The 57,671-nt window shown below is 54.6% G+C and carries 47 protein-coding genes and 1 pseudogene (1 of these 48 running past the window's edge); 31 read left to right on the top strand and 17 right to left on the bottom strand.

The features are described 5' to 3' along the window. The 12 genes from ACYVHB_RS30855 to ACYVHB_RS30800 all read left to right on the top strand — a co-directional run. Positions 1-648, top strand: partial view of a UDP-N-acetylmuramate--L-alanine ligase gene (locus ACYVHB_RS30855; RefSeq protein WP_461055890.1) — the final stretch only. Its footprint begins 726 nt before the window's first position; only the last 648 of its 1,374 coding nucleotides appear in the window; its start codon lies beyond the left edge, outside the window; the stop codon is at positions 646-648. Positions 649-743: 95 nt separating this feature from the next. Continuing rightward, positions 744-1,304: an LOG family protein gene (locus tag ACYVHB_RS30850; RefSeq protein ID WP_461055889.1), complete on the top strand. Its 561-nt coding sequence runs from the start codon at positions 744-746 to the stop codon at positions 1,302-1,304. A gap of 100 nt (positions 1,305-1,404) precedes the next feature. Then, on the top strand, positions 1,405-2,193 hold the full coding sequence (locus ACYVHB_RS30845) for an L-fucose dehydrogenase (protein ID WP_461055888.1): 789 nt from the start codon (positions 1,405-1,407) through the stop codon (positions 2,191-2,193). A gap of 20 nt (positions 2,194-2,213) precedes the next feature. Continuing rightward, positions 2,214-3,230, top strand: coding sequence for a zinc-binding alcohol dehydrogenase family protein (locus tag ACYVHB_RS30840; protein ID WP_461055887.1), 1,017 nt, complete (start codon positions 2,214-2,216; stop codon positions 3,228-3,230). Between the two features lie 207 nt (positions 3,231-3,437). Beyond that, positions 3,438-4,151, top strand: coding sequence for an NUDIX hydrolase (locus ACYVHB_RS30835; protein WP_461055886.1), 714 nt, complete (start codon positions 3,438-3,440; stop codon positions 4,149-4,151). 142 nt (positions 4,152-4,293) lie between these two features. After that, positions 4,294-5,961, top strand: coding sequence for a ribulokinase (locus tag ACYVHB_RS30830; protein ID WP_461055885.1), 1,668 nt, complete (start codon positions 4,294-4,296; stop codon positions 5,959-5,961). A 60-nt stretch (positions 5,962-6,021) separates the two neighbouring features. Further along, positions 6,022-7,542 (top strand): L-arabinose isomerase, encoded by a 1,521-nt coding sequence (gene araA, locus ACYVHB_RS30825; protein WP_461055884.1) that lies wholly within the window; start codon positions 6,022-6,024, stop codon positions 7,540-7,542. Between the two features lie 13 nt (positions 7,543-7,555). After that, positions 7,556-9,100, top strand: a complete 1,545-nt coding sequence (locus ACYVHB_RS30820) for an alpha-N-arabinofuranosidase (RefSeq protein WP_461055883.1) — start codon at positions 7,556-7,558, stop codon at positions 9,098-9,100. 52 nt (positions 9,101-9,152) lie between these two features. Then, positions 9,153-9,851, top strand: a complete 699-nt coding sequence (locus ACYVHB_RS30815; protein ID WP_461055882.1) for an L-ribulose-5-phosphate 4-epimerase — start codon at positions 9,153-9,155, stop codon at positions 9,849-9,851. Between the two features lie 68 nt (positions 9,852-9,919). Continuing rightward, positions 9,920-11,080, top strand: a complete 1,161-nt coding sequence (locus tag ACYVHB_RS30810; protein WP_461055881.1) for an aldose epimerase family protein — start codon at positions 9,920-9,922, stop codon at positions 11,078-11,080. A 49-nt stretch (positions 11,081-11,129) separates the two neighbouring features. Then, on the top strand, positions 11,130-11,924 hold the full coding sequence (locus tag ACYVHB_RS30805) for a family 43 glycosylhydrolase (protein WP_461055880.1): 795 nt from the start codon (positions 11,130-11,132) through the stop codon (positions 11,922-11,924). Beyond that, entirely contained in the window at positions 11,917-12,135 is a 219-nt protein-coding gene (locus ACYVHB_RS30800; protein WP_461055879.1) for a hypothetical protein, read from the top strand. Before ACYVHB_RS30805 ends, ACYVHB_RS30800 begins: the two co-directional genes overlap by 8 nt. Positions 12,136-12,253: 118 nt before the next feature. On the opposite strand, the gene ACYVHB_RS30795 is transcribed toward ACYVHB_RS30800, so the two are convergent. From ACYVHB_RS30795 to ACYVHB_RS30725, 15 genes are all read right to left on the bottom strand, one after another. After that, positions 12,254-12,913, bottom strand: a complete 660-nt coding sequence (locus tag ACYVHB_RS30795; RefSeq protein WP_461055878.1) for a CoA transferase subunit B — start codon at positions 12,911-12,913, stop codon at positions 12,254-12,256. A gap of 85 nt (positions 12,914-12,998) precedes the next feature. Then, positions 12,999-13,709, bottom strand: a complete 711-nt coding sequence (locus ACYVHB_RS30790) for a CoA transferase subunit A (protein ID WP_461055877.1) — start codon at positions 13,707-13,709, stop codon at positions 12,999-13,001. Positions 13,710-13,724: 15 nt separating this feature from the next. After that, positions 13,725-14,495 (bottom strand): SDR family NAD(P)-dependent oxidoreductase, encoded by a 771-nt coding sequence (locus ACYVHB_RS30785; RefSeq protein ID WP_461055876.1) that lies wholly within the window; start codon positions 14,493-14,495, stop codon positions 13,725-13,727. A gap of 80 nt (positions 14,496-14,575) precedes the next feature. Next, the gene (locus tag ACYVHB_RS30780; RefSeq protein WP_461055875.1) at positions 14,576-15,712 is read right to left on the bottom strand and encodes an FAD-dependent monooxygenase; all 1,137 of its coding nucleotides are present in this window, start codon (positions 15,710-15,712) and stop codon (positions 14,576-14,578) included. Positions 15,713-15,736: 24 nt separating this feature from the next. Further along, positions 15,737-16,507 carry an SDR family NAD(P)-dependent oxidoreductase gene (locus ACYVHB_RS30775; RefSeq protein WP_461055874.1) on the bottom strand — a complete coding sequence of 257 codons (771 nt, stop codon included), beginning with the start codon at positions 16,505-16,507 and terminating at the stop codon, positions 15,737-15,739. Between the two features lie 3 nt (positions 16,508-16,510). Further along, positions 16,511-17,548: an SMP-30/gluconolactonase/LRE family protein gene (locus ACYVHB_RS30770; protein WP_461055873.1), complete on the bottom strand. Its 1,038-nt coding sequence runs from the start codon at positions 17,546-17,548 to the stop codon at positions 16,511-16,513. 3 nt (positions 17,549-17,551) lie between these two features. Next, positions 17,552-18,481, bottom strand: a complete 930-nt coding sequence (locus ACYVHB_RS30765) for a fumarylacetoacetate hydrolase family protein (RefSeq protein WP_461055872.1) — start codon at positions 18,479-18,481, stop codon at positions 17,552-17,554. Positions 18,482-18,483: 2 nt separating this feature from the next. Continuing rightward, positions 18,484-19,608: an alpha/beta hydrolase family protein gene (locus ACYVHB_RS30760; protein ID WP_461055871.1), complete on the bottom strand. Its 1,125-nt coding sequence runs from the start codon at positions 19,606-19,608 to the stop codon at positions 18,484-18,486. A 145-nt stretch (positions 19,609-19,753) separates the two neighbouring features. Next, positions 19,754-20,764, bottom strand: a complete 1,011-nt coding sequence (locus tag ACYVHB_RS30755) for a VOC family protein (RefSeq protein ID WP_461055870.1) — start codon at positions 20,762-20,764, stop codon at positions 19,754-19,756. Between the two features lies 1 nt (position 20,765). After that, on the bottom strand, positions 20,766-22,250 hold the full coding sequence (locus ACYVHB_RS30750) for an FAD-dependent oxidoreductase (RefSeq protein ID WP_461055869.1): 1,485 nt from the start codon (positions 22,248-22,250) through the stop codon (positions 20,766-20,768). Between the two features lie 11 nt (positions 22,251-22,261). Beyond that, complete coding sequence (locus ACYVHB_RS30745; RefSeq protein ID WP_461055868.1) at positions 22,262-22,732, bottom strand: hypothetical protein; 471 nt, start codon at positions 22,730-22,732, stop codon at positions 22,262-22,264. Between the two features lie 68 nt (positions 22,733-22,800). Next, entirely contained in the window at positions 22,801-23,541 is a 741-nt protein-coding gene (locus ACYVHB_RS30740; RefSeq protein ID WP_461055867.1) for an EthD domain-containing protein, read from the bottom strand. A gap of 132 nt (positions 23,542-23,673) precedes the next feature. After that, positions 23,674-26,568 (bottom strand): TonB-dependent receptor domain-containing protein, encoded by a 2,895-nt coding sequence (locus ACYVHB_RS30735; RefSeq protein WP_461055866.1) that lies wholly within the window; start codon positions 26,566-26,568, stop codon positions 23,674-23,676. A gap of 110 nt (positions 26,569-26,678) precedes the next feature. Next, positions 26,679-27,599: a helix-turn-helix domain-containing protein gene (locus tag ACYVHB_RS30730; RefSeq protein ID WP_461055865.1), complete on the bottom strand. Its 921-nt coding sequence runs from the start codon at positions 27,597-27,599 to the stop codon at positions 26,679-26,681. A 257-nt stretch (positions 27,600-27,856) separates the two neighbouring features. Then, on the bottom strand, positions 27,857-28,738 hold the full coding sequence (locus ACYVHB_RS30725; protein ID WP_461055864.1) for a helix-turn-helix domain-containing protein: 882 nt from the start codon (positions 28,736-28,738) through the stop codon (positions 27,857-27,859). Between the two features lie 237 nt (positions 28,739-28,975). On the opposite strand from ACYVHB_RS30725, the gene ACYVHB_RS30720 reads away from it, so the two are divergent. The 7 genes from ACYVHB_RS30720 to ACYVHB_RS30690 all read left to right on the top strand — a co-directional run bounded on the left by ACYVHB_RS30720 (position 28,976) and on the right by ACYVHB_RS30690 (position 36,343). Beyond that, positions 28,976-30,157: a 4-hydroxybenzoate 3-monooxygenase gene (locus tag ACYVHB_RS30720; protein ID WP_461055863.1), complete on the top strand. Its 1,182-nt coding sequence runs from the start codon at positions 28,976-28,978 to the stop codon at positions 30,155-30,157. Further along, positions 30,154-31,317, top strand: coding sequence for a bifunctional 3-oxoadipate enol-lactonase/4-carboxymuconolactone decarboxylase PcaDC (gene pcaDC, locus ACYVHB_RS30715; RefSeq protein WP_461055862.1), 1,164 nt, complete (start codon positions 30,154-30,156; stop codon positions 31,315-31,317). The genes ACYVHB_RS30720 and pcaDC overlap by 4 nt, the downstream gene beginning before the upstream one ends. 1 nt (position 31,318) lies before the next feature. Further along, on the top strand, positions 31,319-32,005 hold the full coding sequence (gene pcaH, locus ACYVHB_RS30710; RefSeq protein ID WP_461055861.1) for a protocatechuate 3,4-dioxygenase subunit beta: 687 nt from the start codon (positions 31,319-31,321) through the stop codon (positions 32,003-32,005). Then, on the top strand, positions 32,005-32,619 hold the full coding sequence (gene pcaG / locus ACYVHB_RS30705) for a protocatechuate 3,4-dioxygenase subunit alpha (RefSeq protein WP_461055860.1): 615 nt from the start codon (positions 32,005-32,007) through the stop codon (positions 32,617-32,619). The genes pcaH and pcaG overlap by 1 nt, the downstream gene beginning before the upstream one ends. 11 nt (positions 32,620-32,630) lie before the next feature. Beyond that, a complete protein-coding gene (locus ACYVHB_RS30700) occupies positions 32,631-33,686 on the top strand; it encodes a lyase family protein (protein WP_461055859.1) in 1,056 nt (351 codons plus the stop codon). Further along, positions 33,683-34,894 carry a 3-oxoadipyl-CoA thiolase gene (pcaF, locus tag ACYVHB_RS30695; protein WP_461055858.1) on the top strand — a complete coding sequence of 404 codons (1,212 nt, stop codon included), beginning with the start codon at positions 33,683-33,685 and terminating at the stop codon, positions 34,892-34,894. Before ACYVHB_RS30700 ends, pcaF begins: the two co-directional genes overlap by 4 nt. 90 nt (positions 34,895-34,984) lie before the next feature. After that, a complete protein-coding gene (locus ACYVHB_RS30690; protein WP_461055857.1) occupies positions 34,985-36,343 on the top strand; it encodes a 3-oxoacid CoA-transferase in 1,359 nt (452 codons plus the stop codon). Between the two features lie 46 nt (positions 36,344-36,389). Here ACYVHB_RS30690 and fbp read toward each other — a convergent pair whose 3' ends face one another. Both fbp and pckA read right to left on the bottom strand, forming a co-directional pair. Beyond that, positions 36,390-37,406 carry a class 1 fructose-bisphosphatase gene (gene fbp / locus ACYVHB_RS30685; RefSeq protein WP_461055856.1) on the bottom strand — a complete coding sequence of 339 codons (1,017 nt, stop codon included), beginning with the start codon at positions 37,404-37,406 and terminating at the stop codon, positions 36,390-36,392. Then, the gene (gene pckA, locus ACYVHB_RS30680; RefSeq protein WP_461055855.1) at positions 37,403-39,007 is read right to left on the bottom strand and encodes a phosphoenolpyruvate carboxykinase (ATP); all 1,605 of its coding nucleotides are present in this window, start codon (positions 39,005-39,007) and stop codon (positions 37,403-37,405) included. The genes fbp and pckA overlap by 4 nt, the downstream gene beginning before the upstream one ends. Positions 39,008-39,158: 151 nt before the next feature. Between pckA and ACYVHB_RS30675 the strand changes: the two genes are divergently transcribed. The 12 genes and pseudogenes from ACYVHB_RS30675 to ACYVHB_RS30620 all read left to right on the top strand — a co-directional run bounded on the left by ACYVHB_RS30675 (position 39,159) and on the right by ACYVHB_RS30620 (position 57,457). Beyond that, on the top strand, positions 39,159-40,661 hold the full coding sequence (locus ACYVHB_RS30675) for a helix-turn-helix domain-containing protein (protein ID WP_461055854.1): 1,503 nt from the start codon (positions 39,159-39,161) through the stop codon (positions 40,659-40,661). A gap of 222 nt (positions 40,662-40,883) precedes the next feature. After that, a complete protein-coding gene (locus ACYVHB_RS30670; protein ID WP_461055853.1) occupies positions 40,884-41,531 on the top strand; it encodes a response regulator in 648 nt (215 codons plus the stop codon). A gap of 66 nt (positions 41,532-41,597) precedes the next feature. Beyond that, positions 41,598-43,331 carry an ATP-binding protein gene (locus ACYVHB_RS30665; RefSeq protein WP_461055852.1) on the top strand — a complete coding sequence of 578 codons (1,734 nt, stop codon included), beginning with the start codon at positions 41,598-41,600 and terminating at the stop codon, positions 43,329-43,331. Positions 43,332-43,591: 260 nt separating this feature from the next. Further along, positions 43,592-46,822, top strand: coding sequence for a SusC/RagA family TonB-linked outer membrane protein (locus ACYVHB_RS30660; protein WP_461055851.1), 3,231 nt, complete (start codon positions 43,592-43,594; stop codon positions 46,820-46,822). Between the two features lie 14 nt (positions 46,823-46,836). Continuing rightward, entirely contained in the window at positions 46,837-48,432 is a 1,596-nt protein-coding gene (locus ACYVHB_RS30655; RefSeq protein ID WP_461055850.1) for a RagB/SusD family nutrient uptake outer membrane protein, read from the top strand. 14 nt (positions 48,433-48,446) lie between these two features. Next, positions 48,447-49,553: an IPT/TIG domain-containing protein gene (locus tag ACYVHB_RS30650; protein ID WP_461055849.1), complete on the top strand. Its 1,107-nt coding sequence runs from the start codon at positions 48,447-48,449 to the stop codon at positions 49,551-49,553. A 32-nt stretch (positions 49,554-49,585) separates the two neighbouring features. Next, a pseudogene (locus tag ACYVHB_RS30645) lies at positions 49,586-50,533 on the top strand (glycoside hydrolase family 27 protein); the annotation flags it as partial. Further along, positions 50,513-50,860, top strand: a complete 348-nt coding sequence (locus ACYVHB_RS30640) for a hypothetical protein (protein ID WP_461055905.1) — start codon at positions 50,513-50,515, stop codon at positions 50,858-50,860. The pseudogene ACYVHB_RS30645 and the gene ACYVHB_RS30640, both read left to right, overlap by 21 nt. Positions 50,861-50,907: 47 nt before the next feature. Further along, a complete protein-coding gene (locus ACYVHB_RS30635) occupies positions 50,908-54,006 on the top strand; it encodes a glycosyl hydrolase (RefSeq protein ID WP_461055848.1) in 3,099 nt (1,032 codons plus the stop codon). A gap of 30 nt (positions 54,007-54,036) precedes the next feature. Next, complete coding sequence (locus tag ACYVHB_RS30630; RefSeq protein WP_461055847.1) at positions 54,037-55,584, top strand: TolB family protein; 1,548 nt, start codon at positions 54,037-54,039, stop codon at positions 55,582-55,584. A gap of 15 nt (positions 55,585-55,599) precedes the next feature. Next, positions 55,600-56,763: a glycoside hydrolase family 26 protein gene (locus tag ACYVHB_RS30625; RefSeq protein ID WP_461055846.1), complete on the top strand. Its 1,164-nt coding sequence runs from the start codon at positions 55,600-55,602 to the stop codon at positions 56,761-56,763. 49 nt (positions 56,764-56,812) lie between these two features. Beyond that, on the top strand, positions 56,813-57,457 hold the full coding sequence (locus ACYVHB_RS30620; protein ID WP_461055845.1) for a hypothetical protein: 645 nt from the start codon (positions 56,813-56,815) through the stop codon (positions 57,455-57,457). Positions 57,458-57,671 lie beyond the last annotated feature (214 nt).

The raw sequence follows: 57,671 nt of genomic DNA, 5'->3' as shown, positions 1-57,671 counted from the left end.
ATCCCATACGAAGCGCATCCCAGCGAGATTGTTGACGGACAGACGTTCCTCGTCACAAAGCAGAAAGTTAGAGTTCCGGTACTGCTCTTTGGGGAGCATAACATGAAAAACATGGCGGGAGCCATGACCGTACTCGACCGGATTGGCATCACCGACACGCAGTTTTACGAAGCGATCCCAACATTCAGAGGTGCGGCCCGGCGGCTGGAGAAAGTGACGCAGCAGGGCGACCGGATTCTGTTCCGGGACTTTGCCCATGCGCCCTCCAAAGTCGAAGCCACCACCGAAGCGGTAAAACATCAGTATCCTGGTCACAAACTACTGGCGGCCGTTGAATTGCACACGTTCAGTAGTTTAAATCGGGCCTTTCTGGATCAGTACAAGGATAGTTTGGATGCCGCCGACGAAGCCGTTGTGTATTTCAACGCCCACACGCTCGCCGTCAAGCAGCTGGAACCCATCATGACCGATGACGTTATTGCCGCCTTCGACCGGCCCAATCTGCGCGTCTTCACCAACACTGCTGAATTACAGGCGTACCTGCTTTCTCAGCGCAACGCAGCCAACATATTCCTGTTGATGAGTTCTGGTACGTTCGGCGGGCTGGACCTGGACGTTTTGGCGGAGAAATTAATAGCCGACGTATAAATACTTGCATGTAAGTTCTTACGTGTATGTGTGTTTGCGTTTCAATGGATGCAAGACGCTCAAACACACCTTACCCTGTAAATTCAACAAAACCTGTGGCAACCCAAAGCATTGTCGTTTACTGCGCGTCGAGCCTCGGCGTGAACCCAATTTATAATCAGGTGGCCATTGAACTTGGCGAGAAAATGGCAGCCCGTAACATCCGGCTCATTTATGGGGGCGGTGGCTTCGGCCTCATGGGCAACGTAGCGGACGCCGTGCTGCAAAACGGTGGCGAAGTAACGGGCGTGATTCCCAATTTCCTCGCCGATCTGGAAGTGGCCCACAGCACCCTCACCGAAATTCACTTCGTGGAAACTATGCACGAGCGGAAATACCGCATGGTGCAGTTGGCGAAGGGCGTTATTGCCCTGCCCGGTGGCTACGGCACCCTCGACGAACTGTTCGAGATTCTGGCTTGGCGGCAGCTTAAACTCTACGAAGGACCCATCGCCATCGTTAACACCAATGGCTATTACGACCTGATTCTCCGGCAACTCGACCGCATGGTGGCTGACGGTTTCCTGAAAGCCGAAAACCGAGACCTGCTGCTCGTCGCTGAGTCGGTGGATGACGTGCTGGAAATGATCGCTCAGTTCTGGGACGGATCCGAGTAGCCGGGCTACAGTTGACGCGGGCCGTGTCCAAATGACTCAATGGCGATTGAGTAGCTACCGTCCTGCCGTCTACTTTGGCTGAGGTGAACCCTATACAGTTATGGACTTACAACTTCAGGATAAAGTGATCATTGTAACCGGTGGCGCCAGAGGCATTGGTGAGGGAATTGTACGTGTGCTGGCCGCGGAAGGAGCTATTCCCGTTATTATTGGCCGTACCGAAGCGCACAACCAGGCTACGGTAGCCGGGGTAGAAGCAACCGGGCAGCGGGCGTTTCAGGTTGTAGCTGAACTAAACCAGCCCGACGAATCCCAGAAGGCGGTCAACGCGGTGCTTCAACAATTCGGTCGAATTGATGGTCTGGTCAACAATGCCGGAGAAAACGACGGCGTTAGCTTAGAGTCGGGCGATTATGACCGCTTTATGGCGTCGCTGCACAAGAACGTTGTGCATTACTACCTGATGGCGCACTACGCTTTGCCTGCCTTGAAAGCATCAAAGGGAGCCATTGTCAACATCACCTCTAAAACGGCCGATACGGGCCAGGGGGGGACGTCAGCATACGCAGCGGCCAATGGTGGGCGTAATGCCCTTACCCGCGAATGGGCCGTGGAATTATTGAAATATGGTATTCGGGTCAATGCGGTTGTCGTGGCCGAATGCTGGACTCCTCTATACGAACGCTGGATTCAAACGCTGCCCAATCCGGCCGAAAAACTTGCATCGATTACGGCGCATATTCCGCTGGAGAACCGCATGACAACGGCCGAGGAGATTGCCAATACAACGGCGTTTCTACTATCCCAACGATCGAGCCACACCACGGGACAACTACTCTACGTCGATGGTGGCTACGTCCATCTGGACCGGGCATTAGCTAATTCCTAATCCGACAACCTTACCCCAGTATGAATACTTTAGTGTGTACCACCCCCGGCCAGTTTGCGTATCAGCAAATGCAGAAACCTGAGTTGACGGCTGGAAACGCAATTTTGAAGGTGCGGCAAATTGGCATCTGTGGCACCGATCTCCACGCGTTTGAGGGTACACAGCCATTTTTTAACTATCCCCGAATTTTGGGTCATGAACTGGCAACGGAGTTCGTAGAAGCCGACGGTGCCCCCGATTTTTCGCCGGGCGAAGCCATCACGTTTATTCCGTATTTCAACTGCGGCCATTGCATAGCCTGCCGGTCGGGAAAACCGAATTGCTGCATTCAGTTGCAGACTGCCGGGGTTCACATCGACGGCGGGATGGTAGACTATTTGTCCGTGCCGTCCTATTCACTGGTACACGGCGGGGGTTTGGGCTACGATGAACTGGCCTTGGTGGAGCCGCTGGCCATTGGTGCCCACGGGGTTAGGCGGGCCGCTATTCAGGCGGGCGAGTTTGTGCTGGTGGTCGGGGCAGGACCAATTGGGCTGGGCATCATGGAGTTTGCCCGAATTGCCGGAGGGACGGTGATTGCCCTCGACCTCAACAAAACCCGACTGACCTTTTGCCGAGAGCAGTTGGGCGTTCCTCACACCATCAACGCGGCTGCTACCGATGTACTCGATCAACTTCGGGAAATTACCAACGGCGACATGCCCACCGTCGTCATTGACGCCACGGGAAGCCTGAGAGCTATCAATACAGCTTTCGCGTATCTGGCCCATGGCGGTCGGTACGTTTTGGTTGGTTTACAAAAAGCAGACATCAGCGTCAGCCATCCTGAATTTCACAAGCGTGAAGCGACGCTGATGAGCAGCCGAAATGCCACAAGAGCCGATTTTGACTTGGTCATCGCCAGTATGAAAGAAGGATTAATAAATCCTACGACGTACATCACGCACCGCGTTGGCTTCGACCAGGTGAGCCGTGAGTTTTCGAGTTGGCTCGATCCGGCCAACAGCGTCATTAAAGCGATGGTCATGATGCCGTAAATCAAGCCTAATTTACACTTAAAGAAGACCTATTTCCGGTCTTCTTTTCAGCTTGAATTCTATTTTTAATCTACTCTTTTAAGGTCTTAATACTATCTAAAAGATATTAGTGGTATTATTTGGAGAGATGGCTCTACATTTCTACTATTGTGTCAAATTCACACTTTTAATGTTTTAAACATACACTTTTTTTGGCTTTTTGCCCTTATGAAGTCATTCTACCAACACAATACCCGTATTCTTGTCGCGCTCGACTGTATCATTTTTGGGTTCGACGGTGAGACTCTGAAATTGCTGTTAATCAAACGGAATTTTGAGCCGGAATACGGAAAATGGTCGTTGATGGGCGGATTTCTAAACGCAGATGAAAACTTAGATGAAGCGGCCGGGCGAATTCTTTACAACCTGACCGGCTTGCGCAACAATTACTTAGAGCAGTTGCAAACGTTCGGCACGGTTAACCGGGACCCCGTCGAGCGTACTATTTCGGTCGTTTATTATTCGTTGGTCAACATCGCCGATCAGGACGTATCGACAATTCAGGCGCACAATGCATCGTGGATCAGCCTGGAAAACAAACCAACGCTTATTTTCGACCACGACCAGATGGTTTCGGTGGCTCTCCAGCGACTGCGCTACAAAGCCGCCCAGCACCCGATTGGCTTCGAATTGCTACCCGAACGGTTCACGGTTCCGCAATTGCAAAAACTCTACGAAGCCATTTACAACACCCAGCTTGACCGGCGCAATTTCAGCCGGAAGATTATGGCGACGGATTTACTGATGGGAACGGGTGAGAAAGACACGAATTCGGCTACCAAGAAAGGCCAGCTTTACACGCTCAACGCCGAGAAGTACCAACAGTACTTAGACGGCTATTATACCTTCCTGCCGGAACTGGCTGAATTAACGGCGGTCTAAATTTCCGTCATTAAACGATCGCACTCCTGCACTAACCTTAACCTAAGCCTATAGAAGCCTACATAAGTTAAAAAGTGCAGAAACGGGTAGGACAATATCTCACCGGTTTTCTCAATTCCTCAGACAAACCATTGTGTTCGCCATGAAAAACCAATATGTCATTGGTGTCGATTTCGGCACCGATTCGGTACGGGCCTTACTGGTCGACACCCAAACGGGACAAGCGACCGGGACGCACGTTCATGAGTATATCCGCTGGAAACAGGGACTGTACTGCAACCCGGCTCAGTCGCAGTTTCGGCAGCACCCGCTCGACTATCTCGAAGGACTTGAAGCAACCATCAACGGCGCGTTGGCCAACGCGCCCGCCGACGTTCGGGAGCAGGTTGTCGGTATCTCGATTGACACCACTGGCTCAACGCCCGGCCCCGTGGACGAAACCGGCCTGCCACTGGCCCTGCGCCCTGACTTCGCCGAGAACCCAAACGGCATGTTTATCCTGTGGAAAGATCACACGGCCAACGCCGAAGCGGAGGAGATTAACGACCTGGCGCACCATTGGGACACTGATTACACCAAGTATGTCGGCGGGATCTACTCATCAGAGTGGTTTTGGGCCAAAATTCTACGAACGCTGCGGGTTGATGAGGTCGTTCGTCAACATGCCTTCTCGTGGGTCGAGCACTGCGACTGGATGTCGGCCGTGCTGACGGGCAACACCAACCCACTAACGCTTCGTCGGTCACGGTGTGCGGCCGGCCACAAGGCACTGTGGCATAGCGAGTTCGACGGCTTACCATCCGACGAATTTCTGACCCAGCTCGACCCGTTGTTAAGCGGACTGCGCGACCGTCTGTTTACCGACTCATACACGTCCGACCAGCCGATGGGCAGCCTGTCGGCGGAGTGGGCCGATAAACTGGGTCTCTCAACCAACGTTGTGGTGGGCGTAGGCGCGTTCGATGCACATATGGGCGCGATAGGAGCCGAAATTGAGCCCTACGCGTTCGTACGCATCATTGGCACCTCAACCTGCGACATTTTGATGGCTCCGAATGAGGAAATCGGTCATCGGCTGATCCGGGGCATTTGTGGTCAGGTCGATGGATCGGTAGCGCCGGGCATGCTCGGACTCGAAGCGGGTCAGTCGGCTTTTGGCGACCTGTACGCCTGGTTTGCCCGCTTGCTCACGGGACCCGTGCGCGAATTGCTGGGCAACGAAGCCGCCGATACCATGGCGCGCCAACTCATTCCGCACCTGTCGCAGCAGGCCGCGCAATTGCCAGTCACCGAAAACGATCTAATTGCGCTCGACTGGATCAACGGGCGTCGAACCCCCGACGCCAACCACACGCTCAAGGCCGCTATCGCCGGACTAAATCTGGGCACCGACGCGCCCACCGTGTTCAAGGCGCTGGTGGAAGCAACGGCTTTTGGTTCGCGCAGCATCGTGGATCGGTTTGTGGAGGAAGGCGTACCCATCAAAAAAGTCATTGCCATCGGTGGTGTGGCGAAGAAGTCGCCATTCGTAATGCAAACCCTGTCCGACGTGCTCAACAAACCCATTCAGGTGGCCCAATCCGATCAGGCCTGTGCGCTGGGTGCGGCCATGTGCGCAGCCGTGGCGGCTGGCGTTCACCCGTCGCTGGAAGCCGCCCAGCGGGCAATGGGGTCAGGTTTCGACGCCGAGTATCATCCCCGACACGAACAGGCTGCCGTGTATGAAACGCTCTATCAGAAATACCTGAAACTGGGGCAGTTCATCGAGCATTCACCGGTTCACGCGCCGTCGCTGGTGGAAACCACCTAATTTCTCATAATTTAAATTGTGGGTTAATCAATCATGTATTACTCATTTTTTCAATAAAGAATGCTCAATCTCAGGCAGTTTGAAATTTGGTTTGTAACAGGTAGCCAACATTTATACGGAGAAGAAACCCTCCAGCAAGTTGATGACCACTCGCAGATCATTGCGAATTTTTTGGACAACGCGGCTCCGGTACCCGTTCGGGTGGTATTCAAACCCGTCGTTAAAACGCCGGACGAAATTTATGCCATTTGTCAGGCCGCTAACGTAGCGCCGAACTGCGTGGGTATCATAACGTGGATGCACACGTTTTCGCCCGCCAAGATGTGGATTCGGGGGCTGACCATCCTGAGAAAGCCCTTGTTGCATCTTCACACGCAGTTTAACCGCGACATTCCGTGGGGCGACATCGACATGGATTTCATGAACCTAAACCAGTCGGCGCATGGCGACCGGGAGTTTGGGTTTATGATGACCCGGATGCGGCTGAACCGCAAAATTGTGGTCGGCTTTTGGCAGGAAGATGCCGTTGTTGAGGAAATAGCGGCCTGGGCGCGGGTAGCCGTGGGTGCGCACGAATTGAAAACGCTGAAGGTCGTTCGCTTCGGCGATAATATGCGGCAGGTGGCCGTGACCGAAGGCGACAAAGTAGCCGCTGAAATGACGTTTGGTATGTCGGTGAACACCCATGGCATCGGCGATCTGGTGGCGGTAATCGAGCAGGTAGCCGACGCCGACGTTAACCGGTTAGTGGCTGAATACGCTGACAGCTACACGCTCATGGAGTCGCTGCACCGGGGCGGGGCGCAGCATAGTTCCCTGCGCGACGCGGCCCGGATTGAGATTGGGATGCGGACGTTTTTGCAAGATGGTGGTTTCGGCGCGTTCAGCGATACGTTTGAGGATTTGCACGGCATGGCGCAGTTGCCCGGTATTGCCTCGCAGCGGCTGATGGCCGACGGCTACGGTTTCGCGGGCGAAGGCGACTGGAAAACGGCGGCAATGGTGCGCGTTCTGAAGGTGATGGCGGCTGGACTGCCGGGTGGCAACTCGTTCATGGAAGATTACACGTACCATTTCGCCGACCCGTCGGACCGTTCCGCAAATTCGTTGGTGCTCGGCTCTCATATGCTCGAAATCTGCCCCAGCATTGCGGCCGGGAAGCCTTCCTGCGAGATTCATCCGCTGGGCATTGGCGGCAAGGCCGACCCCGTCCGGTTGGTGTTTAACGTCGACCCATCGCACCGCCCGGCGGGTGCGGCTATCAATGTGTCGCTGATCGACATGGGCAACCGGTTCCGGCTGATTGTGAACGAAGTAGAGGTCGTTGGCGTGACCGAATCCTTACCGAAGCTACCCGTTGCCCGCGCCCTGTGGAAACCCATGCCTGACATGGCAACGGGTTGTGCAGCCTGGATATTGGCGGGCGGAGCGCATCACACCGTTTTCAGTCAAAATCTGACGACGGAGCACCTTGATGACTTTGCCGACATTTTTGGCGTCGAACTCGTCGTGATTGATAAGAACACGAATCTGCGCCAATTGAAGAACGAACTGCGCTGGAGCGAAGCAGCCTATCGATAAGCAGTATCCTACTATGAAAAAACAACTCATAACCATCCTCGCCGTCAGTTTAGGCTTTACCGCGTTTGCCCAGAACCGGGTAACGATCAACGCCGATGAAGGCAAGACCGTCATCAACCGTCACATCTATGGTCACTTCGCCGAGCACCTCGGCCGGTGCATTTATGATGGTTTCTATGTGGGCGAAAGCAACACGAAGATTCCGAATAAAAATGGCGTTCGTCTGGACGTAATTGACGCCCTCAAAAAGATGAAAATTCCCAATCTACGGTGGCCAGGTGGGTGCTTCGCAGATACGTACCACTGGAAAGATGGTATCGGGCCAAAGGCCAAACGCCCGACGATTGTCAATACGTGGTGGGGTGGGGTGACAGAAAACAACAGTTTCGGTACGCACGACTTTCTGAATATGTGCGAGCTGCTGGACACTGAGCCGTATCTGGCCGGAAATGTTGGTAGCGGCACAGTGCAGGACCTGACCGAATGGGTGCAGTATGTGAACTTCGAGAAGAACAGTCCCATGTCGAATCTGCGTCAGCAGAACGGCCGCCAGAAACCTTGGAACGTGCGGTTCTGGGGCGTGGGCAACGAAGCCTGGGGCTGTGGCGGCAACATGAAACCGGACTATTACTCTAACATCTACCGGCAGTACAGCACATTTATGAATCCGCAGGTCGGAAAAGAAAAGATTTTTCGGATTGCGTCGGGAGCCAGTTCCGACGATTTCAACTGGACCGAGACGCTCATGAAAAATATCCCGGTCAACATGCTCGAAGGAGTTGCCATGCACCACTATTCAGTGTTTAGCTGGGATGAAGGTAAAAAGGGTTCCGCCACCGACTTCACCGAGAGCGAGTACTTCCGGACAATGAAGCAGGCGTTGCGGATGGATGAGCTAATCGAGAAGCACTCGGCTATTATGGACAAATACGATCCGCAGAAAAAAGTCGCCCTGGTGGTCGACGAGTGGGGGGCGTGGTACAACGTGGAGCCGGGCAGTAATCCGGGTTTCCTCTACCAGCAAAACACCATGCGCGACGCGATGCTGGCCGGGGCGACACTCAACATTTTCCATAAACACGCCGATCGGGTCCGCATGGCTAATCTGGCACAGGCCATTAACGTGTTGCAGGCGGTCATTCTGACAAAGGGCGATAAACTGCTGCTGACGCCAACCTACCACGTCTTGGAAATGTACAATGTACATCAGGATGCAACGATGCTGCCCATTGATGTCAAATCGGACGATTATAAGGTGGAAAACGACAAATTATCGGCGGTGTCGGTATCCGCTTCGCGCGACAAAGCAGGGAAAGTGCACGTCTCCTTAGTAAATATTGATCCAAATAAGGCACAGGCAATTTCGGTCAATTTGAAAGGTCTCCAGGCGAAAGGCGTGACGGGTCGCGTGTTAACTTCTGCGAAGGTGCAGGACCATAACACGTTTGAGAGTCCAGTCAAAATTAAGCCGGTACCCTTCAACGGTGCTAAATTGAACAGCAATGATCTCACGGTAACGCTGCCGCCCGTATCGGTGGTGGTGCTGGAATTAAACTGAAATCGGTTTGTGGTTCGTAGTGAATCTGCGAGCCACAAACTCAAAAACTGCCATGTACAAGACCTTACAGGACGAGTGCTATGAGGCCAACATGCAGCTTCCCAAGCTGGGATTGGTGCTGTTTACTTTCGGAAATGTCAGCGCGGTGGACCGCAGCCGGGGCGTGTTCGCAATCAAGCCGAGTGGGGTTCCTTACGAGAAACTACGAGCCAGCGACATCGTGATCTGTGATTACGAGGCAAAACTGGTAGAAGGTACCCTGCGTCCCTCGTCGGATACCAAAACCCACGCCCTGCTTTACAAAACCTGGGACGACATTGGCGGCATTGTCCACACCCACAGCACCTATGCGGTAGCTTGGGCGCAGGCGGGAATTGACATTCCAATTCTGGGAACGACCCACGCCGACCACACGCACCGGGATATCCCCTGCGCCCCGGCACTGACCGACGAAATGATTCAAGGCGACTACGAACACGAAACAGGCAACCAGATTTTCGACATTTTCAGCCAGAAAGGGCTGTCGCACACCGAAGTCGAGATGGTGTTATTACAGAATCACGGTCCATTTACGTGGGGCGAAAGCGCCGAAAAGGCCGTCTATAATTCGGCCGTTCTGGAAGAAGTGGCCCGCATGGCATACCTGACGTTACAAATTAACCCCGATACACCCCGCATCAAAGACACCCTCCGGCTGAAGCACTACGAGCGCAAGCACGGCACAAACGCGTACTATGGGCAGGGCTGCTAATAGGTATTCCCTCCATTAGGTTAAAGAACAATCACCGAATCATTCCGCCTAAACCTTTTCTCAACCCCATGCGAATTTCACCTTTATTCCTAACCATCGCCTTATTAATAGGTTTTCTAATCATGACTTCCTGCTCTTCCGAAAAAGCCGACAACCAGCAAAAGCCGGGTATCGAAAAGTCGGCTTATGGTCAACTGCCCGATGGGCGCGAAGCCGACCTCTATACATTGCGCAATGCGGCTGGTATGACCGTCGGCATTACCAACTACGGCGGTATCATTGTTTCGCTGACAGCCGCCGATAAGGCGGGTAAATTTGAGGACGTTACGCTGGGCATGGATTCGCTGGCGGCATATGTGAAAGGCACTCCATTTTTTGGGGCGTTGGTGGGTCGGTATGGTAACCGGATTGCGAAGGGAAAATTTACGCTGGACGGCAAGACGTACTCGCTGGCGACCAACAACATGGGCAACCACCTGCACGGCGGCACGGTGGGTTTCGACAAAATGCTCTGGACCGCTACCCCCGTCGACGGTGATGAACCCGCGCTCAAACTGACGTATGTCTCGAAAGATGGCGATGAAGGCTATCCCGGCAATCTATCAGTAACAGTAACCTATACACTACAAAAAGACAATGCGCTAAAAATTGACTATCAGGCAACTACGGATAAGCCCACGGTGGTGAACCTGACGAATCACACGTACTTTAACCTGACAGGCGGGGCCAAACGCGACATTCTCGACCACATCCTGACAATCAACGCCGACCGCTTTGTGCCGGTCGACAAAACCTTGATTCCAACCGGCAAACTGAAACCCGTGTCCGGAACACCCTTCGATTTCACTAAACCAACTGCTGTCGGCACGCGCATCAACGATTCGAGCGACGTGCAGATCAAGTACGGGCTGGGTTATGACCATTGTTGGGTATTGAGCGATAGTAGCCGTAGCTTAAAATCCATTGCAACGGTATTTGAACCCACCAGCGGTCGGGTGATGGAAGTCAGCACGACCGAGCCTGCCGTGCAGTTTTACACGGGTAACTTTCTCGATGGTACACTAACGGGCCGGGAAGGTGTGCCTTATAAAAAGCGGTACGCGCTGTGTCTTGAAACCGAGCACTACCCCGATTCGCCTAACCAGCCCCCGTTCCCAACAACAGTCCTCCGACCTGGACAGACGTATAAAACCACTACCGTGTATCAGTTTTCGGTAAAGAACGAATAGTCATACGCAAGGAGCGTGAAACGAACTGACTGACGAAATAGAACCGGTTATGGTCAACGTGCCGACGCAGGGTTATCGGTGGCTTGTTGCTCTGACAGTTATGCTTGTCGGGCGAGTTAGCTGGGGACAGACGGTACCACCAATTTCGGTGCATGACCCGGTTATGATTAGGCAGGACAGCACGTATTATGTCTTTGCCACCGGCCGGGGCATTCGGGTATGGTCGTCCCTGGACCGGGTGCATTGGACGGCCGAGAAACCAGTTTTCGACTCGGCACCGGCCTGGACTATAGCCGCCAACCCGGCCACGCAGCCCAACGATTTCTGGGCACCCGACATTTCCTGCCACAACGGCCGGTACTATCTTTATTATTCGTCGTCGGTGTTTGGCAAAAATTCATCGGCCATCGGGCTGGCGACCAATACGACCTTACGCTCCACTGACTCGAACTACCGCTGGATCGATCAGGGATTAGTGATTCAGTCGGTGCCGGGTCGCGACAACTGGAACGCCATCGACCCGAACCTGCTGGTGGACTCGACGGGCAAGGCCCGGCTGACGTTCGGTTCGTTTTGGGGTGGTATGAAACTGGTTCGGCTATGCGACGATCTGACAGCTCCAGCCAGCCCGGCGGAGTGGTACACCCTGGCCAGCCGTCCACGCACCGACACAACCGGCGACCGCGAGGCCGGTAACGCAGCCATTGAAGCGCCGTTTTTGTTTCGCCACGGCGGTTATTATTACCTCTTTGCGTCGTTCGACTATTGTTGTCGTGGGCCTAATAGTACGTACAAAATGATGGTGGGCCGTTCGGCTACGATTACGGGACCCTATCTTGCTTGACCAGGCAGGCAAGCCAATGACGCAGGGTGGCGGAACGCTCGTGCTGGCGGGCGATGAAGACTGGTACGGCGTTGGCCACAACTCAGTCTACACCTTCGACGGGGCGGATTATCTCATCTACCACGGCTACGATGCGGCTGGCAAAGGCAAATCTAAACTGCTTATCAGGCAACTTGTCTGGAATGCAGCCGGTTGGCCCACTGTTAAGTGAGTGATTAGTTTGCGTCCAATTCTGCCGGATTTAGGGACAGTACACCCCTTATATCTACTGGTATTGCTATGACTGATTGAGAAGCCAAGGTGATGGGTTTGATGTGCGCATCATTAGCTTAGCAGAAACGCATCTCCAGCACTTCACCATCAACGATTAGTTTCCCCTCCGTCGCATTTCTGACTTCATCTACAGACACACCGGGTGCGGTTTCGAGCAGCCGGAAGCCCCCTTCGGGTAGCACGTCGAGTACAGCCAGTTCGGTCACGATTTTCTTGACGCAACGTAAGCCCGTCAGTGGGAGGGTGCATGTTCTGAGGAGTTTGGACTGACCGGCTTTGTTGACGTGCTGCATGGCCACAATAATATTCTCCGCCGACGCCACCAGGTCCATGGCCCCGCCCATACCCTTGACCATCTTGCCGGGAATTTTCCAGTTGGCGATGTCGCCGTTCTCCGACACTTCCATCGCGCCCAAAATCGTCAGGTCGACGTGGCCCCCGCGAATCATGGCAAAGCTATCCGCCGAACTGAACAGCGACGACCCGGCCAGCATGGTTACGGTTTGTTTGCCCGCATTAATCAGGTCAGCATCCACCTCGTTCTCGGTTGGGAAGGGACCAATGCCCAGCAGCCCGTTTTCCGATTGCAGTACCACGTTGATGCCGTCGGGAATGTAGTTGGCTACCAGCGTGGGAATGCCGATGCCGAGGTTGACGTAAAAGCCGTCTTTAAGCTCCCGCGCAATCCGGCGGGCAATCTGATGTTTGTCAAGCATGATAGTTGGTAAGTTGACAAGTCCGGGAGTTGGTAAGTTGATTATGGCCACCAGTGTGGTCCCCGCGCAGCCACTTACTGACTGGTCAACTTACCGACTTACTGACTGATACCGTTCGTTGCTCAATGCGTTTTTCGTAGTTACTGCCCTGGAAAATTCGGTTAACCACGATGCCGGGCGTATGAATCTGATTGGGGTCGAGCGTACCGGCCGGCACGAGTTCTTCCACTTCGGCGATGGTGATTTTACCCGCCGTAGCCATCATTGGGTTGAAATTACGGGCCGTTCCCTTAAAGATCAGGTTGCCCGCCGTATCGCCTTTCCAGGCTTTGACCAGAGCAAAGTCGGCCCGTAGTCCCTCTTCGAGCAGGTAGAGTTTACCGTTATATTCCCGCACTTCTTTGCCTTCGGCGACTTCGGTGCCCACGCCCGCCGGGGTGAAAAACGCCGGAATGCCCGCCCCACCCGCCCGAATGCGCTCGGCCAGCGTGCCCTGCGGAATCAGCTCCACGTCCAGCTCGCCGGAAAGTAACTGCCGCTCAAACTCGGCGTTTTCGCCCACGTACGACGAAATCATTTTTTTGACCTGCCGGGTCTTCAACAGCAGGCCAATGCCAAAGTCATCGACCCCGGCATTGTTGGAAATACATGTCAGGTTTTTGACGCCCGTTTTGAGCAAAGCAGCAATACAGTTTTCGGGAATACCGCACAAACCAAAGCCGCCCAGCATCAACACCGCCCCATCGGGAATGTCGGCCACGGCGGCATCGGCCCCGGAAATCACTTTGTTAATCATTGATTTATAAAGGGTTTACGCAAACATACCGCCATCGACCGCCATCGCGTGACCCGTGATAAACGTCGATTGGTCGGAGCAGAGCCACAGCGCCACGTCGGCTACTTCGTCGGGACGGCCCATGCGTTTCATGGCCTGATCGTTGGTGAATTTGGCCCTAAGTTCGGGATTGTTGCGCAGATTCAGGCGACCGTCCATAATCATCGGCGTTTCGATGGCCGACGGGCACAGGGCATTCACGCGGATGTTTTTGGTGGCGTATTCGAGCGCGGCCGTTTTGGTCATACCGACGATGGCGTGTTTGGTGGCACAGTAGCCGATGTTGCTTGGATGACCTTTCAATCCCGCTGCCGACGCGACGTTTACAATCGTGCCCCCGCCCGCCTGACCAAGCATCTGCGTGAGTTCGGCCTTCATGCAGTACCAGGTGCCGGTGAGGTTTACGGCGAGGTTCTGCGCCCACGACGCATCGGGGTATTCGTGGGTCGGGGCCGAGATGCCGCCCGTTACGCCCGCGCAGTTCACGGCGCAGTCCAGCCGCCCAAACTCGCTGACGGCCAGTCTGACCATCGCTTCAACCTGCGGCTGATCGGCAATATTTACGGCCAGAAACAGGGCCTTACCGCCCGCTGCCGTAATCTCGGCCACGACGGCATGGCCCGCGTCGGCGTTCATGTCCGTAACCAGCACGCTGGCTCCCTCGCGGGCAAAAGCAAAGGCTGTAGCCTGACCAATACCCGACCCTGCCCCCGTAACAACACAAACTTTTTGGTTGAATCTGTTCATGATTTTGATGGAAGAAACAGCGCACGGATTGAACGGACGGTTGGCCAGTGCCATACCGTCCGTTCAATCCGTGCGCTATGTTAAATAGGAGCCATCATTGCGCCCAGCGTCTGCCCCATCGTGCGGCCAATATTGACGCCTTCGGGGAGTTGGCCCTTCCAGTCGAGCAGTTCCCATTCGCCAATCTGCGCCGATATATCCACGACCATTTTGCAACGCTCGAACCGGCGTTCCATGAACTGCTCAAAAGCGGCCGGAATGCTCGGCTCACTACTCACCAGTTCGGCCAGCACAACGGCATCTTCAATGGCTAACGAGGCCCCCTGCCCCAACTGCGGAATGGTGCCGTGAACGGCATCGCCAATGAGCAATATCCGGCCTTTGTACCAGGGTTTGGGCACCAGGATCGTTTCGAGCGGGCGGCAAATGACTAATTTCGGGTCGGTGATCTTATCAACGAGTCCGGCGATGCTCGGCGCCGAATATTCCTGCAAATGCGCTTTCAGGCGGGGAACGAGTTCATTCTCCGGGATGTACGGGTTTTCACCCTCCGCCGTGACGCAGAACATGTACATCATCTCGCGCGTCATTGGCACCAGGCCCACCTTCGTTTTTCTGCCAAAAAGCATTATGGCGTTGTCCAGGTCGGCGGGGCGTTCAAACGCGTACCGCCAAACCGACTGACCCGTATAGCGGGGTTTCAGGGCGTCGCCAAACAGGTGTTTCCTGGTTTTGGAGTTGATGCCATCGGCCCCCACGACGAAGTCATACGTACCCGTCGAGCCGTCCGAAAAGGTCACGTTTACCAACTGACCCGTATCGTCCAGACCCGGAACGGTCTGCCCCATCCGAAAGCGCACCCCGGCATCTACGGCTCCTTTGTGCAGAATCTCGTGCAGCATCCGGCGCGAGATGCCGTTGTGCGCGGGCAGGCGGCCAATGCCGGGCGTACCGGTTTTGCCAATCGGCGTACCATCGGCCAAGCCGAGATTAAAATGGTTATAGGGCGACCCCAGCCGGGTACATTCATCGGCCAGCCCCAGGGCGTCCAGCGCGCGCAGGGCATTGGAGGGTTGAATAATGCCCACGCCGTAGACATTGTACTCTGGATTTAGTTCGACCAAGTCAACGTCGAGGCCAATTTTTCGCAGCGCGACCCCGGCGGACAGGCCACCGATTCCACCGCCGATAACGAGTACTTTATTTAGTTTCTTCATGCTTGTAGTTGAGTTTTAAACAAATCAATTTCCGTCACTTATTACGGTCCCCCCGTCGATTATTAGATTCTGACCGGTGATAAAACCGCCCGCTTTCGACGCAAGCAGCACGGCCGCTCCGGCTATTTCGTGGGGTTGTCCGACCCGACGGAGCGGGGTCAGCGCCAGTCGTTTTTCCAGAAAGACCGGATTTTCCAGCAACGATTTGGAGAACGGCGTGTCGATCATCCCCGGCGAAATGGTGTTTGCCCGGATGTTATGCGGGCCATATTCCACCGCTAAGTTTCGGGCTAACTGAATCAGAGCAGCTTTCGACAGGCCGTACAGCCCAATGTTTTTGTTGCCCCGCACGCCCGCAATACTGGCTAAATAAATCAGCACCCCGTCGCGCCGTTCCACCATTTCCGGTAATACCAGTTTGGTCAGGTAAATAGCACTTTGCAGGTTTATAGTCATGAGTCGCTCGAAATCAGGCGCTGTTATGTCCAGAAACGAGCCAACCGGAGCTATGCCCACGCACGAGACCAAAATGTCAATCCGCCCGAATTGGGCTAACGCCGTTTGGTACAACACGTCAATTGATTCCTTTTTCGATACATCGCATGGCATGGCCACCGCCGTGGTGCCCTGCTCTGTAAATTCCGCAACGGTAGCCTCACAACCCGCTTCGTCATTGCTCGATACGATAACGGTAGCGCCCTGTTGCCCCATCGCTTCGGCAATGGCGCGGCCCATGCCGCTGCTGCTGCCGGTAATGAGGGCTACGTTGCCAGTGAGATCAAAGAGGTTTCTCATCTATTACCAGTGAATCATTTTCTGACCGGCAACGGGACTGCGGAAATACGGGACCGTCGTGCCACGCAGACTACCGAGATAAACCGTCTGTAGGTCAGACCCGCCGAAGGTCAGGCTGGCCATCCAGGGGGCAATGGTGCCGTGCGTCGCACCCATAATTTGGGGCGTTAAGGTACCGGCTTCAAAGTGGTCGAGCAACTGCTTCTTCGTATCAGGATTGCTATCGTCCAACAGCGTCAGAATTTCGCCATCGGGCGTCAGGGCAATGAGTATGTCGGTGAAAATGAGCGTAATCCACAGGTTGCCGAACGCGTCGAAGGCGAAACCATCGGGAAAGCCTCCCAGATCAGCCGGGCCATAGATTTCGCGGTCGGTGAGTGAGCCATCGGGTTGCAGCCGCAGCCGCGAAATATGGTGCCCCGTACTTTCGACCACGTATAGCCATTCTTCAGCCGGATCGAAGCGGATTTCGTTGGTGCCACAAAAGCCATCGGCCACAATTCGGGCACCGTTTTCGTCCAGTACGGCAATGTAGCCGTCGGATGCTTTGGTGTTCAGTTGGGCCGTCCAGAGCTGGGTGCGGGTCGTGACAGTGAACCAGATACGGCCTTTCGAGTCGCGCAGGGGAAAGTTGGCTTTGCCCAGTGGTTGCCCGTCGATTCCGGTACAGAGCGTCGTCAGGTGCCCCTCGCGGGTCATGCGTTCGATAGCGTCGGTTCCCCAGTTGGCAACAATAAAATCGCCTTGGTCGGTAAAGCACAGGCCGTTCGGCAACGATCCGACAGACTGAACGTACCGTTTGTCGAAATTTACCTCACCGGCCTGTAAATCAACCACTTCGGTGACTGGATTGATGAGTTGTTGTGAACTGTCTGGGTTCAAGCGCATGACACCCCCTCGGGCATCGGCCGTCCAAATGGTGCCGTTGCGTTCGGCCAGGATGCACTCTGGCCGTTGCAGGTCGTGGCCGAGGTACTGAATCGACGCCCGGTCGACCTGCCAGCCGCGCAGTGGATTTACTTTACGTTCCTGAATCAGCATGGCTCAGACGACTTTGTTTTTAAGAATGCCAATCCCCCGAATCTCAAACTCGATCTCGTCGCCCGGTTCGAGCGGACGGTGGGCGGCAAAATTGGTCTCGATCAGACTGCCCCAGCCGACAGTTCCTGACCCCAAAATATCACCCGGATAAAGGGTCACGCCGTTTTCCGATGCCCGCTCAATCATCTGCCCGAAGGTGTAATGAATGGTTTTGAAGTTACCGTCGCAAATAAGCTGCCCGTTGATTTTCGAGGTCATGCGCACATCGAAGCGGTCGTTGTCGGTGCGGTATTCATTCATCTCGTCTTTGGTGACGATGCACGGGCCGATGGTATTGGCGAAATCCTTGCCTTTGTGCGGACCGAGCGGCATGCCCATCTCCTCCCGCTGAATGTCCCGCGCCGACCAATCGTTGAAAATCGTGTAGCCAAAGATGTAGTCTTCGGCTACGTCGGCTTTGATGTCTGCGCCCTGTTTACCGATAACGCAAGCCATTTCCAGTTCGTAATCCAGCTTGCGGCAGAGCGGTGGCCGGGCTATATTCTGCCCCGTTCCCGAAATGGCCTGATGGTTGGTAAAGTAGAAAATCGGCATCTCGTACCAGACCGGCGCCACTGGATGCCCGAAGGTTTTACCCGCATTGAGCATGTGTTGCTCGAAGGCCACATAATCCCGGAAACTGCGCGGATTGGGCAGCGGAGCCAGCAGCCGAACGCGGCCCGAGGTTACGTCGGTTAGGGCATAATCTGACTGGGCACTTTCCAAATTCAACTCATTGATAATCTGCGTGTATGATTCATGCTTATCGATGAACGAGAGCATATCGCCGGGCAGTTGGCCGTTGCTGGCTTTGGCCAGATCGACCACGCCATCGCCCGTGAGCAGCCCGGTTTTTGCGGTCTCGGTATTGGTCTTGAACGTGACTAATTTCATAATTATACTGTGGCCTGAAGTTCGCCCGTATTAACCGTTGTCGGCATTGTGCCCATTTTCTTTTCCAGCCAGTCGAACATGGGGTCGGCTTTGGTAAAATTGTCGATGTGGCAGTGGGCCGAGCCGGTTCGGCCTTTCGGCACAATGTTCATCTCCTTTTCGCAGGTCAGGGCTTCGTAGAGTTTGTAGGCGTTCTCGACGGTGTTCTGCCGGTCGTCTTCGCCGTGCGAAATAAACGTTGGCATCTGAATCTTGTCGGCCACCCCTTCGAGCGTGAAGTTTTTGAGTTTTTCGCGGGCCTCAGCCATATCCGTCGAGCCGGTGATGTGCATCATCACGCCCGCCAGCGGATGGTCGTCGGGGCGGCTCTTCCAAATGTCGTAGTAACTCCAGACGGCTCCCCAAATGCAGCAGACGTTAAACCGGGTCTCGAACGCTGCCGACCGGGCCGCCATGTAGCCCCCCATCGACACAGCCAGCATTCCAATTCGCTTTGGGTCGACGGGCAGGTTGGCCAGCACCCAGTCGAAGGCGACCGTGGCGGGTACGTCGTAGTCGTAGCGGGTGAGCATATGCCGCAGCCGCAGCGAACCGCCCTGCCCCGGCCCGTCGAGCATGAGCAGCGAAATACCCCGTTCTTCCAGCTTCTGCCACGGCCCGAAGTAAAGCTCCTCGGCGGTCGAATCCAGCCCGCCGAACATAATCATCAGCGGTCCGTTGTCGGGCGCGTTCACCGGCTGCAGCAGGTAGCCCGTCATCTCCGACCCCTCAAACGGGATACGGACAAACTGGGGCGGATTAGGCAGCAGGGCGGCTCCTTTCTGAAACGCGTCGACCGATTTTTGGTAGCCCGGCACCTTGCGCGGGTCGGTCGGCTTGAGGAAAAACTCCGACGTACGCAGGTAATTCGAGGCCCGCAGGTAGGCCTGCCGTGCCGTAACGACGTGTCCCGCAGCTTCCGTTTTTTCGGCCAGGTCGAGGGCTTCGTGACCGGCCTGCGACCAGCTTTCGTAAAAACTTTTGAAGTCACCAGCCGTAATCCGGCTGGCGGCTTCGATGGCTTCAAAAAACTCGCCCCCGCCGTAATGGCTCTGCGTCAGAACCCGGTTGAGCTGGTAGGAGAACATGTAGTGTTCCGGATAATATTGCCACATGGGATTTTGGATTTTACCCCCAACCGATACGTCGGACCGCCTCTAATGGGGACTTTACTCACTCGCGAACTAAGCCCCCTTTAGGGGCGGTCCGACGTATCGGTTGGAGGTGTTTATGTTACAATGCCAGAGTTGGATCGACGGCACCATTCGTTGCGGGTATTTTTTTGATACTGCCGTGTTCATCTTTGAAACTGCCGTCGCCTTTCCAGGGATTGGTCAGGCCCCAGGCATCGTTCGGATTGTCTTTCAGGTAATGCACGTCGGGGCCATGGTCAGGCGCGAAAATCAGGCGGGCACCGGCGTAAAACTCGAAGCGGTTGCCGCCTGGCTCATCCACGTAGACAAAAAATCCTTCGTCGGCTTTGTGACGGGTGGGGGCACCCATCGCCAGTTTGTAGCCGCTTTCTATCACCCAGTCGCAGGCTAAGAGCACCTCCTCGCGACTGTCGAAGTTAAAGGCTACGTGGTTCAGCGCACCCTGCCCCGGCTTCAGGTGCGGGTCGGTGAAAATGGCAATATCGTGCGACAGGTTGCCGGTTGTAAACAAGCCGCCAACGGGTGGTATTTCGTCGGTGATTCGAATTTCATCGGGGTTTTTCAGACCCATTCCTTTCCAGAAGGCCTTATCAGCCACGTAATTGGTGGTGTTCAGCGTGACGTGGTCAAACCGGCGGGGACAAATACCGCGCCGACGGTTGCTGGCGTAGCGGTCGGCGAACACGCTCTTGCGGGCACCCGTTTCGCGCAGCCAGACCACATCCCAGAACACTTCATGCACGTGCCCATCGGGCGAGTGAAAGCGGTAGGCCCGGCCGTGACCGAGGTCGCCCTCGACCCACCCGATACCCGCGCCGGTGCTTTCTAAGTATGCCACCACCTCGTGTAAGGCTTCGGGGCTGTCGGCCCGCCAGCCGAGGTGACCCATGCCGGGCTGATCGCGATAGGTGATTTTGAGGGTGTGATGAAAATAATCACCCCAGGCCCGCAGGTACACCGAGCCGTGTTCGTCGCGGCCGGTTTCGTCCAGGCCGGCAATGTCGGTAAAGAACGTAACGGTTTCCTCAACAACGGGGCTGAATACCTCGATGTGCGCCATTTGAGAAAGGTAATGCGGATTTTTTGCCATATCAGGTTGTAATCAATTCAGGTTCGTTTGTATGCTTTTGTGCCTGTACGTACTTCAGCGCATTCTCGCCCGCCATGCGACCCGTGTTTACGGCAAAGCCCATGGAGGTGCCGGGGAAAATAAATGGATAACTATCGCCGTAAATCGAGCAGGCATCCGTACCGGCCGCGTAGAAGCCGTTGATGGGCTTCCAGTCCTGACCAATCACTTCGGTTTTTTCGTTGATTTTTATCCCGCCTGCACTGCCATAGGCGCTCGGAAAATGCCGCCCGGCGTACCATTTCCCATCCCGCAGCGGGCGCAGGTACTGGCGGTCTTTGTTGAATAACTCATCGTAACCGGTTGAGCAACATGCATTATAATGGTGGATGGTTGTTTGTAGGCCAACGGAATCAATGCCCGTTTGGGCGCACAGGTCTTCGAGCGTATCGGCCACGTAGAAATTGCCTTTACCTGACGCCAGATACCCCGCAATCATGGCCTCTGCCTTCTCAAACCGGGTTGCTGGAAGTACGCGGTTTCGGGTATCGAAATCGGTTTCCATAAGCCGCAGAATCGACTCATCGAAGAGCAAAAAAGCCGTTTTATCTTTTTGGAGGGCAATTGCGTTGGCCGTAAATGTCACGTTGGGCATGATGCCCTCGTTCAGGAAGCGTTCCCCCTGAATATTGACCAGCAGATGCGGCTGCCGACAGGCTTCGTGCAGCGGGGGCGGTACGTTCAGCGGGTCGGGCATTCCGTAGATCAACTCCATCGTCATCTCGGTTTTTTGGGCACCCACCGCCCAGGCCATGCGGATGCCGTCGCCCGTGACGCCCGGTATTCGGAACGGATAAATGTCTTTGTCTACCTCAAAACCGGCATAGTCGCGGATCATCGTCGGGCTATTGCCAAAGCCCCCCGTTGCCACAATCACCGCTTTCGACCGGGCTTCCAGTTCATTACCATCGCGGCCGGTCACCCGTACCCCAATGACCGTATCATCCTCGCAAATGATCTGATGAACAGGGCATTCGAGTTTGATCTGTACGCCCAGTTCAATAGCCCGCTGCGTCAGGATTTTCATCATGGTAGCGGCTCCGGCCGGTCCCGGAGGCCCGGTTTCGGGTTTAACCAAATGCCAGGTTGAGTACGCCCCCGTGAAATAGGTTGCCGGTTCGACAAACTCCACCCTCAGCGATTCGAGCCAGTGAATGGTGTCGCCTGATTTGTTTAGAAAGGCCCGCACCAGCCGGGCATCTACCCGCCAGTGCGTATAATCCATGAAAGCCCGGAAGGCTTCGTCTTTGGTTGGGGGCAGCAACCGGCCCCGCGTGTGTCGGCTTTCGATGCCCAGCGGCCCCATGCCCCGGTTGGCGGTGCCGCCCGTTGTGGCGTTCTTCTCGAAAACAAGCACCGACGCCCCCCGCTGGGCCGCACTGATGGCCGCCGTAAGACCAGCGGGACCACTGGCAATGATGATGATATCAGCCGTGAGTTTTTCCATGATTAGGTTCGTTAAGTCAGGCTACTACCCAGTTTAATAGCCCGGTTTGCCGCCACCAGCGAGGAGAACAGTCCGGTCAGTGCGCCAATAATTGCTGATACTATAATCACTGTTAGCTTCGGAATCGGCTGGTTTTCCATCATTGACTGTACCGCCATAATCAGCAGCAGCGTCGGCACGGCAAACAGCAGTCCGATACCAATACCATTCAGCAGGGCCGTTGGAAACCAGCCGGTTGCCGCGCTAAGAGACGGGGTCAATTGCCCCTTTTTTCGTTGACTCGTCATTACGCCGTACGTGATAATGGTAGTCATCAGGGCCGACATGAATACGCCCGGCACCAGAATCGAGATCAGATTAGGCCTTGGCCCCTTCACGTTTACGACTGAATCCGATAGCAGAATCAGGAACGGAAACAGCGTATTGATCACCAGGTTACCAATGGTCGATTTGATGGCGTTGTCTTTCAGGAAAGCTTTCATAGCGGTCCGACGGTTTGGAGGTTATTCAGGTTTTTCACCCCCGTCGGCAGCGGCCGACGGGGGTGATTTTAGCTAACCTCGAAGATGGTTTTCTCGTGGGTGTACAGAAAGAACGACTGCGAAAAGTCGATGAACGGCGGGCCGTCTTCGGCGTTGATCCGGCTCAGTTCCGTTTCATACGCCCGGAAGACCGGCAGCGCACTTTCGTCGTCGAACCACATGCTGGCGACGCCTTCGTAGAACGGGCCTTTTGCCACGCCAAAGTGCGTACTGGCTTCGCCCGGTGTCGGGATGGGGCGACTCTGAATATACTTCCGCAGACCGGCCACCATGTCGGGCTGCCTGGCCAGAATCGACGCGTGGGCATCGGCCCAGCACTGGTTATACGCATCTTCCGTGACGCTTTCGGCTTTTTTGAGGTAATGAATCACCTTTACCTTGCCGGGGCCGGGATTAGCGACGGGAACCTCCGTTTCGGCCATGGTGCTCAGAATCAGAGCCTCGAAGTTGTTGAAGAGCCGGCCGTCGGGCATCACCACCTCGCGGACGTAGGGTGTGGCTGCGTTGCTAACCATGTCTTCGGGGCTGTTGAAAAACAGTTCCGTAATGAAATCGCGGCCGAAAAACTGCCCATACGTCATGTCGGCTTTCGACCCAAATGCGCTATCGAACACGTGACTCTGGGCGTAGCGAACTACCCCGGCCGGCTCTTTGCGGGCGATGTCGCCGTGAACAATTTCGACGTAGTTAAGGCACTCCTGATGCGTGAGGCCGGGGCGACGCCGGACGGCTACCATTTGCTTTATCATGATTGTGGTGATGGAACCGCACGGGCGGCCCAAGCGGATTTTTAGGATCGTTATGATAAATTAAGATTATTTTTAAACCATACGGATCATAAAAACCTGCCGGTCGGCCGCTGCCGTGCGGTTCTATTGGTTTTAGAATCGATACGTAGCGGTTAGAAAGTACGCCCGTGGCTGAATCGGAATGATGCTGTGGATGGCGTTCGGATCGGCGGCTACCTTTTCTTTGGTGATGTTCTGCCCGTTGAACGCTTCCAGAATCGGCCCCGGCGAAAGCGACCCCATGATGCCCAGCACGTTGGTGAAGTTATTGACGTTCAGGGCCAGCGACAGTTTACGGGTTACGTTGTAACCAGCTGAGAAATCGAACTGGCTGAAAGCCGGAATATCGTAGGCGTTGGGTTGATTCACGGGCCGGGCGCCGAGGTATTTCCACTGCACGAGGGCGTAAAACTTATCCGTCGAATAGGTTGGCGTAATGGTCATTATCAGGCTGGGGTTGTTCTCGGCCTTGTTACCTGTATAGTCCACCAGCTTATCGTCAGACCGGGTAGCTGCGCCCACCGACCAGGTTTTCCAGTTGGCATACTCGGCGTTCTGCACCGTGAAGGCCCCCCGCAGGTCAAAATGGCGGAACAGATTTACGTCGGCCTCTATCTCTACCCCGGTGGTATGCACTTCGTTGTACTGCACCGGCGTGTAGTAAAACTGGTTGTTTTCGTCGGCCACCAGCAGCGTGTTCGCCACGTTGCTCAACTGGCTGTAGAAGGGCGTAATGGTCGCTTTTACCTTCCCGGTTTTGAGCTTATAGCCCGCTTCGATCTGTAAAATGTCCTGATTGAGTGGCTGACTGTTGTTCACCACAAAGGCCGAGGTGTAGGCGTTGTAAAACGCCAGGTCGGGCGATTTCTGCCCTTTGGTGTAGCGCACATACAGCGCGTTGTTGTCGTTGAACTTGTAATTCAACCCACCGGAGTACGAAAAGCTGCTGATGCTCTTGTCGAAGGTGGTGACGTTGCGGCCCAGTACGCCGTAGAAACCGTCGTAGGCCGTCAGCGGATTACCGTCCAGCCCGCCCACTTTGGTGTTCGGAACACTGCGGCTGTTGGTGCCTTTGAGGTTGCTGGTTTCGTAGCGAACGCCCCAATCAAAGTTCAGTTTCTGGGTCAGGTTCAGGTTGTTACCCAGAAAAAAGGCTAATTGGCTCTGTCGGTAGTCGAAAATGCCGAAGCCAAAACTACCGCCGAACTTAAGGTAACCCGAATTGGGATCGCTGATCTGCGTGGTCACGTTATTGACGCCCTGGAAACTAATGTCGAGCGGTTGGGGCCGGTCTTTCACCGTCGACAAACCCAGCACCGACGCGGCCATATTGGGGTTCGACTCGATGTGCGAGTTGGCATAAAACGCCCCGGCCGTGACGGAGCCGTTTTTAAACCGCTTGGTTACCGAAAGCTGATCCATGAAATCATTGACCTTCGTTTCCGACATGGCCGAGCCTAAGTACAGCACCGAATTGGGCACCGCGCCCGGCAGGTTACTATTCAGCACCGTATAACGCGGCCCCATTGGCCCAATGGCCTGCTGCACCTGCACCACGGTTTGTCCCGACTGCCGGTCTTTAAAGGTAATCACACCGGGTATCGACGTGGCTGCGGCACCGGGTCCGAGTACGCCGGCAAAAACAAACGTGGTCGGGTCGGTCACGCTGGTAAAACTCGTGGCTGCATTGGTGTTGATTAACAACGACTTGGACGAGTATTTGGCGTTGTTGCTCACCGACCACGAATCACCGAAGTTATGGTTCAGCAACAGCCCCGCCGACACGTCTTTCGACTGGTTGGAGCGGCCCGGATCAAAGGTTGAGAAATTGGTTTCGGAGCCGTTCGGGACCGAAACCGCCCCTTTAGGCAGCAGAAACGAATCGAACTTTTTGATGCCCGGCGCGAGTGTAATGTTATCAAAACCCTGCCCCGGCGTGGGGGGCGTAATGCCGTTCTGATCGTTCAGATACTTGGCATACAGCTTGATAGAGCCTGCGCCGTAGTTTTTGGTAATACTCGCCTTGAGCTGCCCGCCGTTGTTGAGCGGATACCCGGCGTAGCGGGCACCATTGGCGTAGCGGTAAAAACCACCCACGTTATAAAACACGTTCTGATTCTTACCGAAGGCCCCGCCCGTGTTGAAATCGGCCCGGTAATACGGGTTGCGGCCGTCGCCTTCCAGCCCCAATTTCACCCGAACCTCGCTGCCCGCATTGAGACCACCCGATTTGGTGAGGAAGTTAAAAATACCGCCCGGTGCATTTACGCCCGTGATGGACGAGGTGCCGCCCCGCACGGCCTCGAGCCGGTTGATGGTGGCGTCGCTCCGGAAAAAGAAATCGGGCGAGAGCAGCCCGCTCGAAAACGCGGTGATGGGCAACCCGTCTTCCTGGAGCGATACGTAATAATAACCGTTGGTGTTGTCGGTAACGCTGGCGACCGAGTTGGCCGACACGCCCCGCGAATAAACGACGTTACGCACCTCACCCGCCGACGAGTTGACGTAAACCCCCGGCACGTTTTTGAGCAGATCGGCCGCGCTCACCGGCTGGAGCCGGTCGATGACCCGGGCGTTGATGGTCGAGATGGCGATGGACGATTCCATGAGCGTCCGCTTGTCGAACACCCCCGTTACAACCACTTCGTTCAGCGTCGCGTTATCTTCGGCCAGGGTAAGGTCGATGGTTGTCCGCCCGTTGATGGAAACCGTCTGCGCCGTGTAGCCCACAAAGCTGAACACCAGTTCGGTTGCACCGTCGGGTACCGTTAGTTTGTAGGCACCGTCAGCATCGGTTGTCGCACCAGTGGTGGTTCCTTTCGCGATCACATTGACCCCAACGAGTGCCGTGTTTCTTGCGTCCGAAACCTTACCCTGCACCAGGTTCTGGGCCTGGGCCATACCCACTGAGAGCAGCACCGTGAGCAGAGCAACCAGCGCGGACCGGTTCGTGCGCCCAAGCATAAGAGAGATTGTAGCTTTTTTCATGCTGGATTTAGTTTACAACGACAGCTATGAGAAAGCTGCTAATTTGTTGCACAAAACTAAGTCCAATTGGCAGGGTTGATTAAGCAGAAAAAAGCTAAAAAAATGCAGTATCAATCCAGTTTCTTGTATTCCTTGGGTGTAAATCCCGTTTTCGCCCTAAAAAATCGGGTAAAATCACTGGGATTCTGTCCGGTTATACGCTGCGCAATCTCACTGATGGGGAAATCACTCTGGCGGAGCAGTACTTTAGCTTCGAGCAAAATCATGTCGTTCAGCAGGTCCTGCGCCGATTTTCCGGTTGCGCTCTTTACGCATTTGTTAAGGTGATTGGGCGAAACAGCCAGCAGATTGGCGTAGTCCGTTACGCTTTGTTTCTGGTAAATGTACTGACTCAGGGCATCTTTGTACTGCCGGGTGATCCGCAGGGCCGAATTCTCCTGAACTTTAGTCTGCAACTGCGTAAACCGTTTTAGCTCCGTGAACATGGCCAGCAGGCAGAAACTCACCAGATCGAGTTTGAACGGGTGATTCTGTTCGTATTCAGATTCTAATTTCTGAAAAGCCGGCCGGATAATGGGCAGGAAGTCGGCGTTAGTCCGCACAACGGGGTCACCAATGAACTGGAGAAAGGAAAACTCGTTGGCGAAGTCGTGCTTACTAAAATGTTTTTGAATAATCTGCGCGTCGAAATGGCAGAAGAAACCCTCGGCATCTTCGCTCATCCACTCGTGGGCCGTTATCTGGTAAGCAGGCAAAAAGAAAAAGCAGTTGGCCCCAAATTCGTAGTTATCCAGCCCTTTGCTGCGCACCGAATGCCCCTTGGTCAGATAAATAAAGTCGAAAACCGTTTTGCGGTGGGGCGACAGCGGAAACGTCATATGGCTTCGATAGGTCTCTAAGCGATTGAAGTGAAACAGGTGCGAATCACTCAGCAGTGTAGGAAGCCAGCCGACGCTGGCATCGAAATGGTGCTGATCGAGGTCGGGCGGGGCCAGGGTGGGGACTTGGGTAACCTTTGTAGACTTTTCCATTGATAGGTAACTAACTCTTACTGAAACTATAACACCCTTCCGGCGGCTAATTAATCAAGTCTGGCAAGACGCCAGTGTTAACAATCAATTATAGTGATTTTTAGCTATTTTATTGTCTAAATCTGATAAATTAGCCTTCGTGGTAAATACCCTGAACAATTGTCTGAGAGCTGTACCTTACCAGAGCCACAAACCGGATAATCTGTAAAAATTTTGTACAAATTATCCGGTTTGATGTCGGCGGCATAAACAGGTATCTACTCAACCAGGACCTCCCGAAACACCCTCGGCGATACGCCCACATTGTTTTTGAACAGCCGCGTGAAGTAACCGGGATGCTCGAAATTAAGCAGAAAAGCAATCTCCGAAATAGAGTAAGACGTGTGTTTCAGGTACCGTTTTGCCACGGTAACCACGTAATCCTGAAGCACCTGCGACGCAGATTTTCCGACAACCAACTGACAGATCCGGTTCAGATGAATCGGCGTGATATTCAACTGTCCGGCGTACCGGCTCAGCGGCCATTTGGCCAAGTACGATTGCTTGATGAGCCGCTGAAAATCCGTATAATAGTTCAGGCTGCGGTCTTCGGATCGGTACGTTTCTGCTGGTTGACCCGACAGCCGGAACAACTCGATGAAGAGCAGACTCAGATAGCCCTGCAACGCCCGGTTCCGCTCGGGTAGTTCGCCAAACAACTCGTCGTGAATGGCCACGATGAGGGTGCTGATCCGCTGAAACGCGGTTTCCTGCTGCCGGGCCGGAATAATCTGCAATTCGCCGAGCACCCGCAACACGTCGGGCGACGCCCTGAAGAGCGCATCGACGAACGAAACCGACAGCGTGAGTACCCGCCCGGTGGCATTGGCCGGGTACGAAAAGCCATGCAGCGTATTCTCGGGGATCAGCAACAGACCCGGAACGGGCAGGTCGATGAGTTGATCGTGTCGTTTGAGAACCACCTCGCCGGATTCGATCAGAAACAGTTGACATAACTGCGTGTGCAAATGCGGTTGAATTTCCCAATTGTAGGTTTGACTACGGGTTTCGAGGAGTTCACAATGCACAAAATCGGGTACGAACGGCCCGTCCTGCTCGCCGTAAAGCCCGTAACTAACTATTTTTCGGGCTGTTTTCATCGGTGGTTCACTATCAACTTATATGTATGATTCGTTCTATTCAGAGCAGATAAGAGTATAAATTAATTAACGAAGAAAGCTCTTTTTTTAGATTGAAACTGTAAACTAATCTATTTAACCGGGAAATTCAGACAATGCCATGTTTGATTTGTATAAGTAATAATTAAATTTAGTTAAGTATTATTCCAACATAACCTATCACTTTTGCCGTACAAAAACGTCAAGTCCTTTACCCCGATGCAGCATAAGACTCAAGTTGGCATTATTGGTGCCGGTCCGGCCGGATTGATGCTCTCGTTGCTGTTGGCGCGGCAGGGTATCGACTCAGTCATCCTCGAAAACCGCAGCCGCGACTACATTGAAGCGCGGGTGCGGGCGGGGCTTTTAGAGCAAAACACCGTCGATCTGCTGCGCGAACTGGGCCTGGCCGACCGCTTAGACCGCGAAGGCATCGAGCACCACGGCGTTTACCTGAGTTTCAACGGCGTTCGCCACCGGGTACCGTTCACGGAACTGACCAACGGCCGCTGCATCACGATTTATGGGCAGCAGGAGGTAGTGAAAGACCTCGTTAACGCCCAGTTAGCGGACGGGGGCACCATTCACTTTGAGGCTTCAGCGACCAAAATCGACGGTATTGACGGGGATTCACCCACGATTCAGTACGAGCAAAACGGCGAATCGCACACGCTCGCCTGCGACTTTGTGGCCGGTTGCGACGGCTACCACGGCATCAGCCGGGCCACGCTGCCCAAAGACACGTACCACGAACACCGCATCGACTACCCGTTTAGCTGGCTGGGGATTCTGGCCCATGCCACGCCCGCGTCCGACGAACTAATTTACGCTTACCACGAGCGGGGATTTGCCCTGCTGAGTCTGCGCTCACCCACCGTTAGCCGACTGTATATTCAGGTAGGCAACGACGATAAAATTGAGAACTGGACCGACGACCAAATCTGGGACGAACTCGACATTCGGCTCAGCGACGGTAACGGTTTTACCCTCAACCGGGGCGAAATCTTTGAAAAAGGCATTACGCCGATGCGCAGTTTCATGATCGACAATATGCAGCACGGGCGGCTGCTGCTGGCGGGCGACGCGGCCCATATTGTGCCCCCCACAGGTGGCAAAGGGCTGAATCTGGCCGTGGCCGACGTGCGGATTATGGCCAATGCGCTGGCTGCCTTTTACGAATCTGGGCAGGAAACACTATTGCACTCGTACACCGCCGATTGTCTGCGCCGGATTTGGCGGGTGCAGGACTTCTCGAATACGATGACCTACTTATTTCACAAGCAGGGACCACACGGCTCGTTCGAGAATCAGATTCAGCAGGCAAAATTCGACTACATTGGCCAGTCAAAAGCAATGGCGACCACCATCGCCGAGAACTACGTGGGACTGAAAGAGCTATGAACTTCGCAACCATCAACGGTCATACAATCCACTATCAGTACCTGCAAACGGGCACCAAACGCACGTTCGTGTTCGTCAATTCGCTTGGTACGGACTTCCGAATCTGGGACGGGGTCGTTAAACTGCTGAGGCCCCACGGCTCAATTCTCAGGTTTGATAAGCCGGGACACGGGCTGTCAGAGATTGTGGACAGCCCATTGACCATCAGCGATTATGTGGCCGATGTGATTGGCCTGCTGGACGCGCTAAAAATTGAGAGATGCGTATTCGTCGGCTTATCCATCGGCGGCATCATCGGGCAGCGACTCGCCCTGATGCACCCCGACCGACTGGAGAAGCTGGTACTGAGCAACACCGCTCCCCAAATTGGCACCGCCGACGGCTGGAATGATCGGATTCGGACTGTGCAGGAACAGGGCATGACAGCGATCACGGAAGGTGTGCTGGAGCGGTGGTTCCCGGCTCCGTTTCAGCGGGCATACCCAACCGAGCTGGCGGGCTACCAGCGTATGATCGAACAAACATCGACCGAGGGTTACGTCCGGGCCTGTGCCGCCATCCGCGACGAAAACCTTAGTGACCAGATTGCTTCAATTCAGGTGCCAACACTGTGCATCGGCGGTACCGACGACCTCGCTACGCCACCTGATTTAGTGCGGGCAATGGCCAACGCTATTCCAAACGCCCGCTACGAACTAATCGACGGAGCGGGGCATATTCCCTGCGTCCAAATGCCCGACATTGTTACCGGACTGATTCTTGATTTCGTGTTGGAAGAAACCAATCCGTTAAGCCTCTATGAAACCGGCATGAGAACCCGCCGGGCCGTGCTGGGCGATGCGCACGTAGACCGCGCTGAAGCCAACAAAACCGCCCTTGATGTTGACTTTCAACGTTATATCACCGAAAACGCCTGGGGTAGCATCTGGTCGAGACCAGGTCTGACTTACCGCGAACGCAGTCTGATTACGATTGCGCTGCTGGCCGCAATGGGACACGAAGACGAACTGAAAATGCACATTCGCGCCACCAAAAATACCGGGGCCTCGCCCGACGATGTAAAAGAAACACTGCTGCACACGGCGATCTACGCGGGCGTACCCGTTACGAACGGTGCCCTGAAAATTGCCAAAGAAATCTTCGCCGAAAAAGAAAGTTGAGATGGAATCAACCAATTACGACGTACACCCGTCCCACCTGTTTCCCGACTATAAATCGTCGGTGCTGCGGAGTCCAACCCGGCCGCTGATGCTGGTGGCAGAGTACCTGAAAGACCTCAGCCTGCCCGCATTTGGCGAGTCGGTGATTGGTCCGCTGGACAACGACCTGACCAAAAATGCCCGTGTCAATGGCGAACCCATCGGCGAACGCATCAGGGTGATGGGCCGCGTCACCGACGATTACGGGCGGCCGCTGCCCAACGTGCTGCTCGAAATCTGGCAGGCCAATTCGGCGGGTCGGTATGTTCACAAAGCGGAAATTCACGACGCCCCGCTTGATCCCAACTTTCTGGGTGGTGGCCGACTGCTGACGGACGGTGACGGGCGCTACTCATTCTACACCATCAAGCCGGGGGCGTATCCGTGGGGCAATCACCACAACGCCTGGCGGCCCAATCACATCCATTTTTCGGTGATGGGCCACCAGATTGCCCACCGGCTCGTGACGCAGATGTACTTCCCCGGCGACCCGCTGTTCGACTACGATCCTATTTTTCAGTCCGTTCCCAAACACGCCCGCGACCTGCTGATCGCCAAATTTCGCATGGACTGGACTGACCCCGATTTTGCGCTGGCTTACGAATTTAACATTGTGCTGAACGGCCGTAGACAGACCCCTTTTGAGTGATGGAAACCGAACGCTTACGACAAACCCCCTCGCAAACCCTCGGTCCATTTTCGGCCTACAGCCTGACCGCCGAGCAGTACGGCTATCCGTACAACAGCATCATCAGAGGGTCGCTTATCAGCGAAGCCACACCCGGCCAGTACGCTGATAATGAGCGCATTTACATCACGGGTCGGGTTCACGACGGCAATAGTGCCACGATTGTGGATGCCTTAGTCGAACTCTGGCAGGCCGACGCCGAGGGCACCTACCGAAGCCTGAAAATTGAGAAGGTGAACGAACCTCATTTCACAGGTTTCGGGCGGCTGGGTACGGGCACTAACCCCGAACACCGCTACACCTTTACGACCGTAAAGCCGGGGGCAATTAATGAAGCATCGGCCCCGCACATCAACGTAATTCTGTTCATGCGCGGCTCGTTGAGGCACCTGTACACCCGTTTGTATTTTTCGGACGAAGCGGTTGCCAATCAGAAGGATGCGTTACTGAACGCCGTTCCCGAAGATCGTCGGTCGACGCTCATCGCGCATAAACGTGAGCAGAATGGCCTGGTCTTCTACGATTTCGACATCTACGTACAGGGCGACCGGGAAACTGTATTTTTTGACGTGTAACTATGTTTTCAATGTATCTGTCCGACCCCCAAATAACCAGCATTTGCTCACCCGAATCACTCGTCCGGCAGATGCTGACCTTTGAAATCGGGCTGGCTACTGCGCAGGGTCAGTTGGGGGTAATACCGGCCAATGCCGCACGCACTATTGCCGAGACACTGGCCGGTATCACTATCCTGCCAGAATCACTGGCTAAGGGTACGCTGAAAAATGGCGTTCCGACCATTCCACTGCTGGCGCTGACAAAGACGCATCTGCCTGCTTCGGCAAAGAACCATATTCACGTCGGGGCAACCTCGCAGGATGTCATGGATACGGCACAGGCACTGATCATCAGAGACGTAGCTGTCGTTCTGGAAGCACGCATTGGGCAACTACTCACTAATTTAGACAAGCTGCAAACCCGCTTAGGCCATACGCCGATGATGGGCCGGACCCGGACGCAGCAGGCCATGCCCATCCTCTTCGGGCACAAAGTTGATACCTGGCGCAACCCGCTCGTGCGGCATCTGGAACGGCTGGCGCAGCTAAAACCCCGCGTGTTGGTAGTGCAATTGGGTGGGGCGGTTGGTAATAATTCTGCCTTGGGGGATCAGGGAGAAGCCGTTGCGCAAGCCTTGGCAGAAGCGCTGGGGCTGGGCTATTCGACTCCTTGGCACACGCAGCGCGACGGATTCGCAGAGTGGACCAACTGGCTCGCCCTGCTGACGGGAACACTGGGCAAATTCGGTCAGGACATGCTGATTATGGCCCAAACCGAGATCGGCGAAGTGACCGAGAACGTCAACGGGGGCGGTAAATCGTCGGCGATGCCCCACAAAGATAATCCAGTGCTGAGTGAAGCACTGGTAACCCTGGCCCGGCAAAACGCGCAGTTTGCGGCTCTGCAACTGCAAAGCTTAGTGCACAGCAACGAGCGCGACGCCACAGCCTGGATGCTGGAATGGGAGAACCTGCCCCGCATGATGATTAATGCCGGAACGGCCCTTCACCACGCAATCAATATCACGCAGACGATGGGAGTTAATGAGGAGGTGATGAGGAAGAATTTGAACCGCAACTTATGAACGCATACATCATTGACGGAATCCGTACCCCCGTCGGCAGTTTTGGGGGATCACTATCCACCATCCGGGCCGACGATATGGCCGCGCTGGTTATCAAAACGCTGGTTGAGAAAAACCCGAACGTCCCGCTGGATGCTTACGCCGACGTGATTCTGGGCTGTGCCAATCAGGCGGGGGACGATAACCGTAACGTGGCCCGGATGGCGCTGCTGCTGGCGGGCCTACCCATGACTGTGCCGGGCGAAACCGTCAACCGGTTGTGCTCGTCGGGCATGTCGGCAGTGGTGCAGGCGGGCCGGGCGATTCAGGCGGGCGACGGCGACCTCTTCATTGCCGGGGGCGTCGAAAATATGACGCGCGGACCGTGGGTGATTTCCAAAGCCTCGAAACCGTTCGGCACCGATGCCGAAATGCACGACAGCAGCTTCGGCTGGCGATTTATTAACCCAAAAATGCGCGATACTTACGGCGTCGATGCGATGGGCATGACGGCCGAAAACCTGGCTGAGTTGTATAAAATCAGCCGGGAAGATCAGGATCAGTTTGCGTACTGGTCGCAGCAGAAGGCCACGGCCGCGCAGCAATCGGGACGGCTGGCGCAGGAGATCGTTGGCGTACCGATTCCGCAGCGCAAGGGTGATGCGGTTCTATTCGACAAAGACGAGTTCATCAAACCGACTACCATGCCCGAAGGACTGGCGAAACTGAAACCCGCGTTCAAGAAACTGGAGCAGGGCGGCACCGTGACGGCGGGTAACGCGTCGGGCCTGAACGACGGAGCCGCTGCCGTGCTGGTAGCTTCCGAAACCGCCGTTGCCCAGTATGACTTGAAGCCGCTGGCCCGGATCGTGAGTTCGGCGGTGGTCGGCGTTGAGCCACGCATCATGGGCATCGGGCCGGTGGGTGCTACCCAAAAAGCGTTAGCCAAAGCCGGACTGACGCTGGATCAAATTGACGTTATCGAACTTAACGAAGCCTTTGCCGCCCAGAGCTTAGCCTGTACGCGTCTGCTGAACATAGCCGACAACGACCCGCGCATCAACCCAATGGGTGGCGCTATCGCCATCGGCCATCCGCTGGGTATGTCGGGAACCCGCGTTTTGTACACGACCGCCCTCGAACTGCACGTTCAGCAGAAACGCTACGCCCTCGCTACTATGTGCGTCGGCGTTGGGCAGGGCTACGCGGTGGTGCTGGAACGGATATAAAGAGTGAAAGGGTGAATGAGCGAATGAGCCTTGTTCGCACTGTAGCAATCTTTCACTCTTTCGCTCATTCACCCTTTCACTCTTTGATTCATGAAACACGTACCCCAAATTACCGCCGATGAAGCGGCCGCGCTCGTAAAAGATGGCGACACCCTGTTCGGCGGGGGCTTCGGCATGACCGGTAACCCCGTGCATCTGCTCCACGCGCTGGCCAACACCAACACCAAAAACCTGACATACATCGGTAACAACGTCGGTGAACCGAATCTCGGCGGGGGTAAGTTGTTGCTCAATGGTCAGATCAGGAAGATGATCGGGTCATTTTTCACCAGCAATCCTGACGCGGTTAAAGCGGCACAGTCAGGGGCGGTCGAGTACGAATTGTTGCCGCAGGGAACGCTGGCCGAAGCCATCCGGGCCGGTGGCGCGGGCATCGGTGGATTTTATACGCCCACCTCGGTCGGAACAGTGATCGCCAAAGGGAAACCTACAATGCTGATTGACGGCAAGGAATACGTGTTCGAGAAGGGCATCCGGGCTAACGTGGCCTTTGTGCGGGCGTGGAAAGCCGATACCGCCGGGAACCTCACCTACCGCATGACCGAGCAGAACTTCAACCGGGCGATGGCCACGGCCGCCGATCTGGTCGTGGCCGAAGTAGAAGAGATCGTGCCCGAAGGTGAGTTGGACCCGAACGGCATCCACACCCCCGGCTGTTTTGTGGATTATTTAGTGCAGGCCCATATTAGTCTCGATACGTTAGGTTCGTCGGCATCGGTGAAGTCGAGTGCCAAAAAGGTAAGCGAAGACCGGCTGAACATGGCGCATCGGGCGTTTCAGGAGATCAAAAAAGGCGATGTGGTAAATCTCGGCATTGGCATTCCCACGTTGGTGGCCGACCTCATTCGTCCCGAAGACGGCATTACGCTCCACACCGAAAACGGAATGCTGGGCGTTGGTCCCGAACCCGATGGCGACGGTGGGGCAATGGATTTTCCGGTCAACGCGGGTAAAGTGCCGGTGACGGCCCTGCCTGGCAGCAGCTACTTCGATAGTGCCGACTCGTTCGGGATGATCCGGGGCAAACACATCGACGTGGCCATTATGGGCGGTCTGGAAGTGGACGAACGGGCAAATCTGGCCAACTGGGCCGTTCCGGGCAAGCCGCTCTTAGGCGTGGGCGGGGCGATGGACCTGGCGTCGGGGGCCAAAAAACTGATTATTACCCTCACGCACACCAACCCCGACGGCTCTTCTAAGATTGTGCCGGAGTGTGCGTTACCCCTCACGGCCCTCAACGCCGTTGACTTGGTCATCACCGACCTGGCCGTGTTTGGCTATGAAAATAATGGGCTAATCCTGCTCGAACTAATGCCCGGTGCCACCCTGGACGACGTGCGGGCCAAAACCAGCGCATCGTTCGTAGAGCGGTTAACCGCGATGGCCTGAAAAGAGGACGAAACCGCCGGTCTGCCGATACGGTTTCATCCTCCGGTTACAGGGCATTGACCATATCCGTCGAGCCGATGTAGAGCACCGCCCGCTGGTGCAGCGATACCGGCGGGACATCCAGTATCGGTTGCTTGCCATCGGTGGCTTGCCCGCCTGCCTGTTCGGCAATAAAGGCCATCGGGTAGCATTCGTAAAGAAGTCGCAGCTTACCGTTGGGTGATTTAGCCGTTGGCGGATATAAGTAGATGCCGCCCTTAATGAGATTCCGGTGAAAATCAGCGACTAACGAGCCAATGTACCGCCCCGTCAGTCGCTGCCGTTTGCAATTGAGCAAATACGCCTGTACATGGGACGGGTAATCGTCAAAGTTGCCATCGTTGCAGGAGAAAATAGTGCCCGTATCGGGTTGCTGTAATTCAGCGTGCGACAAAATGTATTCTCCCAGCGAATTGTCGTACGTGAAGCCGCTTACGCCATGGCCAGTCGTAAAAACCAGTATCGTAGACGAGCCGTACAGGACGTACCCGGCGGCTACCTGCTGGCGTCCACCCTGTAAAAAGTCGTCCATCGTGGCCTCGCTCCCTATGGACGACACGCGTCGGTAGATGGAGAAAATGGTGCCAATCGAGACGTTCACGTCAATGTTCGACGAGCCGTCGAGCGGGTCGATGGCCACCACGTATTTAGCGTTGACGTTGCCCGTGTGGATGATGTCGTCATCTTCCTCCGAAATAATTGCGCAGACTTCACCCCCGTTCTTGAGCGCCCGGATAAACCGGATATTCGCCACGACGTCGAGCTTCTGCTGCGTTTCACCCTGTATATTTCCCGACCCCGCCGACCCCGAGATGTCAATCAGACCCGCCCGGTTAATTTCGTGATTAATGATCTTACTGGCCAGTGCAATGTCGCGCAGCAGTTGCGACAGTTCGCCCGTTGCGTAGGGAAACGCATTCTGCCGACGCATAATATAGCGGTCAAGCGTGGTGCCAACGGGTAACGCTAAGTTTGGGGACTCAGGCTTTGTGGTAGGAGCAAGCCCATTGGATGACGTCATCATGGTAGTGGGGTAACGTTGGTATAAGCGTTACGTTTACTAACGAAAAGCTGGTTCAGGTGTTCAGCCTTCGCGTCATACGCGGCCGGGTCCGCCCATGTCTGGCGCGGATTGAGCAGGCTGGTGGGTACATCGGGGCAGGCCGTGGGCATGTCCAGTCCGAAAACAGGATGCGCCACGAATGGCACATCGGAGAAAGCCCCCGTCAGAGCCGCCCGGATCATGGCACGGGTGTATGACAGTTTTATCCGTTGCCCGACGGCGTAGCCACCGCCCGTCCAGCCCGTATTCACCAACCAGACGTTCACGTTATGTTCGCGAATTTTATCCCCTAACATACGAGCGTATTCTGTTGGATGCAAGGGCATGAATGCCGCCCCGAAGCAAGCCGAGAACGCAGCATGCGGTTCGGTAACGCCCATTTCGGTGCCCGCCACTTTGGCCGTGTAGCCCAGCACGAAATAATCCATCGCCTGCTCGGGGGTGAGCCGGGCAATCGGCGGCAGCACGCCGAAGGCGTCGCAGGAGAGAAAGAAAATATTACGGGGATGCGTGCCAACCGACGGCACGACGGCATTGTCAATAAAATCAATGGGGTAGGAGGTCCGCGTGTTTTCGGTTAGCGACGTGTCCATGTAATCGACGGTGTGGCAGTTGCGAACAAAACGGGTATTCTCCACAATGGCCCCGTAGCGGATGGCATCAAAAATCTGTTGCTCGCGCTCACGGGTCAGGTCAATCACTTTAGCGTAGCAGCCCCCCTCAAAATTAAACACGCCCCGGTCGCTCCAGCCGTGTTCGTCGTCGCCGATGAGGCCGCGCTCGGGGTCGGCCGAGAGCGTTGTTTTACCCGTTCCCGACAAACCGAAGAATACGGCTACGTCCGATGCATCAGTGCCAACATTAGCCGAGCAGTGCATCGGCAGGACGTTTTGCTGGGGCAGCAGAAAGTTAAGCGCAGAGAACACGCCTTTCTTGATTTCACCCGCGTAACCCGTTCCGCCAATCAGGATTACGCGCTTCGACAAATTGAGGATAGCAAAATTGGCCCCACGAGTGCCGTCTTCGTCGGGATGAGCCAGAAATTCCGGTACGGCCAGAATGGTAAAATCCGGCGTAAAATCGGTAATATCCTCTTCCGCCGGGCGCAGGAACATATTAGCACAAAACAAATTTTGCCAGGCCGACGTAGTTAAAATGCAGATTTTGAGCTGGTAGCGCGGATCAGCCCCGGCCACTGCGTAGCGAACGTACACCTTCCGGTATTCAACGAAGTGGCACATTTTGCGGTGCAGCCGATCAAAGCGAGTTTCATCGAAAGGAATGTTTACCGAACCCCAGTCGACCCGGGAGGCCGTTAATTCGTCGCGGACAATATACCGGTCCTTGGGCGAGCGGCCGGTATACTTTCCCGTCGCGCACATCAGCGCGCCCGTATCGGTTAGTTGCCCCTCGTGTCTGAGCAGGGCCTGCTGCACTAACTCCGCCGGTGAAAGTTGAAAATTCAACTCCTTCACATCGCTGATTTTGAGAAATTTCAACGCTTTCTCGTCCGCCGTACTAATGCGGCTACGTGGTGTCTGGAACATTGCTTCGGCTACCATAATTCATCGTTCTTTTTACATGACACATTGATTATAGCATGAAGATAAAGAGCGATGATTAAATAAATAGCGAACATTCGCTAAAAATTACACATTCGCTTAAAATTCTTTATTATCTGAAAGTTTGTCTGCGAATAGTTATTTTTGCCCCATGACATCAGACCGGGAAAAAGTGCGGCTCATCTTCGGGCTTAAACTCAAGCAGCTACGGAATGACCTTGGTATATCGACGTATGAATTAGCTAACCGCACGGGCTTGTCGCCTTCCTATTTGAACGAGATTGAGAAAGGTAAGAAATACCCTAAAACGGAGAAGGTATTTTCCATTGCCAAAGCATTAGGTACCGATTACGACACGCTGGTGTCGCTGAAGGTAAGTAAACAGCTCGAACCCGTCGTTGAGCTTCTCAACTCAAACGTCCTGAGTGAGTTACCATTCGATTTGTTTGGCATTGAGCCGGGATATTTTCTGGAAGTGATGGCCAACGCGCCCGCCAAGCTGAGTGCGTTTATCAGTACATTGATCGAGATTGGCCGGAATTACGACCTCAAAGTCGAACAGTTTTACTTCTCCGTGCTGCGGACGTACCAAGCCATGCACGACAACTACTTCGAAGACCTAGAACTGGAAGCCGACGCCTTTTTAGCCGACCATCCGCTACCCGACGCACCCGCCGATTGCCCGGCCTGGTTATCCGGCGTACTAATCAGCGAGTATGGCTGTGCGATAGAAGACTACGACGCAGCAAAGCACCCTAATCTTTCGGCGCTGCGCTCTTTATTCCTGCCCGAAAAAAACAGGCTGCTGGTCAACAGTCGCTTATCGAACGAGCAACGAGCGTTTACGCTGGCGCGGGAAGTCGGCTACCGTCGGCTGAAACTAACCGTGCGCCCACTGGAATCGTCGGTGCTGGAAGCCCGGTCGTTCGATGAGGTGCTGAACAACTTCCGGGCGTCCTATTTTGCGCGGGCCGTGCTGATTCCCCGTCAGCGGCTGCTTGATGAGTTAACAGGCATGGTGGTGCTGCCCCACTGGCAGAATGACCGGCTGCTGGGCATGATGGCCCCGTTTGCCGTGACGCCTGAAATGTTTCTGCTGCGGACGACGAACCTGCTAACCAGCCATTTCGGGTTGAAAGAACTGTTCTTTCTGCGGTTCAATCACCGGATAGACGCGCTACGGGGCAACTCGACATTTCAACTCACGAAAGAGCTGCACCTGAGCAAATTACATACCCCACACGGCACAGCCCGCGACGAACATTACTGCCGTCGGCAGGTGTCGGTAACGATATTGAACGAGCTACGGCAACAGCAACAGGATGGGCAGTGGGACGGTCAGCCAATCTGCCGGGCGCAGCGAATTAAATTTTCAACCAGCGGGAACGCCTATTTCGTCTTTTCGATAGCAAAATCGTCTCCCCCCACAACCGACAATAGCAGTATTAACATTGGCTTTCCGCTCAATGAGGAGCTTCGCTACGTATTCCGTTTCATTGATGACCCGGCCATTCCCGAAACCCTCGTTGGCGAAACCTGCGAACGTTGTCCTATCCCGGACTGCGAAGTACGGGCAGCCGCGCCCGTTGCATTGATGAGTCAGCAACGGACTCAGACGATTCAATGGACCATTGAACGGCTGCGATTCGACTAAAAATATCGCTACCATTCGATTGGTTCGACTGTAGGGTTTACCCTAAATTTAGTAAAAGTCGGGTTTTCACTATTCTAATTATAATCTGGTTAGTCCTACTTTTGCTAAACAAAATTCTATTTAGACGGTGAACAATTGGCGTGTACTCCGCTTTTATGCATGACTTGTTCACCCTGAATTGTACTGGTAGTAGCCACACTCGACGTAAACTATTTTGACTGAATGATACGGGTGTTGATAGCGGATGACCACAATGTTTTTGTTGAGGGCATCGCATCGCTTATTTCGGTGTTTCCTGAAATTGAAGTGACGGAACGATGCTACTCGGTGGCGGAGGCTATGGAGCGACTGGCTCTGACAACGGTTGATGTGGTCCTGCTGGATATTTCGTTTCCACACATTGAGGACGGGCTTGGCCTGTGCGAGCACATTACCCGCACCTACCCAGCCACAAAAGTTATTGCGCTAACCATGCACGACGACGCCAGCCTGATTAAGCGGGTCGTAAAGAAGGGGGCAAAAGGCTACTTGTTGAAAAATACAACCAAACTGGAGTTGTTGCAGGCTATTCAGGCAGTTCATTACGAGAAACAGTATTTCAACGATGCCATCACGCATATTCTGCTGAACGATGGCCCCAAGACGCGGAAGTCGACCACCGGAGCGGGCATAAAGCCCAACCTGACGCCCCGCGAATCGGAAGTGCTGGCACTCATTGCTCAGGGACTGACTACCCAGCAAATGGCGGCTCACTTGTTTGTTAGCGCCAAAGCTGTCGAATTTCACCGGAGCAGCCTGTTGCTTAAGTTCGGCGTTTCCAACACGGCACTGCTTATTAAGCATGCTATGGAAATGCAATATATTGACTGACAACGGTTTGTAGTAACGTAAGTAATGAAATTAGGTTCTGCACGTTTCCTGTTCCGAAAAAGCTGTTTGGGAGCGGTTCTCCTGATTGGGATGATGGGCTGCGTCCAATCCGTTTGGGCGTCGTCGGAAACGGTAGCGATTGATAGTCTCAAAAAGCAGATTCGGCAGTTGGTCGTGAACAGGAAATACGGACAGGCTGCTACATCCTACGGGCATTTGGGGTGGCTTTACCAGCAACGATACGGGTACAACAAGTACACAATGGACTGCTATTTTAACGGTCTCAAGTATTACAACCTGACGGGCGATTCGCTGGGGTATTACAACCAGCACATTGTCATTGGCGATTATTACACGCATGACTTCTTCATGCAATCGTACGCCGAGCAGTATTTGAGGAAAGCGCTTCAGTATTTTGAGCGGACCCGTAACTGGCCTAAGATCATCGAGTGCCGATTAGGATTTGCCAACATCGATCAGAAAAAAGAACCTACGCCCGCCGGTTTAGTGACCCAATTGCGCGAAACCGAACGGCTTAGTGCTCAGTATAAACAAGCCTATTTCCAGGCCTATGCGCTGAATCTGCTGGCAAATACGTACTCACGGGCCAAGCAACCTGATTCGGCTCAGTATTTTGCGGATCGAAGTTTGGTAATGGCTCGTCAGTTGCGCGTCAACTGGCTGATCTCGTTGAATCATTTTATTTTGGGTATCGTCGAGCAGTTCAGGAATCACCCGAAAGAGGCCGTTGCCGCTTATCAGAGAAGCTACGCAATTGCCAAAGCTGAAAACAACCTGTCGATGCTGCGGGAATTATCGAAGCACTTCGCCGACAGCTATTCCCGGATGGGTGATTTCAAGAATGCGTATGCGTTCTCGCTGCAGGGGCTGGATTACACGAACCAGTTTTATTATTCGGAGCAGACCAAGAGTATCCGATTGCAGGAGTTAGATAGCCAGATCAAGACCCTGGCGGTTGAAAAACAGTTGGTTGAGGAACAAAGTCGTCATCAACGCGTACTGAATTCAACGTTAGTAATTATTTTGATTATCAGCGTGTTAGGTGTAGCCGCGCTGGTTTTCCTTCGGCGTCAGCAAAAGCTGATTGCTCACCAGCAGGCCGTTATCGCGCAACAGCAGATCCGGCAGTTGGAACTGAAGTCGCTGCGGGCCATGATCGAGGGGCAGGAAGGGGAACGCAGCCGCATTGCCCGCGACCTGCACGATGGTCTGGGCATTCAGTTATCACGGATTAAACTGTTTGTGGAGGCCCATCAGGAGCAGTTGCCCCTGTCGGTGAAGGAGCCGTTGAACCAGTTTCTGGATGAGGCCTGCACCGAAACCCGGCTGATTTCCAGCAATCTGCGCCCGTACGCCCTGTCGACGTTTGGGCTGGTTCCGGCGCTGGAAGATCTGGTGCAGAAGTTGAACTTAGTTAATGAGACAAAGCTGGTTCTGGAGCATTACGGAGATGTACCGGCCTGGGGCGACGAAGCCTCGGTGATGATCTACCGGGTTGTGCAGGAACTGCTCAACAACGCACTCAAGCACGCAAACGCGCAAACGATTACGGTGCAGATTATGGCCAGTGACGAAACCACCTTAATCAATATAGATGACAATGGGCAAGGCGGCAATTTTGCGGATGCGCCCTCCAAAGGTAATGGCATTGCCAACATCAAGTCGCGAATCGCCTACCTGGGGGGACAGGTTATGTGGCAGAGTGAACCTAAAAAAGGGACTTCCGTCATGATCTCACTGCCCACCCAAAAGTTAGTTAAGAACCTCCAGCCGGTATAACACATTGACCTGAACAGCAACATCAATAACCGTTATGAACTATGAAAAACACCCGCGCTCTTATGAAGTGACCTGAGTCTTCTCCGCCACCCGCTCACTTTGTAATTCCGACAATAGACTGACTGAAATCCTGGCAAGTCCAGGTACTACTCTCAAGCGCAGCTTTTTGGGGAGTCGACACTGTCATGTCCTTTTAGAACGAATTACGCTGCAAACTATAGTTTCCCTATTTACCAAATTACACCATTATCTCTTTACCCATGATTAAACATGTGCTTTCGGGGGCCTTCGTCCTGAGTAGCTGGATCGGAATCCACGCGCAGGACCAAATAGCCAGCAGAGCCGTTACCGGCAACAACGCAGTCGCGCTGCTTGCCACAACCGGTGCAGTAAACGGTCGATTCGACGTAAAAGCCCTGATTCAGGGGACGGTTTACGACGATAAAGGGACGGGGCTGCCCGGCGCGTCGGTATCGGTGAAAGGCACCCAAACCGGAACGACAACTGACGTAAATGGTCGGTTTTCGCTTAATGTGCCCGCGAATGCCAAGGTTTTGGTTGTTTCCTACATTGGCATGACCACGCAGGAAGTGACCATTGGCAACCGGCAGTCGCTTGATATTCGGTTAGTGCAAGCCAGCAACGTGCTGAACGACGTAGTCGTGATTGGTTACGGCACGCAACGGCGGCAGGACGTGAACGGGGCGGTGTCGAGTGTGAAAGCCGAAGACATCGCCAACATTCCCCAAACCAGCGTCGACCAGTTATTGCAGGGTCGGGCGGCCGGTCTGACCATCACGCAAAACTCGGGCCAGCCGGGTAGCTCTACGTCGGTGCGGATTCGGGGCATCACCTCGCTGACGGGCAGCAGTGAACCCTTGTACGTCATCGACGGCGTACCTGTTTCGGGCGATGCCAACAACCAGAGCACGAGCGGCCGGTCGCCAGTGCAGAATTTCAACGGCAACGGGCAGAGTTCGGTGAGTCCGCTATCGGCCATCAACCCCAACGATATTGCTTCAATAGACGTGCTGAAAGATGCCTCGGCTACGGCCATTTATGGGAACCGGGCGGCCAACGGCGTTATCATCATCACCACCAAACGGGGTAAGAACGGCAGCGCCCGGATTGGGTACGACGGTTACGTGGGTGTGCAGTCGCCATCCAAGTTCCTCAACGTGATGGATCTGAAGCAGTACGCCCGTCTGCAAAACACGTTGGCTGATGCGTACGGTACACCCCGGCGGGCCGAATTCGCCGACCCCAGCCTGCTGGGACCCGGCACCAACTGGCAGCGCGAGGTGTTTCAGTCTGCCGTTATGCACAATCACCAGTTGTCGTTTTCGGGTGGTAAGGAAGGCATCAACTACTACGTATCGGGTGGTTACCTGAACCAGGACGGCACCGTGATTGGGTCGGGTTTCAAGCGGTTCACGTTTCGCAGCAACATCGACGCGCAGGTAAAAGAGTGGTTTAAAGTGGGGCTGACCCTGACCGGCAGCAACACGATGGATCGGGTGACGCTCAACGACAACGTCGGTGGCATTGTGTACCTGTCGCTACAGCAGTCGCCCGACCTCGTGGTGCGCAACACGGATGGCTCTTTCGCCGGTCCGCCTAATGACCCCACGGCCGTGTCGAGCGTGATTAACCCGGTGGCCCAGGCGCTGAGCATCACCAACCGCTTGAACCGCAACAACCTGAACGCCAACCTGTACAACGACCTCCGGTTTACCAAAGACCTGACGTTGCGTTCGGAAATTGGCGTTGACCTGAACTACTCGGACAACATCTACTTCCGCCCGACGTATTCGTGGGGCCGGTTTGTGAATCCGACGGCGTCGCTGAACCAGCGCTGGCAGAAAGGGTCGTTCTACATTCTGAAGAACTACCTGACCTACACGCACCTGTTCAACCAAAAGCACAGCGTAACGGCCCTGCTGGGGCACGAAGTGCAGGGGTCGAACTGGAACGGGATCGAAGGCAGCCGGTCAGGTTTTTACAGTAATGACATCCAGACGCTGAACTTAGGCGAAGCCGCCACAGCCACCAACAGCGAGTACAAAGGCAGTCAGACGCTCGAATCGGCCTACGCACGGGGTATTTACTCCTACGGCGACAAGTACAGCCTGACCGCTACCATCCGGGCTGACCGCTCGTCGAAGTTTGCCCAAGGCCAACAAGTGGGGTATTTCCCCTCATTTGCCGCGTCGTGGCGCCTGACGGAGGAGCCGTTCATGGCGGGAATTAAAAACACCCTCGAAGACGTGAAAATCCGGGTCGGCTACGGAGCCGTGGGGAATCAGCAGATTTCCAACTACCTCTATGGCTCCTCACTATCGGCGTCGGCAACGGGGCTGGGCACGGGTTTCCTGATCGACCGGATTGCTAACCCCAACCTGAAATGGGAAAGCAATACGCAGTTCAACGCTGGGGTCGACGTGAGCCTGCTCAACAACCGCATTAACGGAACCGTCGACGTGTACAACAAACTGTCGAAGAACTTCCTGTACCAGTTGCCGCTGCCCGCTTACCTGATCGGCGATGTCAGCTACTTAGGTGGTATTTCGTCGCCCTACGTGAACCTGGGGCAGATGCAGAACAAGGGCGTCGACGTGACGATTACCTCGCGGAACATGGTGAAGTCGGATTTCAAATGGACCACGACGGCTATTTTCTCGCAGTACCGCAACTCGGTAAAAGAACTGTCGGAGAACTTTACTGAAATCATTAACAGTGTCTACACCGGTTTCCTGAACGTACCCGTTACGCGGACCACGGTTGGACAACCCATTGGGCAGTTCTACGGCTATAAGGTAAAAGGCCTTTTCCAGACGACGGAGCAACTGGGAGCCGCTCCCATTCAGTTTGGTCGCCCGGTGACCAACTCTGGTGCCGGTACATGGCTGGGCGACGTGCAGTACGAAGACGTGAACGGCGACGGCGTGGTGAATGAGCAGGACCGGACGATTATTGGCAACCCGAACCCCAAGTTTACGTTCGGCCTGACCAACACGTTTACTTACAAAGCGTTCGACGTGAGCATCTTCTTACAGGGTTCGTACGGGTCCAAAATCCTGAATCTGACCCAGCGGACGGCAGGTGGCCTGTCGAGTCTGTACACCAACCAGTTTGCCTCGGCATCTGACTACTGGACGCCAACCAACACCGACACGAACATTCCGGCTCCCCGGAGCGGCATCGACAACCCGAACCTGTTCATCTCAGATCGGTTCGTGGAAGATGGTTCGTACGCCCGCATTCAAAACCTGAACGTGAGCTATAACGTACCCACTGCGTTTATCAACCGCGCCAAACTGAACCGGCTCAAGGTCTACGCCAGCGTTCAAAACCTGTACACGTTCACCAAATACTCCGGCTACGATCCCGAAGTGGGCGCGTTCAACCAGAACTCGCTCCAGATGAACGTCGAAAATGGTCGTTACCCGCTGCCCCGCACGTTTACGGTGGGTGTAAATGCTGAATTCTAATCCATTGCAAAACCATGAAAAACACACGTAAAACATACATTGTTACCCTGCTGACGGCGCTTGCCATCACGGTGTCGGGCTGTAAAGATTCGTTCTTCGACCGCGCGCCCGAAGATGCCCTGACGCTGGACAGCTATTACCAGAATGCCGAACAGGTCCGGGCTAGTACCAACGCCCTTTATAATTCACCCTGGTTCAACTTTAACAACAAGGCGTCGTGGGCCATTACCGAACTGTCGGGTGGCAATGCCCGCACTTACTCGGGCGACGTGGTGAACTTCGCTAACTTCTCGGTCACAGCCGACAACAACGAGTTGACCAACGCCTGGCGGTCGCTGTTTTCGGTGGTGGCGCAGGCCAACGCGCTCATCAACAACCTGCCCGCTAAAGTGCCGTCGTCGGTTGATCCGGCTATCGTGAACAACGCGCTGGGTGAAGCTCACTTTATGCGGGCAATTGCCTATTTCTATCTGGTAAGGTTATTTGGCAACCTGCCCATCATCGAGAACACCCTCGATTTTGTGTACTCGCCCAAGATCAACACCAACCCGGTGGAAGATGTGTATACCTTCATTATCCGGGATCTGGAGTTTGCCGAAGCCAACTGTACCAAAAAGATCCGGGTGGGCAGTTCCATCGAGAACGGCCACGTGTCGAGCGGGTCGGCGTCGGCGTTGCTATCGAAAGTGTACCTCTACAAGCAGGATTATGCTAAGGCACGTCAGTACGCCGAAAAGGTGATTACAAGTGGTGAGTTCAAGCTATATGGTACGCAGGTGGCGGGCAGAACGTTTACGGACCTGTTTCGCACAGCTAACAACAACAACGAAGAGTCGATTGCGGCCCTTCAGTGGGTGGGCGGCAGCGCCTATGGGCATGGTAACTCGCTACAGGCTTCGTTCGCCATCAGCTCACAGATCACCGGCACGGGCGACGGATACAGCGTAATTGGACCCACGATTGATTTGCAGAATGAGTTTGCTAAAGAACCCGGCGACGTACGTCGGCAGGCCACCATCATGCTGGCCGGTGACCGGTATCCTGAACTGAATGCGGCCGGGGGTGGCTTTACCGTACCCGCCGATGTGAACGCGCAGAACACGCGGGCGGGCATCAAAAAATACGTAGTGGGCACACGGGCCGATAACGGCGGGCTGGGTGCAGCTCAGTCGGCCGGTAATAACACCTACCTCATGCGCTACGCTGAAGTGCTGCTCATCGAAGCCGAGGCCGTACTGGCGGGAGCCGCCACAACGAGCGATCCGGCTGCACTGACGGCTTTCAATCAGGTTCGCACCCGCGCCGGGCTGCCCCCCAAAACGGCCCTCACGCAGGCCGACATTCTGCGCGAGCGTCGGCTGGAACTGGCTATCGAAGGCGACTACTGGTTCGATCTGGGCCGGATTGACGGCTTCAACGCCAAAACACACCCGAAGGCGGCCGCTATTATTACCGCGCAGGAACGGGGCACGTTCGGACCTGACCGCACCGTAATCTACTCCGAGCATTTCACTCCCGGCGACGACAAGTTCCTGTTCCCGTATCCATCCACCGAAACGGCTATCAATCCGTTGCTGACACAGGCTCCGGTGCCTTACACGTTCAAATAATCAAGCACTGAATTATGAAAACCATATTGCGTTATGCCCTTGCCTTGAGCTGGGTTATTGGATTGGCCAGTTGGTTTACGGCCTGTAAGTCCGACGACGATGCCGTTGATCCTGCGCCGGTAATCAGCCGGGTCCGCACCGTCAGCCGGGACTCTACCTATACCACTACGATACAAACCAGCCTGACGGCTACCACCACAGGAACGAGAACCATCCCCGTCGCACTCGATTCAACGACGACGCTGGGTCAGCCCGGCCGGTTGTACGCCATTATCGGCGAAAACCTACAGAAGACGAAAGCCGTTTACTTCAACGACGTCAGCGTGTATTTCAACCCGGCTTTTGTGACCAGCACCAGCATCATGGTGGCCATTCCGGTAACGACGCCGTTCAGCGGCAGCAACAAAGTGCGGGTCGAAACGGCAAGCGGTCAGGCCGAATTCGGCTTTTCCATTAAACAGCCGTTTGCGACCATCACCAACGTCGACCAACTGGCTGGTAATGCAGGCGACATCATCACCATCACCGGAACTATTTTCGACAACGTGTCGGCGGTAACGTTTGGCACGACCCCCGGAGAGATCACGGCCAAAACGCCAACCGAACTGAAAGTTAAAGTGCCGACCGGGATTACCTCTACGACACTTGCCGTGACCACGCCGGGCGGCACCACCGCATACAGTGTACCTTTCGGATTTAAATACGCGCTTTTTGAGGACGCCCCAACTACGGGCTTCACCTCTGGCGGCTGGAATGGCAAACCAATCGTGCCGTCGACAGGCGTGGTGAAACGGGGCGCAGCTTCCATGCAGTATGATTATACGGGTGGCTTCGGTGGATTCCAGAATTTCATTGGTGCCCCCGTTGCTCTGGCCAATTATACCGGTATTAAACTGGCCCTCTACGGCGGCAGCGGCACCGATGGCAAGATTATCAAGATGGTCGTGAATGGTAACTATGACGGAGGAAAGCAGTTGGTCCTCAAATCGGGCACCTGGCAAACCTTTGCCATTCCGCTGAGCGAACTGGGCGCTACGGGTAACCTGACCGAGATCACGTTCCAGGAGTTCAGCGGTAACGTGCCGGAAACGATTTATGTGGATGATTTAGGATTGTATTGACAGCGGAAAGAGCCATCACGCATACTTGCGTGATGGCTCTTTTTTCTTGCCATCCGCTAACTCCCATGAAAAAAACATCAATTCTGTTCCTCACTCTGTTTGCGGTCGGCGTGGCTTTTGGCCAAGGCAACAACTACAAGCAGAACTACAGGAAGTTCGACAATCTGGCGCTGACCCCACCCATGGGCTGGAATAGCTGGAACAAGTTCGGCTGCAACGTGGACGAAAAACTCATCCGAGAAGTAGCCGACGCGCTGGTTTCTACCGGGATGAAGGCTGCTGGCTACACCTATATCAAAATTGACGATTGCTGGCACGGTGACCGGGACAGCTTAGGCTTTATCCACCCCAATCCGCAACGCTTTCCGTCGGGCATGAAAGCCTTATCCGATTACATTCACTCGAAAGGGCTAAAACTCGGTATTTATTCGGATGCCGGTTCGCAAACTTGCGGAGGTAAGCCGGGTAGCCGGGGCTACGAATTTCAGGATGCTCAGACCTACGCCAAGTGGGGCGTTGACTACCTCAAATACGACTGGTGCAATACCGAGGGACTAAAAGCTGAAGGCGCTTACAAAACCATCACCGCAGCCATCCGCAAGGCGGGTCGGCCCATGGTGCTCAGCATCTGCGAGTGGGGCAACGACAAACCGTGGGTGTGGGGGCCAAACGTCGGGCATCTGTGGCGCACAACCGGCGACGTGTACAACTGCTTCGACTGCATCAAAGACCACGGCTCTTACAAATCGTGGGGCGTTATGAAGATCTTGGACAAGCAGGACGGCCTGCGCAAATACGCCGGACCGGGCCACTGGAACGACCCCGATATGCTCGAAGTGGGCAACGGCATGAGCTTGGGCGAGGACCGCGCCCATTTCGCGATGTGAGCGATGATTGCGGCTCCGTTGATTGCCGGTAACGACTTACGGAAAATGTCGGCGGAGACGAAGGCCATCTTGATGGACAAAGATGTGATTGCAGTTAACCAGGATTCGGCGGGCGTACAGGCGTTTAAATATGCCGTGAAAGACAGCGTCGAAACCTGGATAAAACCGCTTCAACGTGGCGACTGGGCGGTTTGCTTCCTGAACCGCAGCAAATCGGATAAACCCGTCGACTTCAACTGGGCCAGTGAGTCGGTCGTCGACGAACTATCTGGAAAAGCCCTCGACGCGAAAACGAAATCTTACGCGGTGAAAAATCTGTGGACCAAGAAAGAGACCGGAGCAACGAACCAACCCCTGAAAGCCGTTGTGCCTGGCCACGATGTGCTCATGGTTCGCCTGACGCAGCAGCGTAGTAAATAAAGCGTGCAGTTACCCAATTCATAAATTCACCTCAACCCCTCATCTGTATGTTTCTCAATTTACTGATTACTTCCAATAAGGCGATTAGGCGCCGTGGCCGTACGTTCCTTTATTTGCTGGTCGGGTGGCTCGCGGCTGGTATGACGCCCGGATTTGCAGCCGCCGATCCAATCCGAATCGAGGCCGAAGCGGCTCAGGGCGTAACGCTCAATGGGGTGCAGATTGCGGCCACCCCAGCGGGCTTTTCGGGCACCGGCTATGCCTGGGGTTTTGACGACGCTAACGGGGCCGACAACATTGTTTTTACCATTCCTTCCCCGGTTACCGCTGGCGAGTATGAATTGACTATCGGGTATTACTCACCCTACGGCGACAAAACCACCCGGTTGACCGTCAACGGTGCCACCAGTGAACACGTGCTGAAATTAACGGGCACGACGTTCAGCGCGGTCACAGTTGGTAAATTTCAACTCACCGCTGGCACGAATACCGTCACGCTTGCTCAAAACTGGGGCTATTATGGCATCGACTACATCGTTCTAACGCCAGCCGCCGTTAAACCACCCACCATTGTGCCGCTGGTTAATGGCCGCATTGAAGCCGAACTGGGCGATCTGACCGGCGTTGAGGCAGCGAGTGCCAACACCGGGTTTTCGGGCACTGGCTACGTAACGGGCTTCGACAACGCAACCGATAAGCTGACGCTGACGTTCAACGCGCCCGCCGGTCTCTATGAAGTGGCAATGGGCTATGCCTCGCCGTTTGGAGAAAAGACGGCAGAACTTACGGTAAATGAGGATGGGGGCAGCGCTCTACTGACGCAAACACTCAGTGGATTCAGTTCAAAGGGCGTCGGTCGGTTTCTGCTGAAAGAGGGTCTTAATACTATTACCATTTACCGGGGCTGGGGCTATTATGATGTTGATTACCTCCAGCTTACACCCACGGTGGCAACCTTGCCGACAAAGCCGCCTAAAACCCTCGTTGACGTCAGGGCCACCTTATCGACGACGGGTTTATTCTCGTATATCGTTGACCAGTACGGCAGTAAAACGATTTCGGGTCAGCAAGACGATGTGGAATACGTACTGGAAAAAACGGGCAAAGAACCGGCCATCGGCTCGTTCGATCTGATGGATTACTCACCATCCCGCGTTCAGTTCGGCACCAACCCCGGCCGACCCAGCGAAGCCATTATTAACTGGGCTAAAAAGGGCGAAGGACAGGGCATCGTCAGCCTGATGTGGCACTGGAACGCACCGACCGACCTCATCAACCAGGCACCGGATAAGCTCTGGTGGCGGGGTTTTTATACCGATGCGACTACGTTTGATATTGCCGCCGTACTCGCCGACAAAAACGGCGAGCGCTACCAACTGCTGCTGCGCGACATGGATGCCATTGCCCTGCAACTAAAGAAATTTCAGACGGCCGACGTGCCCGTTCTCTGGCGCCCGCTGCACGAAGCGCCGGGCGGCTGGTTCTGGTGGGGAGCCAAAGGGTCCGGACCGTTTAAGGAACTGTGGCGGATTATGTACGACCGGATGACGAACTACCACCAGTTGCATAATTTGATCTGGGTCTACACCTCCACGGATACGTTTAACGCAGACTGGTATCCCGGCGATGAGTATGTAGATATGGTTGGCATGGATATTTACGCCAGCGCATCGTCCAACATGAGCAGCAACTGGGCCAGTGCGCAGGCCCAGCTCAACGGCAAAAAGTTAGTGGCTCTGTCGGAAACGGGCAATCCGCCGAACATGGCTAAAGTGCGGGGATTTGCCACGTGGTGGTCGTGGTTCTCCACCTGGACGGGTGATTACATCCGAAATCAACCGGTTGACGCGCTCACTGCCCTTTTCAACGATGCTGACGTTATTACCCGTGATGAACTGCCAAACTGGCGGCCAGCCGTAACGCTGAAGGTGCAATATCAGGATAGCGACAACGGTCAGGTGGCTAATAATAACGTCAAACCCAACCTGACGCTGACCAATGAAGGACCAACGGCGGTGCCATACAGCGAACTGACGGCTCGGTATTGGCTCACAACCGAGAATTATGCCGGTATCAATACCTGGATTGACTATGCGGAGGTAGGCAGCAGCAAAGTGAAAATGAAGTACGTACCGCTGGAGAATCCCCGCAACGGCGCTACCGGCTACGTTGAGTACAGCTTCGACCCGTCGGCGGGTACTCTGGCCGCGAATGGCAGCTCCGGCCCAATTCAGTCCCGGTTTGCCAACGCCGACTGGGCGAACTTGAGCGAAACAAACGATTATTCGTACCGAACGGCTGCACAATACGCCTTGAACGACCGCATCACGCTTTACCGTACCGCTCCCGGTGGCGTTCCGCAACTGATCTGGGGAACGGAACCCGACGTGGTTGCGCCCGTGACGAAGCTGACGGTATATGCGCGAAATAAAAACGACCGGACAAACGGCAACTCGATTAGTACGCAGTTGCAGGTAGTCAACGAAGGCAACGTGCCGGTTGCGTACGGCGATCTATCGGTGCGCTATTGGTTCACGGCCGAGGGAACGCAGAGTCTGAATTACTGGATTGACTATGCCAAACTTGGAAACGGAAACTTGACGGGTCAGTTTGTACGAAACGTAGGCCGCAGCAAAGCCGACACCTACTTTGAGTTGAAAGTAAAACCGACCGTCGGTACACTTTATCCATCGGCCGGTACCGGTGACATTCAGTATCGAATCGCAAAGGCGGATTGGTCCGCTTTCGACGAAATCAACGACTATTCGTATGAGCAGACGGCTCCCCTTGACACCAACGGCCACATTACGGTTTACCACAAGGGTCGCTTAGTGTTCGGAACCGAACCGGCTGCCACAGCAAGCGGACGGCTGGCGAACGGCGAATTGACAACGCCGTTGCAGGTGACAGTGCTGGGGAATCCGGTGGTGGGCGACAACGCCGAAGTAGAAGTTCGCGGAGCCGAAGGGTCGCAGGTGAAATTGCTCCTGATTGATGAGAAAGGGGGGAAGTTGCTGGAGCGGAAAACCGAACAGGCATCAGCCATAGTCTCCTATTCGCTGCCGTTAAGTAAAACACCGGGTATCTACTTCTTACAGGTAAGTACGCCGACCGATGCCGTTACGGTCAAGGTCGTCAGGCCATAAGCTGTACCGAACATATACCCGAAAAAACTGATGATTAATTTAAAACTGACCGTTCTGGCGGGTTGTGCCAGCTTGTTAGTGGCCATGAACGGCTCCGTTCTAGCGCAGAAGCAATCCTTGGGCCTGTTCGACGGTCACGACGACATCGGGGCCGTGCTGAAACCGGGTTCCGCCCAATATGATCCCAAAACCCGCCAGTTCGAACTGGCGGGTTCGGGTTATAACGTCTGGTTCGACCACGATGAGTTTCATTTTATGTGGAAACGCATGACCGGTGATTTCATCCTGTACACACGGGCCTCGTTCATCGGCAAGGGCGTCGATCCGCATCGCAAAGTTGGCTGGATGGTGCGCAGCAGCCTCGATGGCAACGCCCAACACATCAACGCCGTTGAACATGGCGATGGCCTTACCTCGCTTCAATTCAGGCGGACCGCCGGGGCCAACACGGAAGAGATTCGGTCTAAACTGACCGGTGCCGACGTTATTCAACTGGAACGGCGGGGTAGTACGTACACGATGCGGGTAGCCAAATTCGGAGAGCCGTTCGTGACGGAACAGGTGACGGATCTGGCGTTGGGCGATGCCGTTTACGTTGGGTTGTTCGTTGGGTCGCACAACAAAGACGTACTCGAACGGGGCGTTTTCCAGGATGTGCGGATCAGCGTTCCGGCGCGGGAAAATTTCGTGCCATACCGCGAATACATCGGCAGTAATCTGGAAGTGATGGACGTAGCCAGCGGGAAACGCACTATTCTCCACTACTCGCCCGAGTCGCTACAGGCCCCCAACTGGACGCCCGACAACCGGTCGCTGATCTATAACAGTAAGGGTCTGATGTACCGGTTCGATCTAAAGAAAAAAACGCCGGTGGTCATCAACACCGACTTTGCCACTGGCAACAATAATGATCACGTCCTATCTTTTGACGGTAAGATGCTGGGGCTAAGCCATCACGTGAAAGAGGAAGGCAACAAATCCATCATTTATACGGTGCCCGTAAAAGGCGGTAAACCCAAACGCATTACGCCTGTGGGCCATTCGTACCTGCACGGCTGGTCGCCGGATGGGAAGTCGTTGATTTACACCGGGGAGCGAAACGGGGAGTTTGATATTTACCGAATCGGTGCGGATGGCAGGGAAGAAACACGGCTTACCACGGCCCCCGGCTTGGATGATGGCTCGGAGTATTCACCGGACGGACGCTACATTTATTTCAATTCGACTCGCTCCGGCACTATGCAGATCTGGCGGATGAAGGCCGATGGCAGCGATCAGCAGCAAATCACGAATGATGAGTATAACAACTGGTTTCCGCACATCTCACCCGATGGAAATCAGATGGTGATCCTGTCGTTCACCAAAGATGTCACGTCCACCGATCACCCGTTTTACAAACAGGTATACCTTCGATTACTACCAATCAACAATGGTGATCCGGTCCGTACGACGCCGAAGGTCATTGCTTATATCTACGGCGGTCAGGGCACGATTAACACACCGTCCTGGTCGCCCGACAGTAAACAGATTGCGTTCATCAGTAACTCAGCGCCCATCGCCCCGGCTCCGGGCCAGTAAACCTGTTTTTATTTTATGATTAATTACGCTTCGCTGGTTAGGTCGCTGAGTCTGTTGGTAGGCCTTTCCATTATTCAGGTCGGCTACGCAGCCCCGCGTCCCAAATTAATTGATCTGAATGCCACGGCTGAAACCAAAGCACTGCATCGTAACCTGCACAAACTCGCCCGAAAGCATATTCTTTTCGGGCACCAAAACGCGACCGAGACGGGTCACGGTTGGCGTGGCGATTCGAGTCGTTCGGACGTTAAATCCGTGAGTGGGTCGCATCCTGCCGTTGTGGGCGTCGATTTCAGTGGGCTGTCGGATCGACCACCCGAAGCCATTGAGCGGACAAAACTGTCACTGCGGAAGCAAATCGCCGATACCTATGACCGGGGCGGCATCACCACCGTGGCCTGGCATTTTACTAATCCCGTAACCCCGCAAACCGGTTTCTACTGGAAAGATTCGGTGTCGGCCCCGGCGGTGCCTAATCTCATTCCCGGTGGCTCTCACCACGAGCATTATAAAGCAATTTTGAGAACGGTAAGCAGTTTCGCCGGGTCGGTTAAGGGCAGGGATGGAAAGCTGGTACCCATGTTATTTCGCCCGTATCACGAGTTCGATGGGGGCTGGTTTTGGTGGGGAAAGCCGCATTGCACACAGGAAGATTTTACGGCACTCTGGCGATTCACCGTTTCCTACTTGCGTGATAGTTTGCAGGTGCATAATTTCATCTACACCTTCTCGCCCGACTGCCGCTACAAAACCGAAGCCGAGTACCTGGAGCGCTACCCCGGCGATGCTTGGGTCGATATGGTCGGCGTGGACAACTACGCCGACTTCGGGCGCGATGGTAAGTATAACCTCCCGGCTGGCATTGCTAAGCTCAAGATTGTTTCGGATTACGCCCAGAAAGCCGGAAAACTGGCAGCCTTCACGGAAACCGGCTTAGAGTCGATTCCCGATACGACCTGGTGGACAAATTCGCTGCTGAAATCGCTGAAGGCTGAAAAGATGAAGCTGGCATACGTGCTGGTCTGGCGCAATGACACACGCAGCCCCACGCACTACTACGCACCGTATCCGGGGCAGGTCAGCGTACCCGACTTTATGCGGTTTTATCAGGACCCTTACACCCTATTTGAGACTGATTTGCCCAAACTGTATCGGCGCAAGAAACTGCTCCTGTTCTAAAATTTACGTTCCTCAGCCCCATGAGGGGTTCTACCCTTAGAAAACTCCTATGAAAATCCTCCTAATCTGTATTTTGGCTCTAAGCCTGCTGGTGAGTTTCGCCCCAACCAAAAAAATTGGCGTGTTTCGGAAAAGCGAGGATGTTGGTCAACCGAAACTGGCCGGATCATCCCAATACGATAAGCGGACCAAAGCGTATGCTCTGAAAGGTTCTGGCTACAACATCTGGTTTGAACGTGACGAATTCCAATACCTGTTTAGAACAATCTCCGGTGATTTTACCGTCACCGCCGACTTCGAGTTTGTCGGCACGGGCAAGGATCCACACCGCAAAGTTGGCTGGATGGTTCGGGAGTCGATGGCCGACAATGCCTCTCACCTAAGCGCTGTCGTTCACGGCGATGGATTAACGGTGCTCCAATGGCGGGTAGCAAAAGGAGCCGCCATGCGCGATCCTGAGGACGAAATCTTCAGTCCGGAGAAGAACATTCAAACCGTTCAACTGGAACGCAAGGGCAGCACGTATACAATGCGGGTCGCTAGGAAAGGAGCTGATTTGCAGGCCGTTGGCTCGCATAACATGACTAACTTACCCGGCGAGGTGATGGTTGGACTATTCATTTGCTCTCACAATCCGGCCACAGTAGAAGAGGCTACCGTCCGTAACGTTCAGATTATTTCAAACAAAAATTAACCTGAATTATCAAGAAGCTATTTTTATATATCCTGAACGTAACAAAAATATCTATTACGATTTTGTTTACATAAGAAGGGCCGTATGCTGATTAGCATACGGCCCTTCTTACCTTATAATATCAACAGGTGGCACCTTCCTACTCTCCCGCCTTTGACGGCAGTACCATCGGCAGCACGGGGCTTAACGGCTCTGTTCGAAATGGAAGAGGTGA

The sequence above is a fragment of the Spirosoma arcticum genome, from assembly GCF_054779955.1.
This window is presented reverse-complemented; position numbering and strand designations above follow the sequence as displayed.

What these genes read in the sequence shown, in the direction of transcription:
- ACYVHB_RS30845 (WP_461055888.1), top strand. Translation starts at nt 1,405, where the DNA reads ATGGACTTACAACTTCAGGATAAAGTGATCATTGTAACCGGTGGCGCC.
- ACYVHB_RS30840 (WP_461055887.1), top strand. Translation starts at nt 2,214, where the DNA reads ATGAATACTTTAGTGTGTACCACCCCCGGCCAGTTTGCGTATCAGCAA.
- ACYVHB_RS30835 (WP_461055886.1), top strand. Translation starts at nt 3,438, where the DNA reads ATGAAGTCATTCTACCAACACAATACCCGTATTCTTGTCGCGCTCGAC.
- ACYVHB_RS30830 (WP_461055885.1), top strand. Translation starts at nt 4,294, where the DNA reads ATGAAAAACCAATATGTCATTGGTGTCGATTTCGGCACCGATTCGGTA.
- araA (WP_461055884.1), top strand. Translation starts at nt 6,022, where the DNA reads ATGCTCAATCTCAGGCAGTTTGAAATTTGGTTTGTAACAGGTAGCCAA.
- ACYVHB_RS30820 (WP_461055883.1), top strand. Translation starts at nt 7,556, where the DNA reads ATGAAAAAACAACTCATAACCATCCTCGCCGTCAGTTTAGGCTTTACC.
- ACYVHB_RS30815 (WP_461055882.1), top strand. Translation starts at nt 9,153, where the DNA reads ATGTACAAGACCTTACAGGACGAGTGCTATGAGGCCAACATGCAGCTT.
- ACYVHB_RS30810 (WP_461055881.1), top strand. Translation starts at nt 9,920, where the DNA reads ATGCGAATTTCACCTTTATTCCTAACCATCGCCTTATTAATAGGTTTT.
- ACYVHB_RS30805 (WP_461055880.1), top strand. Translation starts at nt 11,130, where the DNA reads ATGGTCAACGTGCCGACGCAGGGTTATCGGTGGCTTGTTGCTCTGACA.
- ACYVHB_RS30795 (WP_461055878.1), bottom strand. Translation starts at nt 12,913, where the DNA reads ATGCTTGACAAACATCAGATTGCCCGCCGGATTGCGCGGGAGCTTAAA.
- ACYVHB_RS30790 (WP_461055877.1), bottom strand. Translation starts at nt 13,709, where the DNA reads ATGATTAACAAAGTGATTTCCGGGGCCGATGCCGCCGTGGCCGACATT.
- ACYVHB_RS30785 (WP_461055876.1), bottom strand. Translation starts at nt 14,495, where the DNA reads ATGAACAGATTCAACCAAAAAGTTTGTGTTGTTACGGGGGCAGGGTCG.
- ACYVHB_RS30780 (WP_461055875.1), bottom strand. Translation starts at nt 15,712, where the DNA reads ATGAAGAAACTAAATAAAGTACTCGTTATCGGCGGTGGAATCGGTGGC.
- ACYVHB_RS30775 (WP_461055874.1), bottom strand. Translation starts at nt 16,507, where the DNA reads ATGAGAAACCTCTTTGATCTCACTGGCAACGTAGCCCTCATTACCGGC.
- ACYVHB_RS30770 (WP_461055873.1), bottom strand. Translation starts at nt 17,548, where the DNA reads ATGCTGATTCAGGAACGTAAAGTAAATCCACTGCGCGGCTGGCAGGTC.
- ACYVHB_RS30765 (WP_461055872.1), bottom strand. Translation starts at nt 18,481, where the DNA reads ATGAAATTAGTCACGTTCAAGACCAATACCGAGACCGCAAAAACCGGG.
- ACYVHB_RS30760 (WP_461055871.1), bottom strand. Translation starts at nt 19,608, where the DNA reads ATGTTCTCCTACCAGCTCAACCGGGTTCTGACGCAGAGCCATTACGGC.
- ACYVHB_RS30755 (WP_461055870.1), bottom strand. Translation starts at nt 20,764, where the DNA reads ATGGCAAAAAATCCGCATTACCTTTCTCAAATGGCGCACATCGAGGTA.
- ACYVHB_RS30750 (WP_461055869.1), bottom strand. Translation starts at nt 22,250, where the DNA reads ATGGAAAAACTCACGGCTGATATCATCATCATTGCCAGTGGTCCCGCT.
- ACYVHB_RS30745 (WP_461055868.1), bottom strand. Translation starts at nt 22,732, where the DNA reads ATGAAAGCTTTCCTGAAAGACAACGCCATCAAATCGACCATTGGTAAC.
- ACYVHB_RS30740 (WP_461055867.1), bottom strand. Translation starts at nt 23,541, where the DNA reads ATGATAAAGCAAATGGTAGCCGTCCGGCGTCGCCCCGGCCTCACGCAT.
- ACYVHB_RS30735 (WP_461055866.1), bottom strand. Translation starts at nt 26,568, where the DNA reads ATGAAAAAAGCTACAATCTCTCTTATGCTTGGGCGCACGAACCGGTCC.
- ACYVHB_RS30730 (WP_461055865.1), bottom strand. Translation starts at nt 27,599, where the DNA reads ATGGAAAAGTCTACAAAGGTTACCCAAGTCCCCACCCTGGCCCCGCCC.
- ACYVHB_RS30725 (WP_461055864.1), bottom strand. Translation starts at nt 28,738, where the DNA reads ATGAAAACAGCCCGAAAAATAGTTAGTTACGGGCTTTACGGCGAGCAG.
- ACYVHB_RS30720 (WP_461055863.1), top strand. Translation starts at nt 28,976, where the DNA reads ATGCAGCATAAGACTCAAGTTGGCATTATTGGTGCCGGTCCGGCCGGA.
- pcaDC (WP_461055862.1), top strand. Translation starts at nt 30,154, where the DNA reads ATGAACTTCGCAACCATCAACGGTCATACAATCCACTATCAGTACCTG.
- pcaH (WP_461055861.1), top strand. Translation starts at nt 31,319, where the DNA reads ATGGAATCAACCAATTACGACGTACACCCGTCCCACCTGTTTCCCGAC.
- pcaG (WP_461055860.1), top strand. Translation starts at nt 32,005, where the DNA reads ATGGAAACCGAACGCTTACGACAAACCCCCTCGCAAACCCTCGGTCCA.
- ACYVHB_RS30700 (WP_461055859.1), top strand. Translation starts at nt 32,631, where the DNA reads ATGTATCTGTCCGACCCCCAAATAACCAGCATTTGCTCACCCGAATCA.
- pcaF (WP_461055858.1), top strand. Translation starts at nt 33,683, where the DNA reads ATGAACGCATACATCATTGACGGAATCCGTACCCCCGTCGGCAGTTTT.
- ACYVHB_RS30690 (WP_461055857.1), top strand. Translation starts at nt 34,985, where the DNA reads ATGAAACACGTACCCCAAATTACCGCCGATGAAGCGGCCGCGCTCGTA.
- fbp (WP_461055856.1), bottom strand. Translation starts at nt 37,406, where the DNA reads ATGATGACGTCATCCAATGGGCTTGCTCCTACCACAAAGCCTGAGTCC.
- pckA (WP_461055855.1), bottom strand. Translation starts at nt 39,007, where the DNA reads ATGGTAGCCGAAGCAATGTTCCAGACACCACGTAGCCGCATTAGTACG.
- ACYVHB_RS30675 (WP_461055854.1), top strand. Translation starts at nt 39,159, where the DNA reads ATGACATCAGACCGGGAAAAAGTGCGGCTCATCTTCGGGCTTAAACTC.
- ACYVHB_RS30670 (WP_461055853.1), top strand. Translation starts at nt 40,884, where the DNA reads ATGATACGGGTGTTGATAGCGGATGACCACAATGTTTTTGTTGAGGGC.
- ACYVHB_RS30660 (WP_461055851.1), top strand. Translation starts at nt 43,592, where the DNA reads ATGATTAAACATGTGCTTTCGGGGGCCTTCGTCCTGAGTAGCTGGATC.
- ACYVHB_RS30655 (WP_461055850.1), top strand. Translation starts at nt 46,837, where the DNA reads ATGAAAAACACACGTAAAACATACATTGTTACCCTGCTGACGGCGCTT.
- ACYVHB_RS30650 (WP_461055849.1), top strand. Translation starts at nt 48,447, where the DNA reads ATGAAAACCATATTGCGTTATGCCCTTGCCTTGAGCTGGGTTATTGGA.
- ACYVHB_RS30640 (WP_461055905.1), top strand. Translation starts at nt 50,513, where the DNA reads ATGGACAAAGATGTGATTGCAGTTAACCAGGATTCGGCGGGCGTACAG.
- ACYVHB_RS30635 (WP_461055848.1), top strand. Translation starts at nt 50,908, where the DNA reads ATGTTTCTCAATTTACTGATTACTTCCAATAAGGCGATTAGGCGCCGT.
- ACYVHB_RS30630 (WP_461055847.1), top strand. Translation starts at nt 54,037, where the DNA reads ATGATTAATTTAAAACTGACCGTTCTGGCGGGTTGTGCCAGCTTGTTA.
- ACYVHB_RS30625 (WP_461055846.1), top strand. Translation starts at nt 55,600, where the DNA reads ATGATTAATTACGCTTCGCTGGTTAGGTCGCTGAGTCTGTTGGTAGGC.
- ACYVHB_RS30620 (WP_461055845.1), top strand. Translation starts at nt 56,813, where the DNA reads ATGAAAATCCTCCTAATCTGTATTTTGGCTCTAAGCCTGCTGGTGAGT.